This window comes from Porphyrobacter sp. MBR-49, from assembly GCF_053628655.1.
On sequence record NZ_JBRJGU010000003.1, the window covers coordinates 225,062 to 279,983 of the forward strand.

The following is a 54,922-nucleotide window of genomic DNA, read 5'->3' on the forward strand; positions in this document are numbered from 1 at the left end:
AGGCCACTGCGCGCGAAGGCGGATCATCGAAAATTGCCGCGATTTTCGGGCTGGTCGGCGCGGTGAACGTGCCGATCATCAACCGCAGCGTGGTGTGGTGGAACTCGCTCCACCAACCGCCCAGCATCACTGCGGGCAAAAGTGCGATTGATGCGACGTTTCTGGTGCCGCTATTGGTGGCGGTGGTGGGCTTTTCGCTATTATTCGGGGCAATCGTGCTGATGCGGATGCGTGCGCTGATCGCCGAGCAACAGGTCGAAGCACGCTTGCGGCGGCGCGCATTGGATGATGATGCGTCTGCGGTTGGCGTTCCGGTAATGGAGCAGGCGTAATGCGCGAACAGCTCAACCAGTGGGATTTTGTGATGTTGGCCTATGCCGTCAGCGCGATTGCGCTTGGCGGGTTGATCATTTGGGCGTGGCGCGCAATGCGCCGGGCCGAAGCGCGGCGCGATGCCGTGCGCCGGCGCTGAGGTAAGGAAACGCCATGAAAGCCAAGCATCAACGCCTTATCCTCATCATCGCCGCGCTGATCGCGATTATCGGCGCGGGCCTGATCGCGGCGTGGACTTTGCGCAATCAGGCCAACTATTTTTACCTACCCGAACAGATGGCGGCTACACCCCCGTCGGTCGGGCAAGCGGTGCGCCTTGGCGGGATGGTGCAGCCTGGATCGCTTGCCACCGAAGCGGACGGAGTGACGGTCAATTTCATGGTCACCGGCAACACCGAAGATGCGATCCCCGTGCGGTATAGCGGCATCCTGCCCGATCTGTTCGTCGAAGGATCGGGTGTGGTTGCGGAGGGAAGCCTTGGCGCGAACGGCGTGTTCATGGCCACCAACCTGCTGGCCAAGCATGACGAAAATTACGTGCCTAAGGAACTCGAAGGCATGGGAACCGCGCAAGCGGCAAAGATGGCCGCTGATACCACGGTGGGGCTGACGCAATGATCGCCGAAATCGGACTGGCCGCGCTGTGGCTCGCCGCTGCGCTGGCGGTGTTGCAGATGGTGTCAGGCGCGTTTGCGCTGCGTAGCGCAGAGGGCGAGGCCAATCCGCTGGCGATCTATGCTCGGCCCGCCGCTGTGGTACAGGCGCTGTTGGCGGGGCTGGCCTTCACGATGCTGGTATGGGCGTTTGCGGTCACTGATCTGTCGATCAAGCTGGTCGCGGCCAATTCGCATTCGATGAAGCCGATGATTTACAAGCTCACCGGAACATGGGGCAATCACGAAGGATCGATGCTGTTGTGGGTCGGCGTGCTGGCGCTGTCGGGCGGCTTGCTCGCCCTGTTTGAGCGCCGCCTGCAAGAACGCACCATGGGCGCGACGCTGGCCGTGCAGGGGTTTGTGGCGCTGGGGTTCTATGCGTTTCTGCTGTTGTCCTCCAACCCGTTTGAACGGCTGCCGGTGCCCGCGATCGAGGGTTCCGGGCTCAACCCGCTGTTGCAGGATATTGGTCTCGCGTTTCACCCACCCACGCTTTACGCGGGCTATGTCGGGCTGTCGGTGGCGTTCAGTCTGGCGATGGGCGCGTTGTTGACGCGTGAGGTCAATCCCACCTTCGCCCGAGTGATGCGCCCGTGGGTGCTGGGGGCGTGGGTGCTGCTGACCTTCGGGATCACGGCGGGGTCATACTGGGCCTATTATGAACTCGGCTGGGGCGGCTGGTGGTTCTGGGATCCGGTCGAAAATGCCTCGCTGATGCCGTGGCTGGCGGCGACTGCGCTGCTGCACTCTGTGGCTGTGCTCGCCGCGCGCGATGCGCTGCGCACGTGGACGATCATGCTGGGCGTGCTGGCGTTCTCGATGTCGATGCTGGGCACGTTTCTGGTGCGTTCGGGCGTGCTGACGAGCGTTCACGCCTTTGCGGTCGATCCGCAACGCGGAGCGTTCATTCTCGTTCTACTCGGCCTATATATCGGCGGGGCCTTCACGATTTTTGCCCTGCGCGCAGGCGCGGTGGCGGAAGGCAAGCGGTTTTCCTTCAGCAGCCGCGAAGGTGCGCTGGTGTTCAATAATGTGATGCTGTCGGCGATCCTCGCGATCGTGCTGCTCGGCACACTCTATCCACTGCTGACCGAGGCGTTTGATGTGCGGGTGTCGGTCGGCCCGCCCTATTTCAACCCGGCGAGCGCGATGTTCGCGATTCCGATGTTTCTGGTGATGGCGGTCGGCCCGCTGCTGCGGTGGAAGGAGGACAACCCCCGGCGCATCCGGTTTGAAGTGCTGCTCGTCGCCGCCATTTTGATCGGCGTGATCGGGCTGGTGAGTTTCTTCGGCCAATTCGCATTGCTGCCGCTGCTGGGCCTCGGGCTTGCCGCAGCGCTGGGTGTTGCTGCGTTCCTGCCGCTGCGAGGGCGCAGCCTGACCCGGGTGCCAGTGGCGACGTGGGGCATGGTGATGGCCCATTTCGGGATCGCGGTGTCGCTGTTCGGCATGGCCAGCGAAGCCGCGTTCACGCAAGAACGCCTCGCCGCAGTGGCCCCCGGCGGCAGCGATCAGGTGGGCGATTTCACCTTCACCCTTGAAAACGTAACGCCGGTGGCCGGACCGAACTGGACAGCGATTGAAGCGCGCATTGCCGTCAGCCGCGATGGCGGCGCCCCGGTCATCCTCACCCCGCAGGCGCGCAATTTCTGGTCGCCGCCGCAATCGACCAGCGAAAGCGCGCTGCTCACCCGCTGGAACGGGCAACTGTACGCGGTAATCGGCAATCAGGCCGCAGACGGACGCTGGCAGATCCGGATGTGGTGGAAGCCGTTTGTGACCTTCATCTGGTATGGCGGGCTGCTGATCGCGCTGGGCGGGGTGCTGGCGATTATCGGCAGGGTGCGGGTCGATATGAAGCGTCGCAAGGCGGTATCGCTGGGCGATGAGCGTCGCGCAGATATTGAGGCGCTGGGCACAGCGCCGGTGCCCGCGGAGTAAACGGCCATGCGCTCACGTCTGTTTCTTGGGGTGCCGCTCGCCCTGTTCGCGTTTTTCGCTGGGCTGGCGGGCTATATGCTCACTCAGGATAAATCCGAATTCGTCGAAAGCGCGATGATCGGCCAACCACTGCCCGATTTCGCGCTCAAACCCGCGTTTGATGGGCTGCCGGGGGCCGCGCGCAGCGATCTGGTTGGCGGCCAGCCGCGCCTGCTCAATATCTGGGCAAGCTGGTGCCTGCCCTGCATCGCCGAGGCCCCGCAGCTTGAAGCATTGAAGGCCCAAGGGGTAGAGATCGTCGGCATTGCCATTCGCGACCGGCCCGAAGATGTCGCCAATTTCCTCGCGCGTCATGGCAATCCCTATACCCGGATCGGCGCGGATGATATTTCCGAAGTGCAGCTTGCCATCGGCTCTTCAGGCGTGCCCGAAACCTTCGTGATCGATGCTGCGGGCGTCATCCGTTACCAGCATATCGGCGATATCCGCGAGAGTGATATTCCGGTGCTGTTGGCAGAGTTGGAGGAGGCCAGATGATCAGGGTGCTTCTTGCCTTTCTGGCGGCGCTGATCGCTTTGCCGCTCTCCGCGCAGGGCACCATGCCGCCCGCGCCCTATGCCTATAATCAGCTCGACGACCCAGCCCTGGAGGCTCAGGCAACCGCGCTGATGCACACACTGCGCTGCCTCAAATGCCAGTCGCAGTCGATCGCCGATAGTGACGCGCCGATGGCAGGCGATATGCGCCATCAGGTGCGCAGCCGCATTCTGGCAGGCGAAAGCCCCAAGGAAATCCGCGCGTGGTTGATCGCGCGATACGGCGATTACGTCAGTTACAATCCCACAATCAGCGCCAGCACATGGCCGCTTTTTGCCATCCCGGCACTGTTGATCCTGATCGTCGCTGCGGTGCTGCTGCGGCGACTGGGTAGGCGACGTAGTGATGCAGGAGATTTGCCATGATCGATGGCTGGCTGGCCGTGGGTGCATTGGCAATTGCGGCGTTTGCGTTTGCCGCGCTGGCACTGCGGCTGCCGCGCGAAGGTTTTGCGCTGTTCGGCGCGGTGCTGATGTTCGGCTTGGCCGGATACGCGTGGCAGGGTGCGCCGGGACAGCCCGCAGCGCCCAAGCAAGCGGCGGCTGCGGCGAGCAATCAGGGCGAGGCGATGGTTGAAGGCCGCGCCGCGCTGTTTGATCGCACTCTGCCGCCGCCCAATTACCTGCTGACGTCAGATGCCTTTGCCCGGCGCGGTAAATTTGCCGATGCTGCCGCGCTGCTGCAAGCCGGTTTGGAGGCAAATCCTGATGATCAGGAAAGCTGGCTCGCGCTCGGCCTTGCGCTGGTTGGCCATGCCGATGGGTTTGTAACTCCGGCGGCGTTGCAAGCGTTTGGCCGGGCGCGATCGATTGATCCTGCCCATCCGGGGGCGGAGTATTTCCTCGGTATTGCCTATCTGCAAAGCGGTGAGATCCGCGCGGCGCGCAATGTCTGGGCTGGACTGCTCGAACGCACGCCTCCCGATGCACCGTGGCAGGAGGAATTGGCGGATGATGTCGCGCGGCTGGACGATATGATCGCGCGCGCGCCGATGCTGCAAGGCCAGTGATTGCGGCGTGTTGCAGGTGCGAATGCGGAGTGCTAGGCGGCGCGCCACTCCAGCCTGAGTGCCTGTGACGAGTCGTTCTGGCGGGATGGGCAGTACCGACATACGGGAAATCCGATTGATATGACCCAAGCTGCATCACCTGCCCACCAGCCACCGTCGGGTGGGAAAAGCCACAGCGCGTCCAAAACCGCGCTGGCGGTGGGCGCGATCGGCGTCGTGTTCGGCGATATCGGCACCAGCCCGCTCTACGCGTTTCGCGAAACTTTTTCGGGAGCGCATAAGCTTGCGCTCGACAATGCCCATATTCTGGGCGTGATCAGCCTGATCTTCTGGTCGATGACGCTGGTCGTCTCGATCCAGTATGTCACCATCCTGATGCGGGCCGATAACAAGGGGCAGGGTGGTAGCTTGGCGTTGGTTGCGCTGATTTCGCGCAGTCTGTCGACATCGAAATATGCCTGGATCGCGGTGCTACTGGGCGTGTTTGCGACCAGCCTGTTCTATGGCGACAGCATGATCACCCCGGCGATTTCTGTATTGTCGGCGGTTGAGGGTTTGAGCGTTGTCGACAGCCGGTTTGAACGCTTTGTCATCCCCATCGCGCTGGTTTTGCTGGTGTTTCTGTTCGTGATACAAAAGCGCGGCACGGCCAAGGTTGGCGCGCTGTTTGCGCCGGTGATGATCGTCTATTTTACGGTCATCGCCCTGCTCGGCGGTTGGCAGATCATCCAGACCCCGGCGATTTTGTGGGCGCTTAACCCCTATCACGCGATCAACTTTTTCATGCTTGATGGCTGGCTCGCGTTCCTTGCTCTGGGCAGCGTGGTACTAGCGGTGACGGGGTCAGAGGCGCTGTATTCCGACATGGGTCATTTCGGGCGCGGGCCGATGCGGTTGTCGTGGTTCGGCTTTGTCATGCCCTGTCTGCTGCTCAACTATTTCGGTCAGGGCGCGATGGTCATGGGTCTGCCGCCCGAACAGGCTGCGCAGGCGATTGAAAGCCCGTTCTTCTTCCTAGCCTCCGAACAATGGCGTCTGCCGTTGGTATTGTTGGCCACGGTTGCCACGTTCATTGCCAGCCAGGCTGTCATTTCAGGGGCGTTTTCGATTACCCATCAGGCGATCCAGATGGGCTATATCCCGCGCCTTAGCACCCGCCACACATCGGCAACCGAAGGCGGACAGATTTATATTCCGGTGATCAACTGGGCGCTGATGGTGGCGGTGATCGTGCTGGTGCTGACATTCCAGACATCATCCAACCTTGCCAATGCCTATGGCATCGCGGTGACGGGTGCGGTGACGATCGACACGTTGTTGATGGCGGTGCTGCTGGTGGGCGTGTGGAAATGGCGCTGGTGGTACGCGACCCCGGTGGTGCTGCTGTTCCTGATTGTTGACGGGGCCTATTTCGCCGCCAACCTCACCAAGGTTGCCGATGGCGGGTGGTTCCCGCTGGTGGTCGGCCTGGTCGCATTCATCCTGCTGACGACATGGGCGCGCGGGCGCAAGCTGATGCACGAACGGATGAGCGAAAGCGCGCTACCGCTCGAAATCTTTGCCAAATCGGCCAAGAATTCCACGGTACGCGTTCCCGGCACCGCAATCTTCATGGCGTCCAGCACTGCGGGTGTGCCCTCCGCGCTGCTCCATAATATCAAGCACAACAAGGTTCTGCACGAACGCGTGGTGATCCTGACCATCAAAATTGCGGATGTGCCCTATGTTGATCCCGACGCGCGCTGCGAGATGACTGAACTTAACGACGGGTTCTATCGTGCAGTGCTGCACTATGGCTTCATGGAGGAAACCGACGTCCCGCTCGGCCTCAAGAAGATGGAGCGGTGCGGCGGCACATTCGACATGATGCAAACCAGCTTCTTCCTGTCGCGCCAGACCCTGCTGCCATCCGAAAAGCCGGGAATGCCGCTGTGGCGAGAGAAGATCTTCGCGTGGCTGCTGAGGAATTCGGCGACCGCGATGGATTTCTTCAAGCTGCCGACTAACCGTGTGGTGGAATTGGGCAGCCAGGTCGAGATTTGAAAGCTGCCAGTTCGCCCGAACATCAATCAGAATGATGCGGGCAAATCAGCGATAATTTCTGCCGCCAACTGGGAAGGTGGTTTCTGCGAACTATCGACTTCGATGTCATACCGCATTTTTGAATGTACAATCGCAAACTGTCCGCGCGCCTGACCGATGACCCGGTCGCCTCGGTTGATCTCTCTGCGCTCAAGTTCCTCAAGCGAGCAATGCAAGCCGACAAAAACGGTTGGCAGCCCGTCAAGCACGTCGCACCAGTCTTGGCGTAATTCATCCGATAGTATGACTTCATCGCAGATGAGGTCGATACCGCTGCGCGCAATGGCTGCAACGGATCGGTGATGAGCCTTCAGGCATGCAAGGCCAATCGGCCCGAAGTTGAGGCGCACAAGACCCCGTTCGTCACGGTCGAAGAAAAAGCCATCGCGATTGTTGTGGAGACGCGCGGGCAACATCGCAAATGCATCATCAATGCCCGTAACGCAATAGGGCCGCGCCAGCTGCTCCTGAAGCGCGCTTGCGATGCTTGTTTTGCCCGATGACGTTGTCCCGTTGAGAAAAATCAAACCCATTGCGCGCCTCAGCCCCCCGTCGGCGGTTCATTCTTCAGCGGTTCGTCCCGTTCTTCAAAGCTCAGCCCGTGCTTCAGCAGCATCGGGATCTGGCTGAAGGTGAACAGGAAGGTCAGCGGCAGGAACACCCACAGCTTGGCCCATAGCCAGCCTTCGAAATCCATCTGTGCGCGCAGCACTTCGTTGAGGACGGCGAGGGCGAGGAAGAACACACCCCAGTTGCGCGATAGTTTGAGCCAGCCTTGATCTGAAAGCCCTTCAAACGCGGCTTCGAGCAGGATTTTCAGCAGCGCGCGGCCCATGAAAAACCCGCCCAGCAATACCACGCCGAACACCGCGTAGATGATCGTCGGTTTCAACTGCACGAAGGTCGGGTCGCCGAAAAAGATAGTCAGGCTGCCAAAGCCGACGATCAGTGCGGTTGAAAACCACAGCATAGGCGATACCTTGCCCAGCCGCCACTTCGACACAACAAGCGCAATCACCGCTGCGACCATGAACGCGCCGGTGCCATAGATGATCGCGGCCAATTCGCCCGCAGGGCTGGGGTCTTCGGGCGCGCTCCAGCGATAGACGCCGAGAAACACCAGCAATGGCCCGTAATCGACCGCGACATTAATCCAGCTGGATGCGGCTTTTTTGGTTTCGTTCTCGCTCATTACTCTCTCAATCCGTCATTGCGAGCGGCGCAGCCGCGCGGCAATCCAGTTCCAAAGCCCCCGCCATGGCGGAGCTTGCCGCTCTGGATTGCTTCGCTGCGCTCGCAATGACAAGGTTTACTAAGCCACCCCGGCAATTACCCGCGCGACCAGATCGGGGTCGAACGGGCGCAGGTCTTCGATCTTTTCGCCCACGCCGATGGCATGGATCGGCAGGCCATATTGTTCTGCCGCGGCGACCAGCACGCCGCCGCGCGCGGTGCCATCCAGCTTGGTCATGATCAGGCCGGTGACGCCGGCCACCTCCTTGAACACCTCGATCTGGGCGAGCGCATTCTGGCCGTTGGTGGCGTCTAACACCAGCACCACGTCATGCGGAGCCTCCGCGTTCAGGCGCCCGAGCACGCGGCGGATCTTCGCCAGCTCCTCCATCAGCTCTTTCTTGTTCTGCAAGCGGCCCGCGGTGTCGACGATCAGCGCGTCGATCCCGGTGTCGGTCGCCTGTTTCACGGCATCGAACACAATCGCCGCCGGATCGCCGCCTTCCGGCCCGCGCACCAGATCAACCCCCACGCGTTCGGCCCATGTTGCCAGCTGGTCGATGGCCGCCGCGCGGAACGTGTCGCCCGCCGCCAGCAGCACGCCGTAATCATCTTCCATGAACAGGTGCGCCAGCTTGGCAATGGTGGTGGTCTTGCCGCTGCCATTCACCCCGATCACCAGGATCACCTGCGGGCGCGGGAAGGCCGTTATTTCGAGCGGTTTGGCGACCGGACGCAGGATCGCGGCGATTTCCTCAGCCACAGCTTCGCGCAGTTCGCAGGTGGTGATTTCGAGCCCGAAGCGTTTGTCCGCCAACCGTGCGCGGATGCGCCCTGCCGCTGCCGGGCCAAGGTCGGACATGATCAGCGCGTCCTCAACTTCGTCAAGCGTGGCATCATCCAGCTTCGCGCTGCCGCCCACACCTGACAGGTTGGCGGTCAGGCGCTCTGATGTCTTGGCAAAGCCGCCCAGCAGGCGCTGGGTCCAACTGGTTTCGCTCATACGAGCAGCCCTTCTTCGGTCCCGCGGATTGTGATGTCGATAGTTTCGCCTGCGCGCGCTGCGGCGGGCAGGGCAACGCGGGCGTAATTGGGGGCATAGCCGGTGCCGTCACGTTCGGCGAGGACGCAGAGAGTTTCGCCCACCAGCCCGCCCAGCCAGTTTTGGCGGCAGGCGGCGGCGCGCGCGCGAAGTTCGGCGGCGCGGGCCTTCACGAGCGCGCGCGGCAGTTGCGGCATCCGCGCGGCAGGCGTGCCGGGGCGCGGTGAGAAGGGGAAGATATGGGCGTGAACAATGCCGAGTTCGTCGATGATGCTGAGGTTGTCGGCATGGTGCGCCCCGGTTTCTGTCGGGAAGCCCGCGATCAGATCTGCGCCCACCGCGATGTCGGGCCGCAGCGCCTTTAACCGGGCGACCAGTTCCACCGCATCGCGGCGCAGATGGCGGCGCTTCATCCGCTTGAGGATCAGGTCTGCGCCGTGCTGTAACGACAGGTGCAGGTGCGGCATCACACGCTGTTCGTGGGCGATCAGTTCGAACAGGCCTCCGTCAATCTCCACCCCATCAACCGATGACAGGCGCAGGCGGGCCAGCGCAGGGAAGGCATCAAGGATTGCGCCGACCAGCACGCCGAGCCGCGGCGCGCCGGGCAGATCATGCCCCCACGAGGTCAGGTCGACCCCGGTGAGCACGATTTCGCGCGCGCCTGCCAGCAGATGCGCTTCAACCTCGCGCAGAACCTCGATCACCGCGACAGACCGGCTGACCCCGCGCCCCTGCGGGATCACGCAAAAGGTGCAGGCATGATCGCAGCCGTTTTGCACCGCGATGAAGGCGCGGGTGCGGGCAGGGGCAATCGCAGGCGCATCCCCCGCAACGTTCCACGCGCGCGGATCGAGCTTGGTTGCGTTCGCCACCAAGCCATCAACCGCGTCCATTGCGCCGATTTCGGCCCGGTCGATCTCTGCCGCGCAGCCGGTGACGATCAACCGCGCGGTGGGGTGATCGCGGCGCGCGCGGCGGATAGCCTGCCGGGTCTGGCGCAGCGCCTCACCCGTGACCGCGCAGGAATTGACCACCACAAGGTCTTGCTCGCCCGCCAGCATTGCGCGCATCCGCTCGCTCTCGGCGATGTTCATGCGGCAGCCGAGGCTGATGATATGTGGCGCGTTCACGCGTAATCGTCCCAGTTGAAACTGCCGCGAAACGCCTCGGTCGCAGACCCGCTCATCTTGATCGAGCCGCCGGGCTGCCAATCAATCACCAGATCGCCGCCGGGCAGGCTGACCCGCACCGGACTGTGCACAAGCCCACGCCGGATCGCGGCGACCGCCGTGGCGCAGGCCCCGGTGCCGCACGCCCGCGTCAAGCCAGCACCGCGTTCCCACACCCGCAGGCGCAGATGATCCGGCCCGGCCACGCTCGCCACATTCACATTCACCCGCTCTGGAAACAGCGGGTCATTTTCGATTTCGGGGCCGAGCGTGTCGAGCGGCACCGCATCGGCATCATCGACAAAGAACACCGCGTGCGGGTTGCCGACATTGACCGCCATCGGGTTTGACAGATCGTCATTCTCTATCGGCCACCCCACCGGCATCGCCAAGGTGTCCATCGGATAGGCCAGCGGGATCGCATCCCATTCAAACCGCGGCGCGCCCATATCGACCCGCGCGCCGCCGTCCAGCGGCTCCAGCGCAATTGGCCCGCCAGCGGTTTCGATGGTCACGGCCTCGCCATGCAGCAGCGCCACCGCGCGCGCCGCATTACCGCAGGCTTCCACTTCGCCGCCGTCGCTGTTGAAAATCCGCATCCGGAAAGCGAGGCGATCACTTGGTTCGAGCAGCACCAGCTGATCGCAGCCAATGCCCGTTCGCCTGTCCGCCAGCGCGCGCGCGAATTGCGGCGTTATTACCGGCAGCGCATCGGCGCGCGCGTCAAGCACGACAAAATCATTGCCGAGCCCGTGCATCTTGATGAAGGGAATACGCATTGCCACTGCTGCGCATCTATGCACCGGCAGGCTTCGCGTCCAGTCCTGTGCGCAAACACAGTATCAGGCGCGATGTCAGGCGGTGCGAGCCTGCGTCTGCGTGTCGTCCATATCGCGAACACGCTCCGGCGCTGCGGCTGTGTTCAGCTGTCCAGCCGCCCCCAGCCGTGTGCGCACCGCTGCGGCATCTTCGGGCTGGCCATAAAGATAGCCTTGCGCCTTTAACCTACCCATTGATTTGAGCGCATTGAGGATTTCCTCGTCCTCCACACCTTCTACCGTGAGGGGAAGATTAAGGCCGCGCCCAAGCGAGATAATCGCCTCGACGATACCCGACTGGCGATCAGGGTCGCGCAGTTCGCTGACAAAGCTGCGGTCGATCTTGATCCGGTCAAATGGCAGGTTGTGCAGGTGCTCAAAGCTCGAATAGCCTGTGCCGAAGTCGTCGAGGCTGATCTGAATGCCTTGATTGCGCAAGCTGGCGACCATGGATCGCACAAGCCCGATATTTTCGTGCAGACAGCTTTCAGTGATTTCGATCTCAAGCCGCTGGGGCGGGAAATTGGCTTCGACCAGCTTTTTCAGTAAGCGCTGAGCAAACCACGGATCGCGCAGCTGCACTGGTGAAATGTTGATCGACAGCGTCAGTGCATCGTCCCATTCGCGCGCGTCGCCAAAGGCCTGCTCCATCAGGCTTTCCGACATCGCGGTGATCAGACCGATTTCCTCGGCGATGGGCACGAAGATTTCAGGTTTTATCAGCCCGAGCTGCGGCGAGCGCCAGCGGGCAAGCATTTCGAAACCCAACAGGGCGCCGGTTTCCACGTCCACCTGCTGTTCGTAGAAAGGCACGAATTCGCCCCGCGCAAGTCCCTGACGAATCCCGGTTTCGATCTGGTTACGGAACCGCAATTCGTGTTCCATGCTGGCATCGAACCAGAAATAGCGGTTACGGCCCTGCTTCTTCGCATGGTAAAGCGCCATATCAGCGCGGTGCATCAACGCAGCGGCATCGACAACGGGATCGATTTTGCCCTCAGGACTATAATCAGTGGCGAGGCCGATCGACGTGGTGAGTTCGATTGTCAGTTCCGGCAACTCGAATGGGAGCGATACCCGCTCGAACAGACGTATCACCAGATCATCGACTCGTTCATGCTGCCCGGCAGGATAGGTCATGACAAACGCGAATTCGTCACCCCCCAGCCGTGCCAGCTTCGCCTCGCGCGGGAGCAGCGCCTGGACGCGCTCACACAACATCACCAGCACAGCATCGCCGATGGTATGGCCGTGCATATCATTGATATGTTTGAAATTATCAAGGTCAATCATGCAATAGGCTAGCGCTTCACCACGCATAGCAGCATGCACACGCGCCTGTTCGGTCGCCTCAACCATGCTGCGCCGATTGAGGCAGTGGGTCAGTGGATCGGTGGAAGCGAGCAAGTGAGCGCGTTCCTCGGCCCGTTTACGCTCGGCGATTTCAAGGGTGAGTTCGCGGTAACGCCGCCACCCGAAAATGACCAGCGCGACATTAAGCAGCAAGGCGTTGACCAGCAGCACATCGGGCTTGCTTTGGCTATACAGCACCGCGGCAAACGCCTTGGGCAGCACTGAGCCCCCGGTGCCAACCAGCAGGATGATGGCCGCAACTGCAATCCCCAAGGCGATGAAATCGCGCTCAGCGGTTTCGAGCGGGCTGTCTGGCTCGTGATTTTTCAAATCGTGTGCCCCGTGCGAATGGCGCTGATGGGCTGGTTATACCCGGCGACCTGCGCGATAATTCGCAGATCGCGCTAAACATCGGGTTAACCGGGGACACAAAAGGTGGCCGGGCGGGGATTGGCTTTCCAAGCCATCGTCCAACTGTGACTCCCGCTACTGCAAGTGATTCCACTTGGCCTGAAATTGCTCTAACGCGGGCGCCGAACCGCAAGGGAGCGTGTAGCAACATGGCCTATTGGCTGATGAAATCCGAACCGTTCAAATATAGCTGGGACGATCTCCTCGCTGAGGGTGAAGGCACATGGGACGGGGTGCGCAATTATCAGGCGCGCAACAATCTCGCCGCGATGCAGGTGGGGGATGAGGCGTTCTTCTACCACTCGCGCGAAGGACTGGAGGTTGTTGGCATTTGCACTGTCAGCGTGGCCGGGATCACAGATCCCACCGATGAAACCGGCAAATGGGCGGCGGTGAAAGTGAAGCCCAAGCGCAAATTCGCCTATCCGGTGCCCCTGGTGGCGATCAAGGCCGAACCGCGCCTCGCCGATATGCAGCTGATCCGCCAGTCACGCCTGTCGGTGTCCGGGGTGACGCCAGCCGAATGGCAGGTGATCTGTGAGATGGCAGAAGGCTAGAAGGGCGATCAGGCGGTCGCCTGTGCCCGTGCGCGCAGGCCGCTGATCGTCGCGCCGCTGGCGGCGATGCGTTCCAGATCGGTTTTGACATGGATCAGGCGCAGACCCGCACGGTCTTTCGCTTCGGTTAGTGCGGCGGTGAATTGCGCGGTCGTCTCGGCCGCCGCGCTCCACGCGCCGTATGCTGCGCCCAGGGCCGCGAAATCGGGGTTGGTGAGCGTGGTGGCGGACACGCGGCCGGGATACTCACGCTCCTGATGCATTCGGATCGTGCCGTAGGCGCCGTTGTCGATCACCACCACGATCAGATTTGCGCCATATTGCGCGGCGGTGGCGAGTTCCTGACCGTTCATCAGGAAATCCCCGTCTCCCGCCACGGCAACCACGGTGCGCGTCGGGTAGCGCAGCGCAGCGGCGACGGCGGCAGGCACCCCGTACCCCATCGCGCCGCAGGTGGGGGCGAGCTGGCCGGGATAGGCGGTGTAACGCCAGTAACGGTGCCACCACCCGGCAAAATTGCCCGCGCCGTTGGCGATGATGGCGTCGGTGGGCAACAGGGCGCGCATGGCAGTAACACAGACGGCCAGATCAAGCGCCGCGTCTGGCGCGGCAGGGGTGGCCCATTCGAGCCATTCGCGGTGCGCCTCAGCCCCGGCGTCGAACGGAATAATTCCCGCATCCTCCCACAGCGCGGCGCATTCGGCGAATTCATCGACCCCGCAGCACAGCGCCAGATCGGTGCGATAGACCCGGCCCAGTTCTTCTGGATCAGGGTGGATATGCACCAGCAATTGCCCCGGATGATCGAGGGTAGGGAGGGTGTAGCCCTCGGTCGTTGCCTCACCCAGCCGCGCGCCGACCGCAATGATCAGATCGGCGTTCCTGACCCGCTCGACCAGCTTGGGGTTGGGGCCATAGCCAAGGTTCCCGGCATAGACCGGACTATCGGGCGCACACGCATCCTGACGCCGGAAAGCGGTCGCCACAGGCAGTCCAATCCGTTCGGCAAACTGCTGAAAATATGCCCGCGCCTTGGCATTCCAGCCCGCGCCGCCGATGATCGCCACCGGGCTGGCCGCATCGGCGATCAGATCGAACAGCGCGCTCATCGCATCGGGGCAGGCGGCCTGCGCGCTGCGGGTGACGAATGGGCGCGGGGCGATGCTGGCAGGCACCTGTTCGACCAGCATATCTTCGGGCAGGACCAGCACCACCGGCCCCGGCCTGCCATTGATCGCGGTTGCATAGGCGCGGGCGATGTATTCGGGGATGCGTGTGGGATCATCAATCCGCGCCGCCCATTTGCAGATGGGGGAGAAAAAGGCTGTGAAATCGACCTCCTGAAACCCCTCGCGTCCCTGCATTGCGCGCGCCACATCGCCGACGAACAGGATCATCGGCTGCGAATCCTGATGCGCCACATGCACCCCGATGCTGGCATTGGTCGCGCCGGGGCCGCGGGTGACGAACGCCACACCGGGGCGGCCTGTCGTCGCCGCCTGCATCGCCCCGTCGGCGCAGGCCATGAACGCCGCGCCGCCTTCCTGTCGGCAAGTTACCACTTCGATCTGAGGCCGGTCGGGCAGCGCATCCAGCACCGCGAGAAAGCTTTCGCCCGGCACGGTGAAGATCCGTTCACACCCCTGCGCGGCAAGGCAATCGACCAGCAATGCAGCCGCGCTGTTGAAAGAATTGGGGTGCGTGGAATCAGGCACGTGACACTCTCCCGACTGGTCGTGTTCGGCGTCTACATCTGACGCCAACCGCGCGCAAACCCGCCCTATGCGCTGTGCCCGGTTAATGGGGCGGGCGTTTGTGTCCCATGCTGCGACAGCGGCCGCAAGGGCGGTTCCAAAAGGTTAAGAAAGTCTTAAATTCGATTTTCCCGCAAGAGGAGAATCAGAAATGCGTCGCAGTCTCGTGCTTAGTGATGAAAGCGCCCGCCACTGGTTCCGTTCGAGCCTGCCGCCGCATGTGAAGCGCGATTTGCTGCCGATCCCGGCTGAGGCTTTATGGCGGATGACGATGTCGGACGTGCGCGGCTTTGCCAGCACCTACGTTGCGCTTACCGCGGCGATTTTCGTCTTCATTCTCTAATCGAAATCCGGTGCGCGCAGCGCTTCGGTAGCGTGCAGCTTGCGCGCCAGCAGCGCGGCAAACAGGCACAGGATCAGGCTGACCAGCAATTGTTCCTCCAGCGGGATGCCAAAGAAACCGAGCGCGCCTGCAACCCCTGCGCCCACCACCATGAACAGCGACGAGATAAAGTTGTTGGCCGCGACCGAACGCGAAGCCTCGCTCTTGTCGACGCGGGTGGTGAGGAAGGCATAAAGCGGCACCACGAACATCCCGCCTGCCACTGCGATCAGCAGCAGATTGGCGGTCAGCGCCAGCGCCAGCGGCTGGACGAGGAACTCGGTCACGGTGAACAGTTCGCCTGACGGTTGCAGGTTCCATGCGCGGCACAGCAGATAGAAGGTGATCAGCAGGCCGCCCATCACCAAAACCGATTTGGCCGAATAGCGCGCCGAAATATCGCCTTTCAGCAGCGCGTTGATCGAAACCGATCCAATCGCAATCCCCGCCGAAAACGCCACCAGCAGCACGGCGGCCACCTGTTTGTCAGCCAGCAGCACGTTTTTGGCGAGCGGGATGAACTGCACCGACAAAATCGCCGCAATCGTCCAGAAATAACTGATTGCCAGCACCGAGTACCGCAGTTCAAGATTGCCCATCGAAAAGGCGATGAGCGATTTTGACGCGCGGATCGGGTTCCAGTCGACCTTGACCTCGGTCGTCTGCGCAGGCGCGGGCGGTACCCAGCGACACACCATGTAGCCCACCATTGCGATGGCGATTACCGCAATTGTGCTCGCCATGATTGGCAAAGCGCCGCCCAGCATCATGCCGGCCAGGATCGCCACATAGGTTCCGGCCTCAACCAGCCCGGTGCCCGCAAGCACTTCGTCTTTTTTCAAGTGTTGCGGCAGAATCGCGTATTTGATCGGGCCAAAGAAGGTGGAATGTACCCCCATCGCAAACAGCGCTGCGAACAATAGCGGGATGGCAAGCGAATCCACCTGCATCCCGCGCGCCGCCAGCACCAGACCGACCGCGCCAACCGACATGATGATGATTTCGGCAAATTTGATCCAACGGATGATTTTGGTCTTGTCGCGCATATCGGCCAGTTGGCCTGCAGTTGCGGAAAACAGCACGAAGGGCAGCACGAACACCGCGGTCGCTATTCCGCTGATGAAGGTTTCGGTCTCCGGCGAATCATACACCTGATAGACCACGAATAGCACCATCGCGTTCTTGTAGAGATTGTCGTTCAGCGCATTGAGCAACTGAGTGAGGAAAAGCGGCAGAAAACGCCGCTGGCGCAGCAGATGCGTCGATGTGGTCATGCGATGGTTTTGCTCATGCTGCCTCGCGGGTTCTTCGCGCCATAGCGCGCGCCCGCAGTTTCACAAGAGCGCCGCCGTAATCACGCTTTGTCGGGGATGGCGGGGCAGGGGGCTTTTGTCAGCGCCAAGTGCGCGCTAATGCAAGACCCAGCCATGTCGAGCCTGCCCAACATCCTTACCCTGTCGCGCATCTTTGGGGTGCCGTTGCTGGCGTTCTTCCTGTGGTGGCCCGATTGGCGGCTCGGCTATCTGATCGGCTTCGCGCTTTATTGTGTGATTGCGCTGACCGATTTCTTCGATGGCTATCTGGCCCGTGCGCAGGGGACGGTGTCGAAGCTGGGGATTTTTCTGGACCCGATCGCCGACAAGATCATGATCGCTGCGGTCATTCTGGTGCTGACCGCGCAAGGATACCTGCGCGGGCCATATGTTGGCGATATTCACGTGATCGCCGGACTGGTGATCCTGATGCGCGAAATTGCGGTCAGCGGATTGCGCGAATTTCTCGGCGGGATTCAGGTGTCGATGCCGGTATCAAAGTTGGCCAAGTGGAAGACGACATTTCAGCTGGTCGCCATGGGCGCGCTGATTCTGGGCGGGGCGGTGCATGGCCCGCCATGTCAGGCGGTGGGTGATATGTGCCGCACATTTGGCGAAAGCTGGATTCATGTGGTGGGGTTGGTGGCGCTGTGGGCCGCAGCGGCGCTGACTTGTATTACCGGGTGGGATTACCTGCGGGTCGGTTTGAAGCATATGGATTGAGCGGCGGGCACGCCGGCGACGGCCGGGAGGCGTCTGAGGGCTCTAACAAAGAATCGCGCCTTATGGCGCGTATTGCGCTCGCGCAGGTGAGCGCCTAAAACCAAGAAGCGCCAAGGTAACGGGAATGCGGTTAAAATCCGCAGCTGTCCCTGCAACTGTAAGCGGTGAGTATGCGGTGTGCGCTCCTCTAGCGGGAGCAGCCACTGGAGCGGCAACGCTCTGGGAAGGTGAGCATCGGATGCGCTGATCCGTGAGCCAGGAGACCGACCGGGGCGTGTCGCTCTTTGCTTGGCTCAGGGATTGGTCAGGCGCGGAAAAACACTTCTGTTGTGAGCGACATCACCGGGCCTTGGGGAATGAAACCCTCGCGGTCTTCATGTTGCTGATGACGGGAGAAATCCGTGAGAAATTTTGCATTTTTGAGCAGCGTCGCTGGGGCGGCGCTGGTTTGGGCTGTGCCTCTGGCTGCGCAGGACAATAGCGCGCAGGAGGAGGGCAACGTCGCGCCCCTTTTTCTCTACACCACCCGCGACGACATCATCGTCAGCGCGACGCGGTCGGGCGATCTCATCCCGCCCGAAAAATACACCGGCTCGGTCAGTGTCATCACCACGCGGCAACTCGAAAACCGCCAAACCCGCGACATTGCCGATGTGCTGCGCGATGTTCCCGGCGTTGCGGTGGCAGGCATCGCAGGCCAGACCCAGATCCGCCTGCGCGGCGCTGAGGCCAATCACGTCCTCGTGCTGGTCGACGGGATTGAAGTGTCCGATCCCTTCGCGGGCGAGTTTGATATCGGCACGCTTCAGGCCGAGGTCGGTGCGCGGGTCGAGGTGCTGCGGGGTGCGCAGTCGGCGCTCTACGGCCCGGATGCGATTGGCGGGGTGGTCGCCTACGAAAGCGCCAGCGGGCGGGCTGTTCCGGGATTGGCCGCGCGGGTCGAAGGCGGCACGCAGGCCACCGTCAACGGCGCGCTGCGTTACGGCGCGTTTGGCGATAGCTGGGACGCGGCGCTATCCGCCACGGTCGTCAGCACTGGCGGGCAGCCCAACGCCAGAGGCGGCACCCGCGATATCGGGCGCGATAGCTACACCCTTTCGGGCAAGGGCAGCGTGGACGTGACGGGCAGCTTCGCCCTGCGCGCCGCCGCCCGCTTCATCCGCACCGAGGGCGAGTTCAACGACAGCGATTTCGACTTCGCCAGCCCCACCTTCGGCCTCACCATCGACAGCCCCGGCACCGGCTACGTCAACGAGGCAGTCTATGCCCTCGTCGGCGCTCGGGCCGAGGCGCTGGAGGGGCGCTGGACGCATGATCTGTCCGCCCAGCGGGCCGAAATCGACCGCAAGACCTTTGGCCCGTTCGGCCCGACATCGGGGAGCGAGGGCGACCGGATCAAGGCGTCCTATGTCACCGCACTGCGGCTGGATACGGCGCACAACCTCACCTTCGCCGCCGATTGGGAGCGCGAGCGGTTCCGCAATGCCGACCCATCGGGGTTTGCCTTTGCCGGGCGACGCGCGATCGAGACGGTCGGGCTGGTCGGCGAATATCGCTATGCAGGCGCGGCGGTCGACCTGACGGCGGCTGTGCGTCACGATCTCAATGACAAGTTCCGCGATGCCACTACCTTCCGGGTGGGCGCGGGATACCGCCTTACCGATACCACCCGGCTGCGCGGCGCGGCGGGTTCGGGCGTCAAGAACCCCGGCTTTTTTGAACTCTACGGCTTCGTCGACGGTCGCTTCATCGGCAATGATGCGCTGCGGCCCGAAAAATCGACCGGGTGGGAAGTGGGCGTGGATCAGGACGTGGGTGACAGCGCGCGGCTATCGGTCACATATTTCGACAGCGAGTTGGAGCGCGAGATTTTCACCACCTTCCCGGCCCCCACCTTCATCGCCACTCCGGCCAACCGTGTGACGACAAGCCAGCAGCGCGGGGTGGAAGTGTCGCTGGCCGCCAAGCTGGCCGAGCAATGGCGCGTCGATGCGGCCTATAGCTACTTGGATGCCGAGGAGGATGGGGTGGAGGAAGTGCGCCGCCCTGACCATATCGCCAGCGCCGCGCTGACATGGAGCGCGCCCGGCGATGCGGCGTCGGCAACGCTGGTGGTGCGGCACAACGGCGCGACGCCCGATGTGGCCTTTACCGATCCCAGCTTTGTGCCGGTGCCGGTGCGACTGGATGATTACACGCTGGTCAACCTTAATGCGCGGGTGAAGCTGGCCGAGGGGATCAGCGGCTTTGCCCGCGTCGAAAACCTGTTTGATGAGGATTACGAACAGGTGTTCAGCTTTGTGTCGCCGGGGCGGTCTGCCGTGGTGGGAGTTGAAGCGCGGTTCTAAATCCAAGTGTGCGCTCCCGCGCAGGCGGGAGCCTTGTTCGTCATTGAACGAGATCCCCGCCTGCGCGGGGACTCACCCCTGCTTTTTCTACCCCCTCGCAATTGCAGCAAGAAATGCGTAGGGGACGCCGATGCATTTTCTCGACCAAGCCAAGATCTATGTGAAATCCGGCGGGGGCGGCCCTGGGGCCGTTTCTTTCCGGCGTGAAAAATACGTCGAATATGGCGGGCCTGACGGCGGTGACGGCGGGCGCGGGGGCGATATCGTGTTCGAAGCCGTCGCCGGCCTCAACACCCTGATCGACTTTCGCTACACCCAGCATTTCAAGGCGCCGCGCGGCGGGCACGGGATGGGCAAGGACCGTACCGGGGCCTCGGCCAAGCCGCTGGTGATCAAGGTGCCGGTCGGCACGCAGATCATTTCCGAAGACAAGGACGAAGTGCTCGCCGATTTCACCGAAGTCGGGCAGCGCGTCGTGCTGCTTGAAGGCGGGATGGGCGGGCGCGGCAATGCCAGCTACAAAACCTCCACCAACCGCGCCCCGCGCCAGCATCAGCCGGGCATCGCGGGTGAGGAATTGTGGGTGTGGCTGCGGTTGAAACTGCTCGCCGATGTCGGGCTGGTCGGCCTGCCCAATGCCGGCAAATCGACCTTCATCAACGCGGTCAGCAATGCCGGGGCCAAGGTCGGCGATTATGCCTTCACCACGCTGGTGCCCAAATTGGGCGTGGTGCGGCACAAGGGGCGCGAATTTGTGCTGGCCGACATTCCCGGCCTGATCGAAGGCGCGGCCGAAGGCGCAGGGGTGGGCGACCGTTTCCTCGGCCATATCGAACGTTGCCGCGTGCTGATCCACCTGATCGACATCACCGGCACCGAAGCGGCTGACCCGGTCGAAGCGATGCGCGTGGTCGAGGAAGAACTCGCGGCATACGGCGCGGGGCTGGAAGACAAATCGCGGCTGGTGGCGCTCAACAAGCTCGATCTGGCCGACGCCGAACTGGTTGAAGCCTTCCGCGCCGAACTGTTGGCGGCAGGGGCGGAAAAGGTGTTCGCAGTATCCGGCGCGACCGGAGCGGGCATTCCCGAACTGCTCGACGCGGTGCTCGGCTATCTACCTGATCGAACCTCAACCGAAACCAAGGCGGTCGAAATCGAAGATATGGACGCCGACGGGGCGGCCGACTGGTCGCCGCTCTGACAATCGAACACCAGATACCTTAGAGGAAGCCATGAAAATCGAGTCGCTGCTCGACTTCCGCGAAATAGACAAATGCCCCCGGCTGGTGATCAAGCTGGGGTCGGCGCTGTTGGTGCATGGCGACGGCGAATTGCGTTATGAATGGCTGCGCAGCGTCGCCGCAGAGGTGGCTGGCGCGCGCGCACGTGGGCAGGAAATCATCGTTGTGTGTTCCGGCGCGGTGGCGGTGGGCGCGGCCAAGCTGGGGCTGCCCGGCGGGGGGCGCGAAACACTTGCCCATGCACAGGCGGCGGCGTCTGTCGGGCAGGTGGTGCTGATCGCCACCTGGGCGCAGTTGCTGGCTGAACATGGGTTGATGGCCGGGCAGATGCTGCTGACACTTGACGATCTGGAGGGGCGGCGACGTTACCTCAACGCTTCGGAAACCTTGCGCCAATTGCTGGACAGCGGGGCGGTGCCGATCATCAACGAAAACGATTCCATCGCCACCTCCGAAATCCGGTTTGGCGATAATGATCGACTGGCCGCGCGGGTGGCGCAGGCGGCGTCGGCTGATGGCATCCTGCTGCTGACCGATGTCGACGGGCTGTATGATCGTGACCCCGCCCACCCCGAGGCTGAAATCCTGCCCGAAGTGCGCGGCGTGACCGATGAAATCCACGAGATGGCGAGCGGCGAATCATCGTCGGGCAAGGGTTCGGGCGGGATGACGTCCAAACTGCTCGCCGCGCAAATTGCCGAGCGTGCCGGGATCGCGCTGGCGATTATCAAGGGCGTGGACGAAATGCCGATAGCCTGCGCGATGGCGAGCGGCCTTGGCACCGTGTTCCTGCCGACGCGCGATGACAATGCGTGGAAAAGCTGGATCGGCGGGCGGCTGCGCTTCAACGGCGGGATCCGGGTGGACGCGGGCTGCGTCGCAGCGCTGGGCCGCGGCAAGAGCATCCTCGCCGCTGGAATCACCGAAGTTTACGGCAATTTCGAACGCGGCGATGTGATCAGGGTAGAAGATTTAGATGGCAGGCTGATTGCCAAGGGCATGGTCGAATATGACTGGAACGAATGCGAAGTCATCAAGGGCCTCCGCCGTGAGGAATTGGTTGAACAACTGGGCTATCTGCCGCGTTCCTGCGTGATCCACCGCGATCATCTGGTGCTGATTTGAGCATGCCCGCATGAGTGTGCTGGCGATCACAGGCGCAACCGGATTTGTCGGCAGCGCGGTGATGGAAGCGGCGCTGGCGGCAGGGTATCAGGTGCGGGCGCTGACCCGCCGTGCGCAGCCAGAATGCGCCGGGGTGGAATGGGTGCCGGGCGATCTGGCTGATCGGGCCGCGCTTGCCGCGCTGGCCCAAGGCGCGGATGCGGTGATCCACGTTGCGGGCCTTACCAACACCCCCGATCCGGCAAAGTTCGAGACGGCGAATGTCACCGGCACCGCCAATGTCATCGCCGCCGCGAAGGAGGCTGGCACCCGGCGTTTGGTGTTCGTTTCGTCACTGGCATCGCGGATGCCTGCGCTGTCAGCCTATGGCGCGTCCAAGGCGCGGGCCGAAACTTTGGTGGAAGCCAGTGGGTCAGACTGGACAATCGTGCGCCCACCTGCGGTCTATGGCCCGCGTGACCGCGATATGCTCGACCTGTTTCGCGCGGCGAAATGGGGCGTGGTGCCGTTGCCGCCGGGCGGCGCGACCTCGATCATCCACGCCGATGATCTCGCGGATTTGCTGGTGGTGCTATCAGGTAACGCCGCGCCCACGCGCAAGCAAATCTACGAACCCGATGATGGGCGCGAAGGCGGGTGGAGCCATAAGGAACTGGCGCAGGCGATCGGCCATGCGGTGGGAAAGCGCAGCGTGTTCGCCCCGCACCTGCCGCGCATGGTGCTGGAATCGGCTGCGGCTGCCGACCGCCTGCTGCGCGGTGATCGGGCCAAGCTGACGGCCGACCGGGTGGGTTATATGTGCCACCCCAACTGGATCGCACGGTTTGATCGGGCGGTGCCGCCGGGCGTCTGGCAGCCGCGCATTGCCGGTGAAGAGGGGCTGAAGGCGACCGCGCAGTGGTACGCCCGCGAAGGCTGGCTCTGAATAAATACTCGACATAGCTATCGGAAGTCTTATCGCTGGGGGTGGGGTTGCAAATAGCGGCAAAAACAATTGCCATCATTCGTATTGTAAATTGGGGGAAATCATGAAGAAATTTGCATTTATAGCCGTGCTTGGTGCTTTGGCGGCCTGCACACCGGAAGCCGAAGCTCCGACTGAGTCGGCAGTCGAAGAAACCGCAGCGGCCATGACTGCTGCTGATGGCGGCACGCCATATGGCACTTTTCGCATCACCGAATCAGACGGCAAAGTCTTCATGGAAGATATTCGCGAGGACGGCACCTGGACCAGCACCGCTGCCGATGGTGCGGTAACAACCGGAACCTGGGAACAGAAAAGTGCAAACCTGTATTGCACTACCAAGGATGAAGAAGGTGCCAAACAGGTTTGCCATGAAGAAACCATCGATGAAAACGGGGTCTGGACCTCGAAGAACCCGGATGACGGCACGGTTGTGACGGTCGAGCGGGTCGAAGCCTGATTTTTACTGATCGGCGGGAAAGCGATGTCTGGTCGCTTTTCCGCCGCATCACTTCACAAAAACGGTTCCTCGCCCGGCCTGTGGATGCCGCATTCGGTTTTGTCCCAGCCCTTCCACCGGCCTGATCGCGGGTCTTCACCGGGCGCGACCTGGGTGGTGCAGGGCGAACAGCCGATTGACGGATAGCCAGCCGCGATCAGCGGATGGCGCGGCAGGTCGTGCTGGATGAAATAGCCTTCGATCTGGCCCGCATCCCAATCGATCAGCGGGTTGATCTTGAGCCGCCCAGCTGCGTCCGACGCATCCACTTCAAACCGCGGCAGATTGGCGCGGGTGGCAGCTTGGAACGCCTTCCTGCCGGTGAAACTGGCATCGTAATGTGCCAGCGCTTTTTCCAGCGGCCGCACCTTGCGGATTTCGCAGCAACCATCGGGATCATAAGACCAGCGCAACCCGGTTTCGTCCCGCGCCGCCAGATCAGCCGGATCAGGCGTCAGCACCACAAGGTTCAGCCCCAGCAGCTGCACAAGGCGATCACGATAGGCCAGCGTCTCGGCAAAATGCTTGCCCGTGTCGAGGAACAGCACCGGCACTGACGGATCAACGCTGGCGATCAGGTGCAGCAGCACCGCGCTTTCCGCGCCGAAGCTGGACACAATCGCCAGATCGCCCGCCAGATTATCGCTGATGACGCTTTCGAGCATATCCCGCGTCGTGCTGCCCCGGAACATCCGGTTCAATCGCAAGGCATCGTGATCGGTAAAGCGCGGCGCGAGGTTCAGCGTGTCGCGGGTGCGCGCGGCGGTGGGCAGCGACAGTTCAGGCTTCATGGCGTTGGTCCGCGATGGTGCGGCGCGTATCTGCGGCGCGTTGATAGACATTGTCCCATGTGGCGAAGGCGCGGGCGGCGTCGTCTTCGTCCAGCCGCTTGTCCGGGGCGAAACTGTCAAACCCGCAGCGGCGCATATGGCTAAGCTGATCGATCAACACATCGCCCACCGCGCGCAATTCGCCCGAATAGCCCGCCTCACGCAGAATCCGCGCCGCCGAATAGCCGCGCCCGTCGGTGAAGCTGGGGAAATTGATCTCAACCAGCGCCAGCCGGTCAAGGAAGGGCAGCAACAGCCGCGCATCATCGCCCGGTTCGATCCGCACGGCGGTGGCGTTGGTCTGATCGCAGCAGGAGTCCACGGTGACGGTGCCGTGATCGACCGGTTCATCATCGCGGAACCGGAACTGCACTTCGTCGGGGCTGGTGCCGAGATCGCGGGACTCAACCATACAATGCCTCCTTGAACGGTTCCATGCCGATCCGGCGGTAGGTGTCGATGAAGCGTTCGCCATCAGTGCGCGCGCCAAGATAGACGTCGGTGACAGTCTCGACCGCCGCGATCACGCCGTCTTCGTCAAAGCCGGGGCCGGTGATCTTGGCGAGGCTGACGTCCTCCGCCTCAGACCCGCCCAAGGAAAGCTGGTAATTCTCGGTGCCTTTCCGGTCGACGCCAAGGATGCCGATATGGCCCGCGTGGTGGTGCCCGCAGGCGTTGATGCAGCCTGAAATCTTGAGCTTCAATTCGCCCACCACTTCGGTGCGTCCGCTCTTGGCAAAGCGTTCAGAAATGCGCTGCGCCAGCGGGATCGAGCGGGCATTGGCGAGGCTGCAATAATCAAGGCCGGGGCAGGCGATGATATCCTCGATCGTGTCCATGTTCGGCGCGGCGAGGCCAGCTGCATTGAGCACCGTCCAGATCGCGGGGAGATCGGCAATGCGGACGTGCGGCAGCAGCAGGTTCTGGGTGTGCATCACCCGCAGCTCGTCAAAACTGTATTCGCGCGCCAGCCGCGCCACGATCCGCATCTGATCGGCGGTGGCATCGCCGGGAATGCCGCCCACGGGTTTGAGGCTGATGACGGCGGAGACGTATCCCGGCGCCCTGTGCGGGTGGGTGTTCCGGCGCACCCACAATCCAAACCCGTCATCCCAGCGCAGGCTGGGATCTCCGGCGGCCTTGCTCTGCAATTGCTCCAGGTCCCAGCTTTCGCTGGGATGACGAAACGCGGGCGGTGCGAAATATTCCGCAATCCGCGCCAATTCCTCACGCGGCGGCTCCACCCCCACGCTCAGCAGATGGGTGAATTCCTCCTCGACCTGCCGCGTATATTCCGCCGCGCCGAGTTCGTGGACGAGGATCTTGATCCGCGCCTTGTATTTGTTGTCGCGCCGACCGTAGCGGTTGTAGACCCGCAGGCACGCCTCGGCATAGGTGATCAGCTGATCGATCGGCACGAAATCGCGCACCAGCGGCGCGATCATCGGGGTGCGGCCCATGCCGCCGCCGACATAGAATTGCGCGCCTGTTTCTCCGGCTGCGTTCCGCACAATGCGGATGCCGATATCGTGCAGCCGCATCGCCGCACGGTCTTTTGCGCTTGCGATGACGCAGAACTTGAACTTGCGCGGCAGGTAGGTGAATTCGGGGTGAAAGCTCGACCATTGGCGCAGCAATTCGGCATAGGGGCGCGGGTCGACTACCTCGTCAGCCGCCGCGCCCGCGAAGTGATCGGCGCTGATATTGCGGATGCAATTGCCGCTGGTCTGGATCGCGTGCATCTCGACTTTGGCAAGGTCAGCCAGCGCGTCGGCGGCATCCTCCAGCTTGATCCAGTTATACTGGATGTTCTGCCGGGTGGTGAAGTGGCCGTAGCCGCGGTCATATTTCTCGGCGATGTCGGCCAGCGCCTCCATCTGGCGCGCATTGAGCGTGCCATAGGGGATCGCCACGCGCAGCATATAGGCGTGAAGTTGCAGATAGAGGCCGTTCATCAGCCGCAGCGGCTTGAACTGGTCTTCGGTCAAGCGGCCTTCCATGCGGCGGCGCGCCTGATCGCGGAATTCTTCCACGCGGGCATCGACCATGGCCTGATCGTATGAGTCGTATTGGTACATCAGATCACCCAGTCCCAGCCGGTTTTATCCGCAGTCGGCACCGCCAGATCGCGCCGCACCGTCGGGCCGAGCGCGCGCACGCGGTCTTTGATATGCGCGGGGCGAACATGGCCTGCCGCGTCGATACTGGCGTCAATTGCGTATGGCACATTGACCCGGCGCGCGGCCTCTTCGCGGGCGAGGATTTCTTCTGCGTCATCACCTGCATCGACCGCATCATCGACGAACAGCGACCAGCCGGAGCCGTTCCACCACACCACCGCGCCCGAACGCAGGTCATTGCCGGTGAGGATTTTCATTGCGCGGCCTCCTTCGCGAGCGCTGCGACGGCGTCATTTTCACGCGCCGTAACCTCACCAATCACGATCAGCGCGGGGCTTTTCACCGCTTCGCGCTCAACGAGATCGGGCAGGCCTGCCAGCAGCCCGCGCAGCACCCGCATTTCGGGGCGCGCGGCGTTTTCGATCACGGCGATGGGCATATCGGGGGCAAGCCCGTCTGCCATCAGCTTCTCGGCAATTTGCGGCGCGTTGGAAACGCCCATGTAGATCACCAGCGTGCGACCCGCGCCCGCGAGGCCTGACCAGTTCTGTTCGCTCAATCCCTTGCACTGACCAGCTACAAAGCTGACGATGCTGGAAGCGTCGCGGTGCGTCAGCGCAATCCCGCTCGCTGCGGCCGCGCCGTTAGCCGCCGAAATGCCGGGGATGATTTCGACCGGAACGCCCGCCGCGCGCGCGGCCTCGGCCTCCTCACCGCCGCGCCCGAAGATGAACGGATCGCCGCCCTTCATCCGCACGACATCGCGGCCCGCCAGCGCCTCATCCACCAGCAGCGCGTTGATATCATCCTGCGCCATGGTGTGGCGCGCGCGGCGTTTGGCGACCGAGATCAGCCGCGCATCGGGTCGCACCAACGCAAGAATATCGGGGCCGACAAGGCCATCATGCACGATCACCCGCGCAGCTTCGATCAGCCGCGCGGCGCGCAGGGTGAGAAGGTCTGCCGGGCCAGGCCCCGCGCCAACCAGATAGATGGTGCCAATCTGCATGACACTGCAAATGGGCGAGCGTGCGCTGCCGTGCCAGCGAGAATGGATTGGAGCCGTAAAAGCCCAGCTATCGGATCGAGGGCTCGTCTGCCTGCTTGCGGCTTTCGAGCGCCGCGATCAGCGCCTTCATTTGTTCATTGTCGCGCAGGTTGATGTCGCGCTGCGGGAAGGGGATTTCGATCCCGTTTTCCTTGAACAGCCACCACAGGTTTTTCAGCACTTCGCTGCGGACATTGCCCACCCCGTCTTCGGGATCGGTGATCCAGCAATGGATGGTGAAATTGACCGAGCTATCACCATATTCGCTCATCCACACGGTGGGCGGCGGGGTGTCGAGCACCCGGCGCGCTTTCTTCGCCGCTTCCAGCATCAGTTTTTCGGCCAGTTCCATATCGGCATCATAACTGACCCCGACATTGACCTGAAAGCGCACATTTTTGGAAGAATAAGACCAGTTTTCAACCTGATTGATCATCAGGTTTTCGTTGGGAATCAGATATTCGCGTTCATCACGGGTGGTGACTGATACCGCGCGGATGCCGATCTTGCGGATCTGCCCAAAGGTGTGGTTGCCCGCCATGTCGCTGACCGCGATCACATCGCCCGGCTTGATCGATTTATCCATCAACAGGATGATGCCCGAAATCAGATTGCCGAAGGTCTTTTGCAGCCCGAACCCGATGGCAAGCCCGAACGCACCCGAAAACACCGTGAGCGCGGTGAGATCGATCCCGAGCAGATCGACGCCCACGAAAAACGCCGCCACCCAGATGATGATCGTGGCGATTTTCTCGGTCAGCACGCGCTGCGTGCCGTCAAGCGCGGTCAAGCGGCGCAGCGCGCTGCGCGTCAGCCGGGTGGCGAACCATGCGATGGCCAGCACCAGCAGCACGGCCACCAGTGCGAACAGGATGTCGAATGCCGATACGCGCCAGTCACCGACTGCCACCGCCCAGCTATCCAGCCGGTTGATGATCCCGCCGATGGTCTCGTTAGTCGCCGCAATATCTGCGCGCGCGCTGTCTGCGCCGCTGACGATTTCGGCCGGGGCGGGGGCTGGGGTTGGGGCCAAGACGGGGGAGGGCGTGCTCATCCGACAGTCTCCAAAGCCTGCGCCAGATCGGCGATCAGATCATCCGCATCCTCCAACCCGATGGCGAGCCGGATCGCCGGGGCGCCGGTGCCGGGCATGATGCTGCGATGATCCTCGGGCCGGATCGGCAGGGCCAGGCTTTCATACCCGCCCCAGCTATAGCCGATGCCGAACAGTTCCAGCGCATCGGCCACGCGGGCAGAGGCCTGCGGATCATCGCTCGTCAGCACGAAGGCGAACAGGCCGCACCCGCCAGTGAAATCGCGCTGCCATAGTGTGTGGCCGGGATCGGACGGCAGCAGCGGGCAGAGCACCCGCGCCACCTGTGGCTGGGTTTCCAGCCACTGCGCGATTTTGAGCGCGGTGCGGGACTGCGCGTCGAGCCTCAGACCCATGGTGCGAAGGCCCCGTGCAGCCAGCGCGGCATCATCGGGCGAAACCACCTGCCCCAGTTCCTGCGCGGTGCGGCGCAGCGCGGTGTACCAGCGTTTGCCCGCGCTCGCCGCGCCCATCATCAGATCGGAATGACCGCCGACGTGTTTCGACAGGCTCATCATCACGATATCGCAGCCGTGGCTAAGCGCGGCAAAGCCGAGCGGCCCCGCCCAGGTGTTGTCGATCAGGCTGACCGCGCCATGTTCGCGCGCGATAGCGGCAAGGGCGGGCACGTCGCACAGCTCAAACGTCAGGCTGCCGGGGCTTTCCAGCCAAACCGCGCGCACCGGATCGGCAAACAGCGCGCGGTAAGCATCGATATCGCGCGGGTCGAAGAAGGTCGTCGTCACCCCCATCCGTTTGAGCAATCCGGTCGCCATGCTGCGCGATGGGTCATAGGCATTGTCTGCCATCAACAGGTGGTCGCCGGGTTTGAGCACCGCCAGCAGGCACCCGGCAATCGCCGCCACCCCGCTGGGATAGAGCACCGTGCCGTGCGCGCCGGGTTCAATCTGCGTCAACGCTTCGGCCAGCGCCCACTGCGTCGGCGCGCCGCGCCTGCCGTAGAAGAACTGCCCGTCAGCATTGTTACCGCCCGCGGCGTGGCGATCAGCGTCCTGTTCATACAGGTGGGTCGATGCGCGCCACACCGGCGGGTTGACCACCGGCCCGGTCCATTCCTTGCGCCGGCCGCCGCGCACCAGCTTGGTCGCGGGTTTCAGATGTTTGCCATCGCCGCCGCTCATGCAGCCGGTCCTTGCGCTTTGGGCGTGGCGGGATCGGCGCTCCATTCGCTCCAGCTGCCATCATAGAGTGCAATGTCGTGCTTGCCGATCAGGTGAAGCGCGAACAACAGCACGCTCGCCGTCACCCCGCTGCCGCAGGTGGTGGTGACGGGGCGCGTCAGATCGACCCCGGCGGCGGCAAAGGCAGCGCGCAGATCAGCGGGCGATTTGTAGGTGCCGTCCGCGTTCAACACCTCGGTAAACGGCAGGTTGAGCGCGCCGGGAATGCGCCCGTTCGGCCCGCCATGCACCGGATCGGTGCCGCTGCCGAACACCCGGTCGGCACTGCGCGCGTCGAGCACCTGTTCGGCCTGCGTATCCAGATTGGCGAGCATCTGCGCCTTGCTGCGCACGCTGCGCGCCGGGGCAAGGGGGGCGGGGGATGCCGGGGCGATTTCGGGCGCGGAGCCTTCCATCGCGCGGCCCTCGCCGCGCCACTTGGCCAGCCCGCCATCAAGGATCGCGACCTTATCCCACCCGCAGGCGTGCAGCATGAACCACGCCCGCGCCGAGGTGCGGATCATGCTGTCATCATAAAGAATGATGGTGTCGTTCGGGGCGACGCCTAGTTCTCCCAGCCGCTCCGCCAGTTGTTCAGGGCGAGGCAGGGCAGCAGGCACGCTGGAGGTCTGATCGACAAGGCTGGCGAGGCCCAGAAACCGCGCGCCGGGGATATGCCCGTCGGCAAATTCAGCCGCAGCATCGCGTCCGGCAGCGGGCAGGTGATGCGAGGCATCGAGGATGGCAAGGCCCGCCGCATCGCCTTGCGCGGCAAGCCATTCGGTCGAGACCAGATCGGGGATGGGGTTTGTCATGCCGCATCCCTAGCGCGCCAGTGGCGCTGGCGCAAAGTGCAAGCTTGGCTCTATGCGCTTGCACCCATCGACCAATCGCGGCAACAGCGCGGCATGGAAAGCACACCTGAACAGCCCGCGGCCAAGCCGACACTGGCCCCGCAATTCCTTGGCAAGGATACGCCCATGCCAACCTCGCCAGAGGATGCGCGGCTCGATTACGTGCCTAACCCGCGCCCGGGCCACACCTATCTGGTGCGGTTTGCCGCGCCCGAGTTCACCTCGCTCTGCCCGGTGACGGGTCAGCCCGATTTTGCCCATCTGGTGATCGATTATGTGCCGGGTGAGACGATTGTCGAGAGCAAGAGCCTGAAATTATTCCTCGGCTCGTTCCGCAATCACAATGGCTTTCACGAAGATGTGACGGTCGGCATCGGCGCGCGGCTGTTTGATGAAATGCGCCCGCAATGGCTGCGAATTGGCGGATACTGGTATCCGCGCGGCGGCATTCCGATCGATGTATTCTGGCAATCCGGCACGCCGCCCGAAGGGGTGTGGCTGCCCGATCAGGGCGTCGCCCCCTATCGCGGGCGCGGTTGATCGTGTTCGGGTTTGCCAAGCCAAGCCCGAATCACATCGCCAGATCCAGCTGCAAGAAACGCGGCGCGGTTTTGTTCGCGGCGCGCCATTTCGCCAACGGGAATGCGCCTGCGCCCAGCGCTGCCAGCGGGATGCCCGCTTCGGCCAGCGAATAGGGTGAAATCCGATTGCGGGTCATGAACCCACCCCCGCCGTCGCTGATCAGCGTGGTTTCGAATTGCAGTCCCTGGCTGCTTTCGGAGGCATTCACCACCTTGCTCACCACCAACTGGCCGTGGCCCAGATCAAGCACCACGTCGGTGCCAACCGGCACCCCGGCCAGCCCGGTTATGCGCGCGCCCGATTTGGACAGGTTGCGCAGGATCACCTGATAATAGTGATCCTCATGAATCAACCCGACCTTGCGGAAGATCGAAATGCGATCGGAACGGTGGCGCGGCGGGCCGTTCGGGGTGACTTTCATGGCGCAGTTGCTGACCTGCGCCAGCACTTCTTCCTGCGGAAGCGCCTGCGAATAGATATAGCCTTGCACCAGATCCGCGCCGCGCTGCTTCACCAGGTCAAGCTCGTCCATTGCCTCGACCCCTTCGGCGACGGTTTCCATGCCCAGCGCCTTGGCCAGCGCAACGATGGCGGTGATGATCGCCGGGTTGGTATCGCCATTTTCGGTGCAGCCGCGCACGAAGCTCTGGTCGATCTTGAGCTTGTCGAAATGCCCGTGCTTGAGATAGCCGAGCGATGAATAACCGGTTCCGAAATCATCCAACGCCAACCGCACCCCCAGCTTTTTGAGATCGCGGAAGATCGCGTCCACTGTTTCCAGATCACCCACAAACACGCTTTCGGTGATTTCCAGCTCCAGCCGCGATGGTGACAGACCGGACACTTCGAGCGCAGCGGCGATTGTATTGCGGAACCCAGCCCGAACGAACTGCTTGGCAGAGACATTCACCGCGACCTTGATTGCCTCGGGCCATGCCATCGCGTCGATGCAGGCCTGGCGCAGTGCCATGTCTCCGATTCTGATTATCAGATCGTCATTTTCCGCAATCGGGATGAATTGCGTTGGGGAAATCACCCCCTGTTCGGCGTCATGCCAGCGCAACAGCGCCTCAAAACATTTGACCTCGTTGGTGACCGGATCGACCAGCGGCTGATAGGCGAGCGTGAGGTCGCCCCGGTCCACTGCATCGCGCAGGCGGTCGCCCAGCACCGCCGTGCGCGAGGCTTCATCGCGCAGTTCGGTTGTAAAAAAGCAGAAGGTGCCGCCGTTGGTGCCTTTGGCGGAATAGAGCGCCATGTCCGCCGCGCTTGTCAGTTCGTCGGTGTCGATCCCGTCATAAGGCGCAATCGCAATCCCCACCGACGTGCCGATAATCGCGCGGCGTCCACTGACCTGATAGGGCTGCGACACCGACTGGACGATCCGGTTGGCCAGTTCGCTCAGGATCCCGCGGTCATCCATGTCGGGCAGCAGGATCTGAAATTCATCGCCGCCCAACCGTCCGACCTCGCCGCGATCCTTGACGATAGCGGTCAGACGCTGCGCGACCTGTTTGAGCAATTCGTCGCCCGCCGGGTGGCCCATCGTGTCGTTAACCTGCTTGAACCGATCGAGATCCAGCATCATCAGCGCGCAACTGCGCTTGGTGGCCCGGAACGCGGCCAAGGTTGCGGTCAGCCGTTCGTTCAGTTTCCGACGGTTGGCCAACCCGGTCAGCTCATCAACCTGCGATTGCCGCGCGATCTGCGTTTCGTAGAAATACTGGCCCGAAATATCGACCGCGCTGCCGCGGTAGCCGAGAAATTCGCCGGTGGTATCCAGCAGCGGCCGACCATTCAGCCGCCACCAACGGGTGGTGCCGCGGCCGCCTTCGAACGCGACGATCTGTTCTTCCAGCTTCGACCGCGCCTTGAGCTTGAACGACAAGGAACGCTGGGTCGGGGCGCCCGGCTCGTTATCGATATCGCGGAACGTCTGTGCCATCGGTTTGCCGATCAGGGATTCGCCATCCTGACCAAGGTCTTCGAGCGCGCGCTGCGACAGGAACGTCAGGCGATCATCGGCATCGGTCGCCCAGAACATGCCGACGCCAAGTTCTTCTATGTCACTGAGCACTGCCGTGCGTTCGGGCCGGGCGTCACATGGCGCCGGGGCGGGAACATCGGCCTGCGCCTGCCCAGCCTGCCCGCGCACGGATTTGAAGAAGCCCAGTGCCATTGCCTGTCCCTGTTTTTACGTCGTCATTCGTGCGTGGGCTGCACTGCTGTATCGGCCACTGACCTTGGTCATAGGCAAGGTTCACCCCGCCAGCAGGCCTATAGCCCCGCCGGGATTGAAAAAACGTTACAGCAACTTGCGGTGGGGCCGTGGGCAAGAGGGTTTGTTCGTGAGGTTGGGGAGATGCCCCGTCGCTTGCGCTCGGGAGTTTCGATGGAAAACCATCCCCCGGATGGTTTTCTCTGATCGAAACTGGTGCCGGCTACAAGATTCGAACTCGTGACCCCCTGATTACAAATCAGGTGCTCTACCAACTGAGCTAAGCCGGCACATGGCTTGTCCGAACGCGCCTTAATCTTACAACGCGCCGAAAGTCCAGCCTTCGGTGTGGGCGATGGCCGGGGTTAGGCTGGGCGGGTGCCACAGATCGCGGGTTTCGTGGACGCGGCGCAGCCATGCGGCGGTGATCAGGGCGTCGGAGGCATGGTCGTCAATCGCGCCTGCGCCCTGCACCGGGGCGGTGTCCAGCGTATCGAGCGCCTTGTTCAGCGCCTCGTAAGTCCGCAGCTTGGTTGCCGCGCCGGTCATCCCGCCAAGCCGCGCCGAAAGCGAGGTGTAGATTTCAGTCACCACCGATCCGCTGTCCGGCAAGGGATCGACCGGCCACACCGGCACGCGCCCAGCCAGGCGGTGCAGCATCCGCATTCCGGTGAGGCTCGATTTGCCGACCTGCGCCGCGCCGACGAGGTTGAAATTGCTTACCGGCCGCACGCCCTGCGCCCGCTGCGCGGCCTCGGCCACCCGGAACCGCCCTTCGCGGGTGGCTGCGCCGGGCAGGTGGAAGCGGTCGCCCTGATGATCCTTGCCGTGGCGGAAATAGCGGGCGGCCTCGGCGTGGGTGACGAAACCGCCTGCCTCAAGGTTGGGATCGCCGGCGCACAGGCGGTCGATCATGGCCCACAGCGCGCGTGCATCGCCGGGGCTGGCGTCCCACCCGGGAAAGAACGCGCCTGCATCGGCGAAAGGCAGGCTGATGCCGAGGTCGAGACCGACCAAACTATCGCCGGGCAGATCGCACAGCAGCGCCAGCACTTCGCTGCGCGCCCAGCCTTTCGGATCGGGTGGGGCGATCAGCAAGGGCGGCCCGCCCTCGGCCAAGGCAACAGCGAGCGCGATGCCTTTCTGGCGCGGGCCTTTCGCGCCTGACCAGTCGATCGCGAGGAAGTGGGAGAAGCGCAAACCTAGTGTGCGCTCCCGCGCAGGCGGGAGCCTCCGGCGGCTCGGCGCAATCTCGCCCGAGATCCCCGCCTGCGCGGGGACTCACATTTCATTGTGCCGCTCGCTGCGCAGCTTGTCCCAGTACTCCAGCCGCTTCTTCACCTCACGTTCGAAACCGCGTTCGACGGGCGTGTAGAACACCTGCGGTTCCATCCCTTCGGGCCAATAATCATCGCCCGAAAAACCATCAGGCGTGTCGTGATCATAGGTATAGCCCTTGCCGTAGCCGAGGCTTTCCATCAGCCCCGTGGCCGGGTTGACGATGTTCATCGGCGGCATCAGGCTGCCGGTGTCCTTGGCCGATTTCCACGCGGCTTTCTGCGCCAGATAGGCGGCGTTGGATTTGGGCGCGGTGGCGAGATAGAGGCACGCTTGCACCAGCGCCAATTCGCCTTCGGGGCTGCCGAGGAAGCGGTAAGCCTCCATCGCTGCCATGCATTGGGGCAGGGCGTGGGGGTCAGCCAGCCCGATATCCTCCACCGCCATCCGCACCAGCCGCCGGGCGAGGAACAGCGGTTCTTCGCCAGCGGTCAGCATCCGCGCGAGGTAATAGAGCGCGGCCTGCGGATCGCTCCCGCGCACCGCTTTGTGCAGTGCGGAGATGAGGTTGTAATGCCCGTCGCGGTCCTTGTCATACACCGCGACGCGGCGTTGCAGGAACGCGCCCAGCGCCTGCGGGTCGAGCGGCTCGGAAAGCCCGGCGGCATAAAGCGTTTCGGCCTGCCCCAGCACAAACCGCCCGTCGCCATCGGCCTGCGCGATCAACGCGGTGCGGGCCTCTGGCGTGAGGGGGAGGGGGCCTTCGAGGTTTTCCGCCTTCGCCAGCAGCGCCGCCAGCGCGCCTTGATCCAGCCGGTTCAGCACCAACACCTGCGCGCGGGAAAGCAGCGCGGCGTTGAGCGCGAAGCTCGGATTCTCGGTGGTCGCGCCCACCAATGTCACCACCCCGCGTTCGACAAACGGCAGGAACCCATCCTGCTGCGCGCGGTTGAAGCGGTGAATCTCGTCCACGAACAACAGCGTCTTGCGCCCCGCGCCCGCGAATTTCTCGGCCTCGGCAAAGGCTTTCTTCAAATCCGCCACGCCCGAAAACACCGCGCTGATCGCGGCAAAGCGCATTCCCACCGAGTCGGCCAGCAGGCGGGCGATGCTGGTCTTGCCGGTGCCGGGCGGCCCCCACAGGATCATGCTGGAAAGCCGCCCCGCCGCCACCATCCGCCCGATGGCGCCTTCGGGGCCGGTCAGATGTTCCTGCCCGACGACCTCGGCCAGCGTCGCGGGGCGCAAACGGTCGGCCAGCGGCGCATCGGCGGCCGCCGCGGTCAATGATGGCTCAGGTGCGTCTTGTCCGAACAGATCAGTCATTCATCGGGCGTGATAGGCGCATGGTCGGAAAAAGAAACAGCCGACCGCTGCGCCCCTTGTCAAGATAGGTCTAAGATATATCTTGGATGTATCACAACGCACGGAGGAACGGGCAATGAGCTGGAACAGATATGGTCGCGGCAATGGCTGGGACAAATTGGGCGAAGCCATCGCAATGATGGCGGCAAGCAATGCAGCGGGCAATTTCGCCGGCCCGCGCATGAAGATGGGCTGGCGCTGGGATAACGACGAGGCCGGAGACGACGAGGATGGCTCTCGGCGTGGTCGCCGCCAACGGCGCGGGCGGATGTTTGCCACTGGCGAATTGCGGCTGGCGCTGCTGGCGCTGATCGCGGAGCAGCCTTCGCACGGTTATGAACTGATCAAGCAGATCGAGGAAATGACCGGCGGCGGCTATGCCCCCAGTCCCGGTGCAGTCTATCCGACGCTGCAACTGCTGGAAGATGAAGGCGCGATTGCCGAGGCTGAGGCTGAGGGCGCGAAAAAGCCCTTCGCTGCGACTGACGCAGGCCGCGCCGAACTCGACGAACGCAAGGACGAGGTCGATACGCTGATGCGGCGTCTGGGCCGCCATGCCGAGCGCGCGCACACGGTGCGATCACCCGATCTGTTCAGGGCGATGGGCAACCTTGCCAACGTGCTGAAAAACCGCGCGGTCAGCGGCAAGCTGGACGAACGCACGATCAACGAAATCGTCGACATGATCGACGAAATGGCCAAGCGGATCGAGCGGATTTAGGCTCGGATTGCACCCGAGGTCGCAGGCGCGTATCTTTCCTCCATTCGGGTCGCACCGGATGGGGGAGGGAACGCCTGTGAACACTGAGACAATCGGCGGCGTGCGAACGCCGTGGCACCTGTGGCTGGCGGGCATTGCCACGCTGCTGTTCAATGCGATGGGGGCGATGAGCTATACCATGACGCGGCTGGACAAGCTGGCCGATCTGGGCATGACGCTCGATCAGATCGCTTTCATGGAAAGCTATCCTGTGTGGGCCAATGGGCTGTGGGCGCTGGGTGTGTGGGGCGCGTTGGCCGGGTCGGTGCTGCTGCTGCTGCGCTCGCGTTTTGCGGTTGCAGCCATGGTGGTCGCGCTGGTCGGCCTGATCGGCACCACGTTCTATAATTATGCGCTGGTCGAGGTTCCGCCAAGCATGCAGGCTCCCGCGCTTGACGTCGCGATCTGGGCGGTGACGCTGTTTCTGCTGTTCTACGCCCGCCGTATGGCGCTGGCAGGGGTGCTGAGATAGCCCAAACGCCAAGCAGGGGTTGCAAAGCGCAGCCTTTGGCGAACCGTCAGGCCACTTTCGTCGCCGCGCTTGCCCGCGCCGCGCGGCGGGATTCTATCACCCGGATATAGGTATCGGCGACCACTTGGTTGATCGCGTCCCAGCTGTATTCGGATGCCCGCGTTTCGCCCGCCGCCCCGTGGGCCGCACGCAACGCCCGGTCGGTGCAATAGGGGGCAATCGCATCGGCAAAGGCCGCTGCGTCGGCATCGGTGCTGCCCGATGGGGCCACCAGCCGTCCGGTCACGCCCTCTGCCACCAGACTGGTGCTGCCGGTCGCGCCCGCAGCCACCACCGGCAACCCGCTCGCCATGGCTTCAAGGGTGACGTTGCCAAAGGTTTCGGTGACGGACGGGTTGAAGAATATGTCCCCACTGGCGAGCGCCTGGCCCAAACCATCACCGGTCTTGAAGCCAACGAAGGCCGCGCCGGGCAGGTTCGCTTCGAACCAGCCGCGCGCCGGGCCATCGCCGATCACCATCACCTTGTGCGAAACTTTGCGGCGGCGCAGTTCGGCGATGGTTTCGGCAAAGACATCCAGCCCCTTTTCCATCACCAACCGGCCCAGAAACACGATAGCGACATCATCATCGGCAAGCCCGATGCTGCGCCGCCATTCCGGGTCACGGCGGGCAGATGAGAAGATCGTGCGATCCACCCCCCGGCTCCACAGCCCGATATCATCGTGCATCCGCATCGCGTGTAATTCGTCGATCATGCTCTGCGACGGGGCGACCAGGGCATCGCAGCGGTGATAATAGCGCCGCAGCATATAGATGATCAGCGGTTCCAGAAACGCCATGTTGTAATAGCGCGGGTAGGTTTCAAACCGGGTGTGCACCGATGCGAGCACCGGCACATCATGCGCCAAAGCCCAGCGCAGCGCCGCGTGGCCCGATGGGTCGGGCGATGACAGGTGGACGATATTGGGCGCAAACTCAGCCAGATCACGCTTTACCCGCGCGCCCAGATGGGTCGGCATCCGGTAATCGCCGCGCCCTTTGACCGGCATCGGCACATTGGGCAGGCCGACGAGATCACCCGTGGCGGCAAAATCGGGGTTGGCGACCTTGGGCGAATAAATGCGCACCGCCGCGCCATTGCCGAGCAGCGACCGGACCAGGCGGTTCAGCGCCTGATTCGCCCCGTCGAGGGTGTAGTTATAATTGCCGCTGAACAGGGCAATACGAAGATCGGAGGTGTCCATTGATCGGCCTGATTAGTAACATTCGGTTCACTTGGCGAGAGGGGATTGGCTGCCGGATCGGGGAGGTTGGCAAATCCTTCATTGACTTGGCTCGCGCCGCCATTAGAGCGGCCAGCGGGCCACGCGGTCCCAACGCCGCGCGAGCTCTCTGCAAGGAGAGAATACATGACTGAGTATGCAAGCGGGCTCATGCACGAGCCTGCGCTTAAGCCTGAACGCCCGTTCTTTTCGTCGGGCCCCACGGCAAAATTCCCCGGCTGGTCGCTGGATAAGCTCAAAACTGAATCGCTAGGTCGCTCGCACCGCTCGTCGCTGGGCAAGGCGCGGCTGAAATATGCGATTGATCTGTCGCGCGAACTGCTGGGCATTCCCGATGATTACCTGATCGGCATCATGCCCGCGTCCGACACCGGCGCTATCGAGGCGGCGATGTGGGCGATGCTTGACCCTGCGCGCCCGGTGACGGTTGCCGCGTGGGAAAGCTTTGGCAATGTCTGGATTCAGGACGCGGTGAAGCAGCTCAAACTGCCCAACCTGCAAGTCCTCACCGCCGATTATGGCGAAATCCCCGATCTCACCACCATCCCGCAAGCCAACGACGTGGTGTTCACCTGGAACGGCACCACCAGCGGCGCGATGATCCCGAACACCGACTGGCTTGAGCCGGGCCGCGAAGGGATCACCATCAACGACGCCACCAGCGCGATCTTCGCGCAGGAAATGGACTGGTCGAAGCTGGATGCGACGACCTATTCGTGGCAGAAGGTGATGGGCAGCGAGGCGCAGCACGGGATGCTGATCCTGTCGCCCAAAGCCGTCGCCCGGATCGAAAGCTACGATCCGCCGTGGCCGCTGCCCAAATTGTTCCGCATGAAAAAGGGCGACAAGCTCAACCTCGGCATCTTCGCGGGGGAGACGATCAACACCCCGTCGATGCTGGCGACCGAGGATTATATCGCGGCGCTGGAATGGGCCAAGAGCATCGGCGGGCGCAAGGCGCTGGTCGAGCGGGCCAATGCCAATGCCGGAATCGTGAAAGACTGGATCGAGGCGACCCCGTGGCTGCGCAACATGGCGTCCGACCCGGCGCAGCAGACCAACACCGGTGTGTGCATGGTGTTTCAGGGCGAGTGGTATGACAACCTGTCGCCCGAAGATCAGGCCGCGGTGCCCAAGAAAATCGTCAAGCTGCTCGAAGACCGCAATGTCGGCTTCGATTTCAACGGCTACCGCGATGCACCGCCATCCTTGCGCATCTGGTGCGGTTCGACCGTGGAGCAGGAGGACGTGAAACGTCTGCTGCCGTGGATCGAGTGGGCCTATGAAAGCGTCAAGAACGGCTGATAGCTGCCGTTAGTCTTTGCGTCGCCCCGGCCCCGAGCCGGGGTCCCGCTTCTCTATATCCCTCCCGCAAGCGAAGCGGGATCCCGGATCAAGTCCGGGATGACGAGTGTAAGGTATTTCCCATGACCAATGCCCAAACCAAACCCCGTGTTCTCATTTCCGACAAGATGGACCCCAACGCCGCGCGCATTTTTGAAGAGCGTGGCTGCGATGTCGATGTGATCACCGGCGAAACGCCCGAACAATTGATCGCGCGCATCGGCGAATATGATGGCCTTGCGATCCGTTCGTCGACCAAGGTGACGGCGGCGATCCTTGATGCCGCCACCAATCTGAAAGTGATCGGCCGCGCCGGGATTGGCGTCGACAACGTCGATATTCCCTATGCCAGCGGCAAGGGCGTGGTGGTGATGAACACCCCGTTCGGCAATTCGATCACCACCGCCGAACACGCGATTGCGCTGATGTTCGCGCTCGCGCGGCAATTGCCCGAAGCCAACGCGAAGACGCAGGCGGGCGAATGGCCCAAAAGCGGGTTCATGGGCGTGGAACTGACCGGCAAGACGCTGGGCCTGATCGGCGCGGGCAATATCGGGTCGATCGTCGCATCACGCGCGCTGGGCCTGCGCATGAAAGTGGTCGCCTATGATCCCTTCCTGACCGAAGACCGCGCGGTCGAAATGGGCGTGGAAAAGGTCGATCTCGACACGCTGCTGAGCCGCGCCGATTTTGTCACGCTGCACACGCCCTTGACCGACGAGACGCGCAATATCCTCAATCGTGATCGGCTGGAAAACGCCAAAAAGGGCATTCGCATCATCAACTGCGCGCGCGGCGGGTTGATCGACGAAGCGGCGTTGAAGGATTGCCTCGAAAGCGGTCAGGTCGCGGGCGCGGCGCTCGATGTGTTCGCGGTTGAACCGGCCAAGGAAAACCCGCTATTCGGCGCGCCCAATTTCATCTGCACCCCGCATCTTGGCGCATCGACCACCGAAGCGCAGGTCAATGTCGCCTTGCAGGTGGCCGAACAGATGGCCGACTATCTGGTCAACGGCGGTGTCACCAACGCGCTCAACATGCCGAGCCTGTCGGCGGAAGAAGCGCCCAAGCTGCGCCCCTATATGGCGCTGGCGGAAAAGCTGGGCAGTCTGGTCGGTCAGCTTGCCCACGGCAACCTCACCCGCATCAGCATCGAACGCGAAGGCGCGGCGGCGGAATTGAATGGCAAGCCGATCACGGCGGCGGTGCTGGCGGGGTTGATGCGGCAATATTCCGACACGGTGAACATGGTCAACGCGCCGTTTCTGGCGAAAGAGCGCGGGCTGGATGTCAGCGAAATCCGCCACGAACGCGATGGCGCGTACAACACGCTGATCCGGGTGACGGTGGACACCGCGCAGGGGCAGCGTTCGGTTGCGGGCACGCTGTTCGGCAATGAAGCGCCGCGTCTGGTCGAAATTTTCGGGATCGGGATCGAAGCTGATCTGTCCGGGCACATGCTCTACATCGTCAACGACGACAAGCCGGGCTTCATTGGCCGGATCGGCACGTTGCTGGGTGCGCGCGGTATCAATATCGGCACTTTCAACCTTGGCCGACGCGAAGCGGGCGGGGAAGCGGTGCTGCTGCTCAGCCTTGACGAAGCCCTGACGCCGGACGTGGTGGCCGAGGCCGAAGCGCTTGACGGGGTGAAGCTGGTCAAGGCGCTGGGGTTTTAGGGAAGGCTTGCATTTCATCGTCACCCCGGCGAAGGCCGGGGCCCAGAAGCGCGGGGCGGGCTGGTTCCCGGCCTGCGCCGGGATGACGTACGAGTGAAAATGACCAAACCCAACGATCTCCTCCCCGAAGGCCTCGAAGACCGCCTGCCGCCCGAAGCGGCGCGGATTACGGCGGCGATGCGCGCCTGCCTCGCTGTGCTCGATGCCCACGGCTATGACCGGGTGCGCCCGCCGCTGCTCGAATTCGAAGCCTCGTTGGCAGGGCGGATGGTAGGTATCGCCAAGGGTGAAGGGCGCTCGATGTTCCGCTTCGTCGATCCGGCGAGCCTGCGGACGCTGGCGCTGCGCAGCGATATCACCCCGCAGGTCGGGCGGATTGCGGCGACCAGCCTTGCGGGTGCCGCGCGCCCGCTGCGGCTCGCCTATTGCGGCGATACGGTGGTGATCAAGGCGAGCCAGCTCGATCCCGCGCGTGAACGCCTGCAATTGGGCGCCGAACTGATCGGCGCGGATAGTGTTGCCGCCGCAAGCGAGGCGGTGATGCTGGCGGTTGAGGCGCTGAAGGCCGCCGGGCTGACCGGGATTTCGGTCGATTTCACGCTGCCTGATCTGGTCGATACGCTGAGCGCCCACGCCCTGCCTCTCGCGCCCGACAGCATCGAAGCGGTGCGGCGCGAGCTGGATACCAAGGATGCGGGCGGATTGAAGGCGGCGGGCGGTGAGGCCTATCTGCCGTTGCTCTATGCCACCGGGCCGTTTGCCACGGCGCTGGCGGCTTTGCGCGAAGTGGACGCGGGCGGGGCGCTCAAATCGCGGCTCGATGGGTTGGCGGCGATTGCAGCGGCGGTGGGTGATGCGGCCCGCATCACGCTCGACCCGACCGAACGCCACGGGTTCGAATACCAGTCATGGTTCGGGTTCACGCTCTATGCCGATGGGTTGCGCCGTGCGGCGGGGCGGGGCGGCACTTACCGGATCGCGGGGAGCAATGAACCTGCAACCGGGTTTACGCTCTATCTTGATCGGCTGGCCGAGGCCGCGCCGCAGCCCGAAGCGGCGCGGATGGTCTATCTGCCGCTGGGCCATGACCGCGCGGCGGCGGCGGCGCTGCGCGCGCAGGGCTGGCGCACGGTCGCGGGGCTGGCCGAGGATGAGGATGCGCGCGCACTGGGCTGCGGGTTTGTGCTGGACGAAGGCGGGGTTCGCGAACTTTGAAGTTATCGTCGCCCCGGCCCCCGAGCCGGGGCTTGGCTGGCCTTTTCGCCGTCATTAAGAAGTGTTATTTCACTTGGCATACCTAAGTCGGTTGTAAGGTGTTAAAGGAACGCCTTAAAGCGAATTTGGAACCTCTGGTATATGATCGCATCAATAACCGGACGCACATTTGCAGCCTTCGCAAACATTGGCCAGATGATCGCGATGCTGCATGAGATTCAAGAAAATGCTACCGAGTTAAATATCCAGTTTATGCCGTTCCCTTGGCAAACGCTAAGAGACGATCTGGAGGACATTGAGCGCATTGCTTCTGAACTTAGCTTGGATGCAACGCAAGAATCGTTGCGCTATGCAATAAATCTCTGGGAGCGCGGCTTTGGCGATGTTGGAGGCATTGTTTCGCTTTCAAAGAGTGACACTGAGCGACTATCGTGGACTCTCCAAATGGTACGGATGAATTTTTCCACCCAGATGCAATCTAGGTTGGTTTTGGTCATGGGAACGAAGCACGCTCATTATCTGAACAACGAAGACCCGCCGTTTGGCCATCGAGTGGAGGATGTTTTTCCCACCTCAAGCGAAGAGATTTCAGAAGCAGCTAAATGCCTTGCTCTACAACGGCCCACCGCAGTCGTTTTTCACTTGATGCGCGCAATGGAACTGGCGGTTCAAAGAATGGCTCAGTTGCTGGGCCGCGATAATCCTGAATCTAAAGTTTGGGGGTTCATCCTCTCGGATATTGATGCCGAAATCCAGAAAATGCCAAAAGGTGCGGATCGCGATGCATGGTCAGCTTGCCACACGCATTTATATCATGTGAAACAGGCTTGGCGGAACGACACCATGCACCCCAAAACAACCTACACCGAGGCTCAGGCCGAAGTTGTGTTTGATGCTGTCAAGTCCTTTATGACCCACCTCGCGGATTTGGCACCTTCTGGCACCCACAGATCCAGCGCCTGCAACGGATCGCTGCCATAAGATAGCGTTTGCGGGGCAGGAGCGTTGATTGGCGCCATGACGCCGCTGTGCCGCGCCGCACCATCACGCCCGCCGCGTGCCTGCATCCGTTCGCGCAAAGCGGTGCGGCAGGTTTCCGACAATTCACCAGCCTTTTCACGCAGGCAGGTGCGCATTTGCGCCCGATCACGCTGCCCGTTCTGCGCGCACAGCGCGGCAATTTCCTCGCGGCAGTCGGCAGGCAGGCGTGCGCCCGCGCGTGGATGGGCAAGGATCGGGGCCGCCAGCACAGCGGCGGCGGCAACGGCTATCATGGCTTTGGCGGAAGTGTTCATCGCAGTTCCTCACAGGTGGCTTATGCGTTCCCAACGGCGCAACCGCCATAACCCTTCGTCATTGGCCTTCGTCATTGGCCTTCGCATTTGGCCTGCGCGCGCTTGCCCTGCCGCCTTCAAACGCCTACGCGCCTGCCCGGCCAAGCGCCACCAACCAGACCGCCATCAGCTAAGGATAAACATGGCCAACGTCACCGTGATCGGCGCCCAGTGGGGCGATGAAGGCAAGGGCAAGATTGTCGACTGGCTCGCCAGCCGCGCCGACGTGGTCGTGCGCTTTCAGGGCGGGCACAATGCCGGGCATACGCTGGTGATTGACGGCACGACCTATAAACTCAGCCTGCTGCCTTCGGGGATCGTGTCGGGCACGCTGTCGGTGATCGGCAATGGCGTGGTGCTCGATCCGTGGGCGCTGCGCGACGAGGTGAAGAAGCTCGAAGGCCAGGGCATTGCGATCACTGACGAGAACCTGGCGGTGGCGGACAACTGCCCGCTGATCCTGCCGCTGCACCGCGATCTGGATGGCTTGCGAGAGACTGCGGCGGGCAAGGGCAAGATCGGCACCACCGGGCGCGGGATCGGCCCGGCGTATGAAGACAAGGTTGGCCGCCGCGCGATCCGGGTGTGCGATCTGGCGCATCTCGATTCGCTCGACCCGCAGCTTGACCGGCTGTGCGCGCATCACGATGCCTTGCTCGCAGGGTTCGGCCAGCCGCCGGTTGATCGGCCTGCGCTGCTGGAAGAATTGCGTGAAATCGCGCCGTTTGTGCTGCGCTTTGCCCAGCCGGTGTGGAAACGGTTGAAAAAGGTGCGCCGCGCGGGCGCGAAAATCCTGTTTGAAGGCGCTCAAGGGGTGCTGCTCGATGTCGATCACGGCACCTATCCGTTTGTCACATCGTCCAACACCGTCAGCGGCACCGCGGCCAGCGGCAGTGGGCTTGGCCCCAATTCGACCGGTTTTGTGCTGGGGATCGTCAAAGCCTACACAACCCGCGTCGGCTCTGGCCCGTTCCCGACCGAGTTGGAGGACGATATCGGCCAAAGGCTGGGCGAACGCGGCCACGAATTCGGCACCGTCACCGGGCGCAAGCGGCGCGTTGGCTGGTTCGATGCGGTGCTGGTGCGCCAATCCTGCGCGATTTCGGGCGTCACCGGGATTGCGCTGACCAAGATCGACGTGCTCGACGGGATGGAGCGGGTCAGCATCTGCACCGGGTACCGGCTGCGCGGGAAGGTGTATGATTACCTGCCCAGCCACGCCGCCGATCAGGCCGAATGCGAACCGATTTACGAAGATATGCCCGGTTGGAGCGAGAGCACAGCGGGCGCGCGTTCTTATGCCGATCTGCCCGCCAACGCGATCAAGTATATCCAGCGGATTCAGGAATTGATCGAATGCCCGGTGGCGCTGGTGTCAACCTCGCCCGAGCGGGACGACACGATTTTGATGCGGGATCCGTTTGTGGATTGATCGCCGGGGCGTTGCGGGGTTATCCTGCCCGGATGATCCGCCGCGCTGCCCTTGCTGTCCTTGCCCTTGCCGCCTGCGCGGGGGCGCTGCCGTCGGCGGTGCCTTTATGGGCGCGCAGCGGCGATCAGATCGCGCCGCAACGCGCCTTTACTTATGTTGATTACCTGCTGGTCGACAAATCCGAACGGCTGATGATCGGCTATGCAGGCGGCCAGCCGGTCAAGGTCTGGCGCGGCTTGCAATTCGGCGGTCAGCCGCAGGGGCACAAGCAGTTCGAAGGCGACGAACGCACGCCCGAAGGCCGCTATGTGATCGAAACGCGCAATCCCGCCAGCGCGTTTCACCTCAGCCTCAAAATATCATACCCCGCGCCCGCTGACCGCGCCTTTGCGCAGGCCTATGGCCGATCGCCCGGCGGCGAAATCTTCCTCCACGGGCAGCCTAACGCGCTGCCGATGGGCCGGATGCCGGGCGATTGGACCAATGGCTGCATCGCGTTCTCCAATGCTGAGATTGAGGAGCTGTGGCGGATCGTGCCCGATGGCACGGTGATCGAAATCAGGCCCTGACCCGCGATCAGCGATCCTTTTCGTTCAGCATCGCGATCTGCACCTGCAACCGCTTCACTTCGCGCAGCACGGTCAGCATATTCACCCGCTCGAACATCCATTGCTTCAGAAAGCCCTGCATGATCAGCAGCGCGAGCGAACTCAGCCCCCAGCCAAGGATGGCATCGGTGCCTTCGGCGGTCACTGCGCGATAGATGCAATAGGCAAGCCCCAGGCCGATGGCGATGGCGAACACAAAGCCCAGCTTGGCCCAGCCGCCCAGCGGCCCTTTCCAGCTGTCGCCGATTTGCTGGAACATGCCGCGATCCGAATCGAGGCTGGCGAGGAAGGCGTGATCGTCGGCATCAAGCGCGGCGGCGATCCGTTGGTCATTGCTATTCATAGTGTGTCTCCGTGGGTAGGTTCGGGTTGGGATTCGCCCAGTGCAACCTTCAATTTGCGGCGGGCGTGGAACAGGCGGCTTTTGGCGGTGCCTTCAGCAATGCCTGCGGCGTCGGCGATTTCGCGCAGGGTCAGGCCCTCGACAAAATACAGATGGGCGGCGAACCGCTGATCGGGCGGCAGCGCGCCAAAGGCCTGCTGCAACGCGATGCTGTCACCCTGCTGGGGCGCGGCGGGCGGTTCGGATTGATCATCCAGCGCATGGCCGGACTCCCTGGCACGCTCGCGGATCGCGGCGCGCAGGAAATCCGCGCCCTTGCGGTGCAGCACGCCAAAGGCATAGCTGCGAAACCGTGCCGGATCGCGCAGCCGGGTGATACCTTTCCAGATCCCGATCCAGCATTCCTGCACCAGATCGCGCGCGATTTCGGCATCGCCGGTATAGCGCAGCGCCGCACGCGCCAGCCGCGGGTTCCAGCGCGCATGGAGCCGCTCCATCGCGCGGCCATCACCCTGCGCCACCAGCAGCACCAGCAATTCGTCAAAAATCGCGCCGGAATTGGGGGCGGGGTCAGGGTGGGGAGAATTGTTCATCACAACAGTAGTCTCTCACAGCCACGGAAAGGTTCAATCCGGGCTGCCCGAAATCGGTGGGTGGGGGTGAAATTCTTGACCTGAATTGATTTTGTTCTATTCTTGTTCTGACATCGTTGGAGTCGCACCCATGTCGAACGACGTTTCGAAACAAGCTGATTTTTCCTATGACAGCGCCCGCGATGCCGCCGGGCCGCCCGCAAGGGTGACGATTTATGGCGGTGATGCGGGTGTGCGGGCGCAGATTGCCGCTGATCTGGGTGAAGCAGGGTTCCGCAGCATCGACGGCGGATCGGTGGCCGCGCTGATCGATGGGCCGATAGCGCTGCTTGGTAATGTAAAGGTGGTCCATTGCCCGGCAGATGGCCCGCACGGGCTGGATGGGGCGATGCTGGATGGGCTGAAGATGCTTGATACGCGGGTAGCGCGGACAGGGGCGAAACTGATCGCGGCGACCAATATGGCGGGGCTGGATTATGTGTTTGCGGTGCTGGATCAATCCGCGCCGCAGATTCTGGTGTCGCCCAGCCGCGCTGAACGCCTGATTGCGGTGGGCCGGGTGATGGGCGAAGCGGTCGCGGCGCGGGTGCGCGAAATGGGGGAGGAAGACCGCGTGGCCCTGCTGCGCCTGTCGCAGCAGGTCGAAGCGATTGCCCATTCGCTCGATCGGATATCCCACACAGCGCCGCCATCTAAGGGCGCGGGCGGGCTTGGTGAATTGAAGCGTGATTTTCACCCGCAGGAAAGCGCGCATGGCTTTGGCGAAGCGCGGGGGCAGGCGGCGCTGCCCGATCCGCGCATGGTGCGGCAGATTATTGCCAACCGTCAGGCGCGTGGGCAGTTTTTCGATCCGGCACTGTTCGGCGATCCGGCGTGGGACATGCTGCTCGATCTCACCGCCGCGCATGGTGAAGGGGCGCAGGTCTCGGTCACTTCGCTATGTATCGCAGCGGGCGTTCCGGCGACCACCGCGCTGCGCTGGCTGACGCAGATGGTTGAAAGCGGCATTTTCATGCGGGTGCCCGATCCGGCGGACAAGCGGCGGGCGTTCATCGCGCTGAGCGACAAGGCGATCACTGCGATGGCGGGCTATTTCGCACAGCTTCGCACGCCGGTTGAATTGGCGACTTAGGCATCGTCCAACAGATCGGGGCGCCAACGCAGAATCAGGGTGAGGCCGGTTGGGTGGGCGTTGTCAGCCTGAAAATTGGCGGTTGAATCGAGGCTCGCAAGGCTAGACCCCTCCTTGCCCGTTCTAGACCCTGCCTTGCCCCGTCTTGACCCCTGCTTGGTCGGCCCAGACTCCTGCTTGACCCCCGCTTGACCCCCCTCATTTGCGCCCAACATCCGCCGCGCAGCATCGGCGCGGGCACGGGCCAGAATGGCTGGCGGCACCGCGCCGTCCAGTACCAACACATCCGCTTCGCCCAGCCATCGCGCCTGCCGCAGGGTCAGGTCGTCGGGGTCTGCGCTGGTGAGCGTGAGGTCAAAAATCGCTCCCGTCTGAGCCTCAGCCTCGCCAGCCAGCCACGCCTCAACCCGCTCAAAAGATTGCGTATTTAGCGGGTCAAGCGCGCAGCCCTCCCGCAAGGCCGCATCCACCGCGCGCCGCCGTTCGGCCCCGTCAGGGAAGCGCCGCCGCAGCGCCGGACGTGCCGCCTCCAGCGCCCGCGCTAGCAGCCCCAGCGTCGCGGGCAACACCCGCTCCAGCCGCAGCCTTACGTGTTTCGCCAGCCCGGCAGACGCGCCGCCCGTGCCAATCGCGACCAGCAAGGGGCTGCGATCAAGGATGGAAGGTGTTGTAAAATCGCATAATTCTGGCCGGTCGACGACATTGACCAACATTCCGGCGCAGCGTGCATTGATCGCTGCAACCTCGCAGGCACGGGCATCATCATAGGCGATAAAGGCGATTCGCACCCCTTCATCAACCGCCCGTGCCAGATCATCCACCACCACCCCGCCAGCCCGTTCCACCAGCCGCCGTTTCGGTTCGGCAGCCGGCCCTTCGCCCAGCACCAGCACATTTTGCCCGGTGATCTGGTGGAACAGCGGCAGGCTGGCGATTGTGCTCATTGGCGGCTCAGGCGAGCCATTCGGGCACGCGTTCGGCATCCATGATCGCGCCCGCTTCGATCCGGTCGGCCACCACCGCGAACCTGTCGCCATCCACCAGCACTTCGGCCACAAAGCCGCGCGAATTGTAGGATGACGCCATGGTTGCGCCGTAAGCGCCCGCGGTGCGGAACACCGCCAGATCGCCCGCATCCAACTTGTCGCATTCGCGCCCCATCGCAAAGGTATCGCCGGTTTCGCAGATCGGGCCGACGATATTGGCGGTCATCCGCGCGCCCGAAGGCTCCACCGCCTCGAAATGGTGATAGGCCCCGTAAAGCGCCGGGCGGGCGAGATCATTCATCGCCGCATCGACGATCACGAAGGGATCATTGATCCCGCGCTTCACCCGCACCACCCGCGTCAACAGCACCCCGGCATTGCCCGCGATCACCCGCCCCGGTTCAAAGATCAGCTTGACCCCCCAGTCCCGCGTCACCCGCGCCACCATCGCGCCGTATTCGGCAGGCTGAGGCAGCACTTCGCCCACCCGGTAAGGCACGCCAAGCCCGCCGCCAAGGTCGACATGGGTAATCGTATGCCCCGCGCCGCGCAGCGCCGCAACCAGCGCGCCAAGCTTTTCAAATGCGGCCTCAAGCGGAGCAAGATCAGCCAGTTGGCTGCCAATATGCACCGCCACCCCGCGCAGGTTTACCCCCGGCAGGCCCGCCAGCTTGCCGAAAATCTGGCCTGCTTCGCTGATCGGAACGCCGAATTTGTTATCGGCCTTGCCGGTCGAAATCTTGTCATGGGTGCCCGCATCGACATCGGGATTGATGCGCAGCGTGCATTGCGCCGTCACACCCTTGGCGGCAGCGATTTCGGCAAGCTCTAAGCCCTCTTCCTCGCTTTCGATATTGAACTGCCCGATCCCGGCGTCGAGCGCGGCGATCATCTCGGCGGCGGTCTTGCCCACGCCTGAGAACACAATCATGTCGGGCGCGATTCCCGCTGCAAGCGCCCGGCGCATTTCGCCCACAGACACCACGTCGGCGCCCATACCGCAACGCTCCAGCACCTTGAGCACCGCGAGGTTGGGGTTGGATTTGACCGCGAACGCGATCAGCTTATCAGGCACATCCGCCAGCGCCTCGCGAAACACCCGCGCGTGGCGTTCCAGCGTGGCGCGCGAATAGACATAGACCGGGGTGCCGACCGCATCGGCAATCTGTGGCAGCGGCACGTTTTCGGCGTGCATCACACCGTTCGAAATCGCAAAATGGTCCATCGGGTTCGCTTTATTCGGGGGGGAGATCGAAGGGGTCGTCCTGCCGTTCTTCTGATCGGCGGCGCAGTTCCACGCTGCGTTCGGGCGCGGCGAGCGCATCGCGGCGCAGCAGTTCTTCGGCGGTTGGCTTGGTAAGCGCGCCGTAAGGAGCGGTCGGCAGGGTTGCGCCTTGGGGCGGGGTCAGCGGTGCAGGGGTGCCGCATCCGGCGAGCAGGGCGGCGAGCCCGATGAAAATCGCGATCCGCATCATTCCTCCATCCCCAGCGCAGCGCGCGCGCGGGCCACCTGCAACCGAACCTGATCGGGCGCGGTTCCGCCATAGGAGGCACGCGCCGCGACCGAGGCATCAACCGACAGCGCAGCATAGACGCTTTGATCGATCCGCGCATCAATCGCCTGTAAATCAGCCAGCGAAAGCGCATCGAGCGCCGCGCCCCGGCTTTCCGCCAGCTTTACCGCAGCGCCGGTAATATGGTGCGCCTCACGAAACGGAATGCCGGCTGCGCGCACCAGCCAATCGGCCAGATCGGTGGCGGTGGCATAGCCAAGCTCGGCCGCCGCGCGCATCCGGGCGGTGTTGAAGGTGCTTTGCGCAATCATCCCCGTCATCGCCGCGATGCTCAGCGCCATCAGGCTGGCGGCCTCGAACACCGGGGGCTTATCGTCCTGCATATCCTTGGAATAGGCGAGCGGCAGGCCTTTCATGGTGATCATCAGGCTGGTCAGCGCGCCGATCACCCGGCCCGAATGCCCACGCACCAGTTCGGCGGCATCGGGGTTTTTCTTTTGCGGCATGATTGATGAGCCGGTCGAAAGGCTATCGGGCAGGCGGATGAAGCCGAACGGCTGGCTTGCCCACAGGATCAGTTCTTCGGCCAGCCGCGACAGGTGCAGCGCGCAGGTGGAGCAGGCGTAGAGAAAATCGAGCGCGAAATCGCGGTCGGATACGGCGTCCAGCGAATTGGCGGTCGGCGCGTCAAACCCCAGCGCCTGCGCGGTCGCATCGCGGTCAATCGGAAAGCCGGTGCCTGCCAGCGCTGCCGAACCGAGCGGGGATTGGTTCATCCGCGCGCGCGCATCGGACAGCCGCGAACGATCACGCCGCAGCATTTCGAAATAGGCCATCAGATGGTGGCCCAGCGTTACCGGCTGCGCGGTTTGCAGGTGGGTGAAGCCGGGCATGATGCTGTCGGCGTGCTCGCCCGCGCGGGTGACAAGCGCGGTTTGCAATCCCGCCAGCCCTGCGTCCATCTGGTCAATCGCATCGCGCACCCACAGGCGGAAATCGGTCGCCACCTGATCGTTGCGGCTGCGCGCGGTGTGCAAGCGACCCGCAACCGCGCCGACCAATTCGGCCAGCCGCGCTTCGGTGGTCATGTGGATGTCTTCGAGATCCCAATCCTCGGGCGCGCCGTTGGCGGCATATTCGGCGGCGACTATATCCAGCCCCGCGCTGATCGTGGCGGCATCCTCAGACGAAACAATCCCTTGCGCGCCCAGCATGGCGACGTGGGCTTTGGACGCGGCGATGTCCTGTTGCCACAGCGCTTTGTCGAACGGGATCGAGGCGTTGATTTCGCGCATGATCGCGCTAGGGCCAGCGGCGAAACGCCCGCCCCACATCGCGTTTGCTGCACCATTATCGGAGCCTGTCATGTCCCGCTCGTCGCTCATTCTCGCAATTCCGCTCCTGCTGCTGGGGGCTTGCGATAGGGCCGCCGACGCGCCAGCGCAACCGGGCGCGCGCGAAGTCAATTCCGCGCCCGCTGGCACGGTGGTGCGCAGCTTTGCCGGAAGCCCGCTTCCGGCGATGCAATTTACCGACCCGGCAGGCGCGGTGCTTGATCTGGCGGCGCAAGATGGCCCGGTGCTGATCAACCTGTGGGCGACATGGTGCGCGCCCTGCGTGGTGGAAATGCCGCAGCTCGACGCGCTCGCGGGTGAACTGGAGGGCGAGGTCAGGGTCATCACCATCAGCCAGGATCTGCGCGGGGCCGATGCGGTGACGCCGTTCTTTGCGCAGCAAGGCTTTGCCCGGCTCGAACCGTGGCTCGATCCCGATGCGCAGATGTCGGCGCAGTTTTCGCCCGAAGGCCTGCTGCCGCTGACGATCCTGTTCGATGCGCAGGGGCGAGAAGTGTTGCGGGTGACGGGCGCTTACGAATGGGACAGCGCAGAGGCTATCGCGATGATTCGCGCGATGTGACGTCACGTTCGAATGCGCCCATGCTGGCGGGCTATCACGACTGTCTGCTACTGCTGATGGCTGGGGTGGCAGGATTCGAACCTGCGCATGCCGGTACCAAAAACCGGTGCCTTACCGCTTGGCTACACCCCAGCAAGAGCGGCGCTCTATAGCGTGTCCGATCAGGATGTGAAGGGGGCGAACGTGGCTGTTTGCCCCCTTTCTGATCCGGCTATCCCAGCCGCTTGCCGATGAAATCTGCGGCTGAATGGCGTTCTACTAGCTGGGTATCCTCATCGCCCCACACCTTGTTGACGATTCGCCCGCGTTTGACAGCGGGGCGCGCATAGATGTCATTTACCCAGCGGCCGACGTTTTTGTATTCGTCGATGCTGAGAAAGGTCTTGGCGTCGTTGTAGATTTCGCCAGTGGTAAAGGGCGCAAGCCACGGGAAATTGGCGATATCCGCGATGGTATATTCATCGCCCGCCAGGAAGCGGGTTTCGCCGAGCCGTTTATCTGCGACATCGAAAATCCGCTTGGTTTCCATTGCATAGCGGTTGATCGGATATTCGTATTTTTCCGGAGCATAGGCGTAGAAATGGCCAAACCCACCCCCGATGAACGGGCCGGTGCCAACCTGCCAGAACACCCAGCTGAGCACTTCGGCGCGGGCCTGCGGATCGGTGGGCAGGAAGGCGCCGAATTTTTCGGCGAGGTGCACCAGAATCGCCCCGCTTTCAAATACCCGGAACGGCTGCGGCCCGCTACGATCGATCAAGGCGGGGATTTTGGAATTGGGGTTCGCGGCGACAAACCCGCTGGTGAACTGGTCGCCGCTGCCGATATTGACCGTCCATGCATCATATTCCGCGCCCGCGTGTCCGGCTTCGATCAGTTCTTCGAGCATTACCGTCACCTTCACCCCGTTGGGCGTGGCGAGCGAATAGAGCTGGAAGGGGTGCTCCCCCACCGGCAAATCGCGTTCCTCACGCGCGCCCGCGGTCGGGCGGTTGATGCTGGCGAAGCGTCCGCCCGAAACCGTATCGGCGTTCCAGACAGCGGGCGGGGTATAGGTGGCGTCGGCCATGATTGCGGCTCCTGTTGTTGTTGCGGCAACATTTGCGCCTTGGCCGATCAAGGTGCAAGCATATCGGTGCAATCGAATGGCTTGTGGGGCGCAAAGCAGGACTTTTATCGCATCGCTAGGAACGCCGGGGATTCCCCGCTAGAGCCGGTGCGACAGCCATCCGGAGCGCGCGCGAACCATGAGCGATAACTCGCACCCCTTTTTCGATATGCACGAACACGGCTTTGTTCGCGTGGCCACCGCGACCCCGTGCAGCCGCCCGGCTGATGTCGCCTATAACACCGCAGGCGTGCTGGCCGAGGCGGAGAAGGCGCACGCGGCGGGCGTTGATCTGGTGGTGTTCCCCGAACTCACACTGTCATCTTACGCGATCGACGATCTGCTGCTGCAACACGCGCTGATCGAGCGGGTGGAGCAGGCGCTGGCCGAGGTGGTCGCGGCTTCGGCCGATCTCAACCCGGTGCTGGTGGTGGGCGCACCGCTGCGCCGTGCGGACAAGCTGTATAATTGCGCCGTGGTGATCGCGGGCGGGCAGGTGCTGGGCGTGGTGCCCAAAAGCTTCCTGCCCAATTACCGCGAGTTTTATGAAAAGCGCCATTTTGCCCACGGGCGCGGTTGCACCGATTTGTGGATCGGGGTGGCTGGGGAGGAAGTGCCGTTTGGCACCGATCTGATCTTTGCTGCGGCGAACCTGCCGGGCTTCCGGTTCGGCGTCGAAATCTGCGAGGATTTCTGGGCGCCGATCCCGCCGGGGATGACGGCGGCGATGGCGGGCGCGCTGATCCTGTGCAACCTTTCGGCCTCGCCCGTCACCATCGGGCGCGCGGATGATCGCCATCTGCACTGCCGCTCGTCTGCCAGCCGCGCCATCGCCGCCTATGTCTATTCGGCTAGCGGGCATGGCGAAAGCACCACCGATCTGGCGTGGGACGGGCAGGGCGTGATCTACGAAATGGGCGACCTTCTGGCGCAAAGCGCGCGGTTCGACCGATCTGGCGAGCTGTGCGTGGCCGATATCGACACTGACCGGATCGCTGCTGAACGCCTGCGCAATCAGACCTTTGCCGATGCGGCTGAGGCAGCGGGCCGCCCCGAAGACAGCTATCGCCGGATCGTG

The 54,922-nt window shown here is 63.1% G+C and carries 56 protein-coding genes, 2 tRNA genes and 1 riboswitch (2 of these 59 cut by a window edge); of the genes, 29 read left to right on the plus strand and 29 right to left on the minus strand.

Translation table 11 applies throughout. The annotated features are described in order from the left end of the window. The 8 genes from ccmC to ACSSV3_RS05600 form a co-directional block, all read left to right on the plus strand. A protein-coding gene (gene ccmC, locus ACSSV3_RS05565) for a heme ABC transporter permease CcmC (RefSeq protein WP_354322804.1) crosses the window boundary here: on the plus strand, window positions 1-332 show its 3' portion. 427 nt of this gene lie to the left of the window's left edge; 332 of the gene's 759 nt are visible here — the last part of the coding sequence; its start codon lies off the left edge, out of view; it ends in the stop codon at window positions 330-332. Continuing rightward, the gene (ccmD, locus tag ACSSV3_RS05570) at window positions 332-472 is read left to right on the plus strand and encodes a heme exporter protein CcmD (RefSeq protein WP_354322805.1); all 141 of its coding nucleotides are present in this window, start codon (window positions 332-334) and stop codon (window positions 470-472) included. The genes ccmC and ccmD overlap by 1 nt, the downstream gene beginning before the upstream one ends. A 14-nt stretch (window positions 473-486) precedes the next feature. Continuing rightward, window positions 487-951: a cytochrome c maturation protein CcmE gene (ccmE, locus tag ACSSV3_RS05575; RefSeq protein WP_354322807.1), complete on the plus strand. Its 465-nt coding sequence runs from the start codon at window positions 487-489 to the stop codon at window positions 949-951. Continuing rightward, window positions 948-2,930 carry a heme lyase CcmF/NrfE family subunit gene (locus ACSSV3_RS05580; protein WP_354322809.1) on the plus strand — a complete coding sequence of 661 codons (1,983 nt, stop codon included), beginning with the start codon at window positions 948-950 and terminating at the stop codon, window positions 2,928-2,930. The genes ccmE and ACSSV3_RS05580 overlap by 4 nt, the downstream gene beginning before the upstream one ends. 6 nt (window positions 2,931-2,936) lie before the next feature. Next, a complete protein-coding gene (locus tag ACSSV3_RS05585; RefSeq protein ID WP_354322810.1) occupies window positions 2,937-3,467 on the plus strand; it encodes a DsbE family thiol:disulfide interchange protein in 531 nt (176 codons plus the stop codon). After that, the gene (locus ACSSV3_RS05590; RefSeq protein ID WP_354322812.1) at window positions 3,464-3,892 is read left to right on the plus strand and encodes a cytochrome c-type biogenesis protein; all 429 of its coding nucleotides are present in this window, start codon (window positions 3,464-3,466) and stop codon (window positions 3,890-3,892) included. Before ACSSV3_RS05585 ends, ACSSV3_RS05590 begins: the two co-directional genes overlap by 4 nt. Next, the gene (locus ACSSV3_RS05595; protein WP_354322814.1) at window positions 3,889-4,536 is read left to right on the plus strand and encodes a tetratricopeptide repeat protein; all 648 of its coding nucleotides are present in this window, start codon (window positions 3,889-3,891) and stop codon (window positions 4,534-4,536) included. Before ACSSV3_RS05590 ends, ACSSV3_RS05595 begins: the two co-directional genes overlap by 4 nt. Window positions 4,537-4,656: 120 nt before the next feature. Then, complete coding sequence (locus ACSSV3_RS05600) at window positions 4,657-6,579, plus strand: potassium transporter Kup (RefSeq protein WP_354322815.1); 1,923 nt, start codon at window positions 4,657-4,659, stop codon at window positions 6,577-6,579. A gap of 26 nt (window positions 6,580-6,605) precedes the next feature. Here the strand turns inward: ACSSV3_RS05600 and ACSSV3_RS05605 are convergent, their stop codons facing one another. The 6 genes from ACSSV3_RS05605 to ACSSV3_RS05630 all read right to left on the minus strand — a co-directional run bounded on the left by ACSSV3_RS05605 (window position 6,606) and on the right by ACSSV3_RS05630 (window position 12,566). Beyond that, on the minus strand, window positions 6,606-7,145 hold the full coding sequence (locus ACSSV3_RS05605) for a chloramphenicol phosphotransferase CPT family protein (RefSeq protein ID WP_454184764.1): 540 nt from the start codon (window positions 7,143-7,145) through the stop codon (window positions 6,606-6,608). Between the two features lie 14 nt (window positions 7,146-7,159). Beyond that, window positions 7,160-7,810 (minus strand): inner membrane-spanning protein YciB, encoded by a 651-nt coding sequence (locus tag ACSSV3_RS05610; RefSeq protein ID WP_354322818.1) that lies wholly within the window; start codon window positions 7,808-7,810, stop codon window positions 7,160-7,162. Between the two features lie 120 nt (window positions 7,811-7,930). Then, a complete protein-coding gene (gene ftsY, locus ACSSV3_RS05615; RefSeq protein WP_354322819.1) occupies window positions 7,931-8,854 on the minus strand; it encodes a signal recognition particle-docking protein FtsY in 924 nt (307 codons plus the stop codon). Further along, window positions 8,851-10,026 carry a MiaB/RimO family radical SAM methylthiotransferase gene (locus tag ACSSV3_RS05620; protein WP_354322820.1) on the minus strand — a complete coding sequence of 392 codons (1,176 nt, stop codon included), beginning with the start codon at window positions 10,024-10,026 and terminating at the stop codon, window positions 8,851-8,853. Before ACSSV3_RS05620 ends, ftsY begins: the two co-directional genes overlap by 4 nt. After that, window positions 10,023-10,844, minus strand: coding sequence for a diaminopimelate epimerase (gene dapF / locus ACSSV3_RS05625; RefSeq protein WP_354323033.1), 822 nt, complete (start codon window positions 10,842-10,844; stop codon window positions 10,023-10,025). The genes ACSSV3_RS05620 and dapF overlap by 4 nt, the downstream gene beginning before the upstream one ends. 75 nt (window positions 10,845-10,919) lie before the next feature. Further along, the gene (locus ACSSV3_RS05630; RefSeq protein ID WP_354322821.1) at window positions 10,920-12,566 is read right to left on the minus strand and encodes a putative bifunctional diguanylate cyclase/phosphodiesterase; all 1,647 of its coding nucleotides are present in this window, start codon (window positions 12,564-12,566) and stop codon (window positions 10,920-10,922) included. Window positions 12,567-12,796: 230 nt separating this feature from the next. Between ACSSV3_RS05630 and ACSSV3_RS05635 the strand changes: the two genes are divergently transcribed. Next, on the plus strand, window positions 12,797-13,204 hold the full coding sequence (locus tag ACSSV3_RS05635) for an EVE domain-containing protein (RefSeq protein ID WP_354322822.1): 408 nt from the start codon (window positions 12,797-12,799) through the stop codon (window positions 13,202-13,204). Between the two features lie 8 nt (window positions 13,205-13,212). Here ACSSV3_RS05635 and ACSSV3_RS05640 read toward each other — a convergent pair whose 3' ends face one another. Further along, window positions 13,213-14,919, minus strand: a complete 1,707-nt coding sequence (locus tag ACSSV3_RS05640) for a thiamine pyrophosphate-dependent enzyme (protein ID WP_354322824.1) — start codon at window positions 14,917-14,919, stop codon at window positions 13,213-13,215. A 190-nt stretch (window positions 14,920-15,109) separates the two neighbouring features. Between ACSSV3_RS05640 and ACSSV3_RS05645 the strand changes: the two genes are divergently transcribed. Next, complete coding sequence (locus ACSSV3_RS05645; RefSeq protein ID WP_354322825.1) at window positions 15,110-15,301, plus strand: hypothetical protein; 192 nt, start codon at window positions 15,110-15,112, stop codon at window positions 15,299-15,301. On the opposite strand, the gene ACSSV3_RS05650 is transcribed toward ACSSV3_RS05645, so the two are convergent. Then, window positions 15,298-16,614: an MFS transporter gene (locus tag ACSSV3_RS05650; protein ID WP_354322827.1), complete on the minus strand. Its 1,317-nt coding sequence runs from the start codon at window positions 16,612-16,614 to the stop codon at window positions 15,298-15,300. The two genes, ACSSV3_RS05645 and ACSSV3_RS05650, sit on opposite strands and share 4 nt — an antisense overlap. A gap of 153 nt (window positions 16,615-16,767) precedes the next feature. On the opposite strand from ACSSV3_RS05650, the gene pgsA reads away from it, so the two are divergent. From pgsA to ACSSV3_RS05680, 6 genes are all read left to right on the plus strand, one after another. Continuing rightward, complete coding sequence (gene pgsA, locus ACSSV3_RS05655; protein WP_354322829.1) at window positions 16,768-17,376, plus strand: CDP-diacylglycerol--glycerol-3-phosphate 3-phosphatidyltransferase; 609 nt, start codon at window positions 16,768-16,770, stop codon at window positions 17,374-17,376. Between the two features lie 96 nt (window positions 17,377-17,472). Beyond that, window positions 17,473-17,662, plus strand: a riboswitch (cobalamin riboswitch). 133 nt (window positions 17,663-17,795) lie between these two features. After that, complete coding sequence (locus ACSSV3_RS05660; RefSeq protein WP_354322830.1) at window positions 17,796-19,724, plus strand: TonB-dependent receptor plug domain-containing protein; 1,929 nt, start codon at window positions 17,796-17,798, stop codon at window positions 19,722-19,724. A gap of 130 nt (window positions 19,725-19,854) precedes the next feature. Then, the gene (gene cgtA / locus ACSSV3_RS05665; protein ID WP_354322831.1) at window positions 19,855-20,925 is read left to right on the plus strand and encodes an Obg family GTPase CgtA; all 1,071 of its coding nucleotides are present in this window, start codon (window positions 19,855-19,857) and stop codon (window positions 20,923-20,925) included. Between the two features lie 31 nt (window positions 20,926-20,956). After that, the gene (proB, locus tag ACSSV3_RS05670; protein ID WP_354322833.1) at window positions 20,957-22,090 is read left to right on the plus strand and encodes a glutamate 5-kinase; all 1,134 of its coding nucleotides are present in this window, start codon (window positions 20,957-20,959) and stop codon (window positions 22,088-22,090) included. Window positions 22,091-22,100: 10 nt separating this feature from the next. Next, a complete protein-coding gene (locus ACSSV3_RS05675; protein WP_354322835.1) occupies window positions 22,101-23,015 on the plus strand; it encodes an NAD-dependent epimerase/dehydratase family protein in 915 nt (304 codons plus the stop codon). Window positions 23,016-23,118: 103 nt separating this feature from the next. Further along, on the plus strand, window positions 23,119-23,514 hold the full coding sequence (locus ACSSV3_RS05680) for a hypothetical protein (RefSeq protein ID WP_354322837.1): 396 nt from the start codon (window positions 23,119-23,121) through the stop codon (window positions 23,512-23,514). Between the two features lie 53 nt (window positions 23,515-23,567). On the opposite strand, the gene ACSSV3_RS05685 is transcribed toward ACSSV3_RS05680, so the two are convergent. The 8 genes from ACSSV3_RS05685 to ACSSV3_RS05720 all read right to left on the minus strand — a co-directional run bounded on the left by ACSSV3_RS05685 (window position 23,568) and on the right by ACSSV3_RS05720 (window position 30,640). Then, window positions 23,568-24,344 (minus strand): phosphoadenylyl-sulfate reductase, encoded by a 777-nt coding sequence (locus ACSSV3_RS05685; protein ID WP_354322839.1) that lies wholly within the window; start codon window positions 24,342-24,344, stop codon window positions 23,568-23,570. Then, window positions 24,334-24,795 carry a DUF934 domain-containing protein gene (locus ACSSV3_RS05690; protein ID WP_354322841.1) on the minus strand — a complete coding sequence of 154 codons (462 nt, stop codon included), beginning with the start codon at window positions 24,793-24,795 and terminating at the stop codon, window positions 24,334-24,336. The genes ACSSV3_RS05685 and ACSSV3_RS05690 overlap by 11 nt, the downstream gene beginning before the upstream one ends. After that, entirely contained in the window at window positions 24,788-26,461 is a 1,674-nt protein-coding gene (locus ACSSV3_RS05695) for a nitrite/sulfite reductase (RefSeq protein ID WP_354322842.1), read from the minus strand. The genes ACSSV3_RS05690 and ACSSV3_RS05695 overlap by 8 nt, the downstream gene beginning before the upstream one ends. Then, window positions 26,461-26,760 (minus strand): DUF2849 domain-containing protein, encoded by a 300-nt coding sequence (locus ACSSV3_RS05700; RefSeq protein WP_354322844.1) that lies wholly within the window; start codon window positions 26,758-26,760, stop codon window positions 26,461-26,463. The genes ACSSV3_RS05695 and ACSSV3_RS05700 overlap by 1 nt, the downstream gene beginning before the upstream one ends. After that, entirely contained in the window at window positions 26,757-27,512 is a 756-nt protein-coding gene (gene cobA, locus ACSSV3_RS05705; RefSeq protein WP_354322846.1) for a uroporphyrinogen-III C-methyltransferase, read from the minus strand. Before cobA ends, ACSSV3_RS05700 begins: the two co-directional genes overlap by 4 nt. Window positions 27,513-27,579: 67 nt before the next feature. Continuing rightward, on the minus strand, window positions 27,580-28,605 hold the full coding sequence (locus ACSSV3_RS05710; protein WP_354322848.1) for a mechanosensitive ion channel family protein: 1,026 nt from the start codon (window positions 28,603-28,605) through the stop codon (window positions 27,580-27,582). Beyond that, window positions 28,602-29,786, minus strand: coding sequence for a cystathionine beta-lyase (metC, locus tag ACSSV3_RS05715; protein WP_354322850.1), 1,185 nt, complete (start codon window positions 29,784-29,786; stop codon window positions 28,602-28,604). Before metC ends, ACSSV3_RS05710 begins: the two co-directional genes overlap by 4 nt. Further along, the gene (locus ACSSV3_RS05720; protein WP_354322852.1) at window positions 29,783-30,640 is read right to left on the minus strand and encodes a sulfurtransferase; all 858 of its coding nucleotides are present in this window, start codon (window positions 30,638-30,640) and stop codon (window positions 29,783-29,785) included. The genes metC and ACSSV3_RS05720 overlap by 4 nt, the downstream gene beginning before the upstream one ends. A gap of 93 nt (window positions 30,641-30,733) precedes the next feature. Here ACSSV3_RS05720 and queF point away from each other — a divergent pair, with 93 nt between their 5' ends. Next, window positions 30,734-31,219 carry a preQ(1) synthase gene (gene queF, locus ACSSV3_RS05725; protein ID WP_354322854.1) on the plus strand — a complete coding sequence of 162 codons (486 nt, stop codon included), beginning with the start codon at window positions 30,734-30,736 and terminating at the stop codon, window positions 31,217-31,219. A 31-nt stretch (window positions 31,220-31,250) separates the two neighbouring features. Here queF and ACSSV3_RS05730 read toward each other — a convergent pair whose 3' ends face one another. The 4 genes from ACSSV3_RS05730 to ACSSV3_RS05745 form a co-directional block, all read right to left on the minus strand. Continuing rightward, window positions 31,251-33,440, minus strand: a complete 2,190-nt coding sequence (locus ACSSV3_RS05730) for a putative bifunctional diguanylate cyclase/phosphodiesterase (protein ID WP_354322856.1) — start codon at window positions 33,438-33,440, stop codon at window positions 31,251-31,253. Between the two features lie 253 nt (window positions 33,441-33,693). Then, window positions 33,694-33,769: transfer RNA gene (locus ACSSV3_RS05735), tRNA-Thr, on the minus strand. A gap of 28 nt (window positions 33,770-33,797) precedes the next feature. Then, window positions 33,798-34,679, minus strand: coding sequence for a hypothetical protein (locus tag ACSSV3_RS05740; RefSeq protein ID WP_354322857.1), 882 nt, complete (start codon window positions 34,677-34,679; stop codon window positions 33,798-33,800). Between the two features lie 81 nt (window positions 34,680-34,760). After that, window positions 34,761-36,083, minus strand: coding sequence for a replication-associated recombination protein A (locus ACSSV3_RS05745; protein WP_354322859.1), 1,323 nt, complete (start codon window positions 36,081-36,083; stop codon window positions 34,761-34,763). 115 nt (window positions 36,084-36,198) lie between these two features. Between ACSSV3_RS05745 and ACSSV3_RS05750 the strand changes: the two genes are divergently transcribed. Both ACSSV3_RS05750 and ACSSV3_RS05755 read left to right on the plus strand, forming a co-directional pair. Continuing rightward, the gene (locus tag ACSSV3_RS05750) at window positions 36,199-36,843 is read left to right on the plus strand and encodes a PadR family transcriptional regulator (protein WP_354322861.1); all 645 of its coding nucleotides are present in this window, start codon (window positions 36,199-36,201) and stop codon (window positions 36,841-36,843) included. Window positions 36,844-36,919: 76 nt separating this feature from the next. After that, complete coding sequence (locus tag ACSSV3_RS05755; RefSeq protein WP_354322863.1) at window positions 36,920-37,354, plus strand: hypothetical protein; 435 nt, start codon at window positions 36,920-36,922, stop codon at window positions 37,352-37,354. A 46-nt stretch (window positions 37,355-37,400) separates the two neighbouring features. On the opposite strand, the gene ACSSV3_RS05760 is transcribed toward ACSSV3_RS05755, so the two are convergent. Then, complete coding sequence (locus tag ACSSV3_RS05760; protein WP_354322864.1) at window positions 37,401-38,600, minus strand: glycosyltransferase family 4 protein; 1,200 nt, start codon at window positions 38,598-38,600, stop codon at window positions 37,401-37,403. A gap of 165 nt (window positions 38,601-38,765) precedes the next feature. On the opposite strand from ACSSV3_RS05760, the gene ACSSV3_RS05765 reads away from it, so the two are divergent. The 7 genes from ACSSV3_RS05765 (at window position 38,766) to ACSSV3_RS05795 (ending at window position 46,212) form a co-directional block, all read left to right on the plus strand. After that, window positions 38,766-39,944: a phosphoserine transaminase gene (locus ACSSV3_RS05765; protein ID WP_354322866.1), complete on the plus strand. Its 1,179-nt coding sequence runs from the start codon at window positions 38,766-38,768 to the stop codon at window positions 39,942-39,944. A 122-nt stretch (window positions 39,945-40,066) separates the two neighbouring features. Continuing rightward, a complete protein-coding gene (gene serA / locus ACSSV3_RS05770) occupies window positions 40,067-41,662 on the plus strand; it encodes a phosphoglycerate dehydrogenase (RefSeq protein WP_354322868.1) in 1,596 nt (531 codons plus the stop codon). Between the two features lie 99 nt (window positions 41,663-41,761). Beyond that, entirely contained in the window at window positions 41,762-42,877 is a 1,116-nt protein-coding gene (locus ACSSV3_RS05775; protein WP_354322869.1) for an ATP phosphoribosyltransferase regulatory subunit, read from the plus strand. Between the two features lie 141 nt (window positions 42,878-43,018). After that, entirely contained in the window at window positions 43,019-43,858 is an 840-nt protein-coding gene (locus ACSSV3_RS05780; protein WP_354322871.1) for a hypothetical protein, read from the plus strand. Window positions 43,859-43,905: 47 nt separating this feature from the next. Continuing rightward, entirely contained in the window at window positions 43,906-44,223 is a 318-nt protein-coding gene (locus ACSSV3_RS05785) for a hypothetical protein (protein ID WP_354322872.1), read from the plus strand. Between the two features lie 130 nt (window positions 44,224-44,353). Next, window positions 44,354-45,643 carry an adenylosuccinate synthase gene (locus ACSSV3_RS05790; protein WP_354322873.1) on the plus strand — a complete coding sequence of 430 codons (1,290 nt, stop codon included), beginning with the start codon at window positions 44,354-44,356 and terminating at the stop codon, window positions 45,641-45,643. A gap of 32 nt (window positions 45,644-45,675) precedes the next feature. Continuing rightward, on the plus strand, window positions 45,676-46,212 hold the full coding sequence (locus ACSSV3_RS05795; protein ID WP_354322874.1) for a L,D-transpeptidase family protein: 537 nt from the start codon (window positions 45,676-45,678) through the stop codon (window positions 46,210-46,212). Window positions 46,213-46,219: 7 nt separating this feature from the next. Here ACSSV3_RS05795 and ACSSV3_RS05800 read toward each other — a convergent pair whose 3' ends face one another. Together ACSSV3_RS05800 and ACSSV3_RS05805 are read right to left on the minus strand one after the other, a co-directional pair. After that, the gene (locus ACSSV3_RS05800; protein WP_354322875.1) at window positions 46,220-46,594 is read right to left on the minus strand and encodes a DUF6768 family protein; all 375 of its coding nucleotides are present in this window, start codon (window positions 46,592-46,594) and stop codon (window positions 46,220-46,222) included. Then, on the minus strand, window positions 46,591-47,187 hold the full coding sequence (locus ACSSV3_RS05805; protein ID WP_354322877.1) for an RNA polymerase sigma factor: 597 nt from the start codon (window positions 47,185-47,187) through the stop codon (window positions 46,591-46,593). The genes ACSSV3_RS05800 and ACSSV3_RS05805 overlap by 4 nt, the downstream gene beginning before the upstream one ends. A 130-nt stretch (window positions 47,188-47,317) precedes the next feature. Between ACSSV3_RS05805 and ACSSV3_RS05810 the strand changes: the two genes are divergently transcribed. Beyond that, a complete protein-coding gene (locus ACSSV3_RS05810; RefSeq protein WP_354322879.1) occupies window positions 47,318-48,319 on the plus strand; it encodes a MarR family transcriptional regulator in 1,002 nt (333 codons plus the stop codon). On the opposite strand, the gene ACSSV3_RS05815 is transcribed toward ACSSV3_RS05810, so the two are convergent. The 4 genes from ACSSV3_RS05815 to argH are packed head-to-tail and all read right to left on the minus strand — an operon-like array spanning window position 48,316 to window position 52,153. Beyond that, window positions 48,316-49,263 (minus strand): precorrin-2 dehydrogenase/sirohydrochlorin ferrochelatase family protein, encoded by a 948-nt coding sequence (locus tag ACSSV3_RS05815; protein ID WP_354322881.1) that lies wholly within the window; start codon window positions 49,261-49,263, stop codon window positions 48,316-48,318. The genes ACSSV3_RS05810 and ACSSV3_RS05815 overlap by 4 nt on opposite strands. 7 nt (window positions 49,264-49,270) lie before the next feature. Beyond that, window positions 49,271-50,530 (minus strand): diaminopimelate decarboxylase, encoded by a 1,260-nt coding sequence (lysA, locus tag ACSSV3_RS05820; RefSeq protein WP_354322882.1) that lies wholly within the window; start codon window positions 50,528-50,530, stop codon window positions 49,271-49,273. 10 nt (window positions 50,531-50,540) lie between these two features. Beyond that, on the minus strand, window positions 50,541-50,780 hold the full coding sequence (locus ACSSV3_RS05825; RefSeq protein WP_354322883.1) for a hypothetical protein: 240 nt from the start codon (window positions 50,778-50,780) through the stop codon (window positions 50,541-50,543). Next, window positions 50,777-52,153: an argininosuccinate lyase gene (gene argH / locus ACSSV3_RS05830; RefSeq protein WP_354323035.1), complete on the minus strand. Its 1,377-nt coding sequence runs from the start codon at window positions 52,151-52,153 to the stop codon at window positions 50,777-50,779. The genes ACSSV3_RS05825 and argH overlap by 4 nt, the downstream gene beginning before the upstream one ends. Window positions 52,154-52,184: 31 nt before the next feature. On the opposite strand from argH, the gene ACSSV3_RS05835 reads away from it, so the two are divergent. After that, a complete protein-coding gene (locus tag ACSSV3_RS05835) occupies window positions 52,185-52,736 on the plus strand; it encodes a TlpA family protein disulfide reductase (RefSeq protein WP_354322885.1) in 552 nt (183 codons plus the stop codon). 57 nt (window positions 52,737-52,793) lie between these two features. On the opposite strand, the gene ACSSV3_RS05840 is transcribed toward ACSSV3_RS05835, so the two are convergent. Then, window positions 52,794-52,868: transfer RNA gene (locus tag ACSSV3_RS05840), tRNA-Gln, on the minus strand. Window positions 52,869-52,947: 79 nt separating this feature from the next. Then, on the minus strand, window positions 52,948-53,805 hold the full coding sequence (yghU, locus tag ACSSV3_RS05845; protein WP_354322886.1) for a glutathione-dependent disulfide-bond oxidoreductase: 858 nt from the start codon (window positions 53,803-53,805) through the stop codon (window positions 52,948-52,950). Window positions 53,806-53,983: 178 nt separating this feature from the next. On the opposite strand from yghU, the gene ACSSV3_RS05850 reads away from it, so the two are divergent. Then, window positions 53,984-54,922: the 5' end (the start) of an NAD(+) synthase gene (locus tag ACSSV3_RS05850; protein ID WP_354322888.1), read on the plus strand. 1,155 nt of this gene lie beyond the right edge of the window; the window shows 939 of its 2,094 coding nt (coding positions 1-939); the start codon lies at window positions 53,984-53,986; its stop codon lies beyond the right edge, outside the window.

What these genes read in the sequence shown, in the direction of transcription:
- ACSSV3_RS05760 (WP_354322864.1), bottom strand. Translation starts at nt 38,600, where the DNA reads ATGGACACCTCCGATCTTCGTATTGCCCTGTTCAGCGGCAATTATAAC.
- ACSSV3_RS05585 (WP_354322810.1), top strand. Translation starts at nt 2,937, where the DNA reads ATGCGCTCACGTCTGTTTCTTGGGGTGCCGCTCGCCCTGTTCGCGTTT.
- ACSSV3_RS05835 (WP_354322885.1), top strand. Translation starts at nt 52,185, where the DNA reads ATGTCCCGCTCGTCGCTCATTCTCGCAATTCCGCTCCTGCTGCTGGGG.
- ccmE (WP_354322807.1), top strand. Translation starts at nt 487, where the DNA reads ATGAAAGCCAAGCATCAACGCCTTATCCTCATCATCGCCGCGCTGATC.
- pgsA (WP_354322829.1), top strand. Translation starts at nt 16,768, where the DNA reads ATGTCGAGCCTGCCCAACATCCTTACCCTGTCGCGCATCTTTGGGGTG.
- yghU (WP_354322886.1), bottom strand. Translation starts at nt 53,805, where the DNA reads ATGGCCGACGCCACCTATACCCCGCCCGCTGTCTGGAACGCCGATACG.
- ACSSV3_RS05805 (WP_354322877.1), bottom strand. Translation starts at nt 47,187, where the DNA reads ATGAACAATTCTCCCCACCCTGACCCCGCCCCCAATTCCGGCGCGATT.
- queF (WP_354322854.1), top strand. Translation starts at nt 30,734, where the DNA reads ATGGAAAGCACACCTGAACAGCCCGCGGCCAAGCCGACACTGGCCCCG.
- argH (WP_354323035.1), bottom strand. Translation starts at nt 52,153, where the DNA reads ATGTGGGGCGGGCGTTTCGCCGCTGGCCCTAGCGCGATCATGCGCGAA.
- ACSSV3_RS05790 (WP_354322873.1), top strand. Translation starts at nt 44,354, where the DNA reads ATGGCCAACGTCACCGTGATCGGCGCCCAGTGGGGCGATGAAGGCAAG.
- cobA (WP_354322846.1), bottom strand. Translation starts at nt 27,512, where the DNA reads ATGCAGATTGGCACCATCTATCTGGTTGGCGCGGGGCCTGGCCCGGCA.
- ACSSV3_RS05775 (WP_354322869.1), top strand. Translation starts at nt 41,762, where the DNA reads ATGACCAAACCCAACGATCTCCTCCCCGAAGGCCTCGAAGACCGCCTG.
- ACSSV3_RS05595 (WP_354322814.1), top strand. Translation starts at nt 3,889, where the DNA reads ATGATCGATGGCTGGCTGGCCGTGGGTGCATTGGCAATTGCGGCGTTT.
- lysA (WP_354322882.1), bottom strand. Translation starts at nt 50,530, where the DNA reads ATGGACCATTTTGCGATTTCGAACGGTGTGATGCACGCCGAAAACGTG.
- ACSSV3_RS05645 (WP_354322825.1), top strand. Translation starts at nt 15,110, where the DNA reads ATGCGTCGCAGTCTCGTGCTTAGTGATGAAAGCGCCCGCCACTGGTTC.
- ACSSV3_RS05825 (WP_354322883.1), bottom strand. Translation starts at nt 50,780, where the DNA reads ATGATGCGGATCGCGATTTTCATCGGGCTCGCCGCCCTGCTCGCCGGA.
- ACSSV3_RS05745 (WP_354322859.1), bottom strand. Translation starts at nt 36,083, where the DNA reads ATGACTGATCTGTTCGGACAAGACGCACCTGAGCCATCATTGACCGCG.
- ACSSV3_RS05580 (WP_354322809.1), top strand. Translation starts at nt 948, where the DNA reads ATGATCGCCGAAATCGGACTGGCCGCGCTGTGGCTCGCCGCTGCGCTG.
- ACSSV3_RS05675 (WP_354322835.1), top strand. Translation starts at nt 22,101, where the DNA reads ATGAGTGTGCTGGCGATCACAGGCGCAACCGGATTTGTCGGCAGCGCG.
- ACSSV3_RS05810 (WP_354322879.1), top strand. Translation starts at nt 47,318, where the DNA reads ATGTCGAACGACGTTTCGAAACAAGCTGATTTTTCCTATGACAGCGCC.
- ACSSV3_RS05730 (WP_354322856.1), bottom strand. Translation starts at nt 33,440, where the DNA reads ATGGCACTGGGCTTCTTCAAATCCGTGCGCGGGCAGGCTGGGCAGGCG.
- ACSSV3_RS05685 (WP_354322839.1), bottom strand. Translation starts at nt 24,344, where the DNA reads ATGAAGCCTGAACTGTCGCTGCCCACCGCCGCGCGCACCCGCGACACG.
- ACSSV3_RS05695 (WP_354322842.1), bottom strand. Translation starts at nt 26,461, where the DNA reads ATGTACCAATACGACTCATACGATCAGGCCATGGTCGATGCCCGCGTG.
- ACSSV3_RS05610 (WP_354322818.1), bottom strand. Translation starts at nt 7,810, where the DNA reads ATGAGCGAGAACGAAACCAAAAAAGCCGCATCCAGCTGGATTAATGTC.
- ACSSV3_RS05780 (WP_354322871.1), top strand. Translation starts at nt 43,019, where the DNA reads ATGATCGCATCAATAACCGGACGCACATTTGCAGCCTTCGCAAACATT.
- ACSSV3_RS05650 (WP_354322827.1), bottom strand. Translation starts at nt 16,614, where the DNA reads ATGACCACATCGACGCATCTGCTGCGCCAGCGGCGTTTTCTGCCGCTT.
- ACSSV3_RS05710 (WP_354322848.1), bottom strand. Translation starts at nt 28,605, where the DNA reads ATGAGCACGCCCTCCCCCGTCTTGGCCCCAACCCCAGCCCCCGCCCCG.
- ACSSV3_RS05680 (WP_354322837.1), top strand. Translation starts at nt 23,119, where the DNA reads ATGAAGAAATTTGCATTTATAGCCGTGCTTGGTGCTTTGGCGGCCTGC.
- ACSSV3_RS05700 (WP_354322844.1), bottom strand. Translation starts at nt 26,760, where the DNA reads ATGAAAATCCTCACCGGCAATGACCTGCGTTCGGGCGCGGTGGTGTGG.
- ACSSV3_RS05690 (WP_354322841.1), bottom strand. Translation starts at nt 24,795, where the DNA reads ATGGTTGAGTCCCGCGATCTCGGCACCAGCCCCGACGAAGTGCAGTTC.
- ftsY (WP_354322819.1), bottom strand. Translation starts at nt 8,854, where the DNA reads ATGAGCGAAACCAGTTGGACCCAGCGCCTGCTGGGCGGCTTTGCCAAG.
- ACSSV3_RS05635 (WP_354322822.1), top strand. Translation starts at nt 12,797, where the DNA reads ATGGCCTATTGGCTGATGAAATCCGAACCGTTCAAATATAGCTGGGAC.
- ACSSV3_RS05815 (WP_354322881.1), bottom strand. Translation starts at nt 49,263, where the DNA reads ATGAGCACAATCGCCAGCCTGCCGCTGTTCCACCAGATCACCGGGCAA.
- serA (WP_354322868.1), top strand. Translation starts at nt 40,067, where the DNA reads ATGACCAATGCCCAAACCAAACCCCGTGTTCTCATTTCCGACAAGATG.
- ACSSV3_RS05590 (WP_354322812.1), top strand. Translation starts at nt 3,464, where the DNA reads ATGATCAGGGTGCTTCTTGCCTTTCTGGCGGCGCTGATCGCTTTGCCG.
- cgtA (WP_354322831.1), top strand. Translation starts at nt 19,855, where the DNA reads ATGCATTTTCTCGACCAAGCCAAGATCTATGTGAAATCCGGCGGGGGC.
- ACSSV3_RS05800 (WP_354322875.1), bottom strand. Translation starts at nt 46,594, where the DNA reads ATGAATAGCAATGACCAACGGATCGCCGCCGCGCTTGATGCCGACGAT.
- ACSSV3_RS05765 (WP_354322866.1), top strand. Translation starts at nt 38,766, where the DNA reads ATGACTGAGTATGCAAGCGGGCTCATGCACGAGCCTGCGCTTAAGCCT.
- ACSSV3_RS05795 (WP_354322874.1), top strand. Translation starts at nt 45,676, where the DNA reads ATGATCCGCCGCGCTGCCCTTGCTGTCCTTGCCCTTGCCGCCTGCGCG.
- metC (WP_354322850.1), bottom strand. Translation starts at nt 29,786, where the DNA reads ATGAGCGGCGGCGATGGCAAACATCTGAAACCCGCGACCAAGCTGGTG.
- proB (WP_354322833.1), top strand. Translation starts at nt 20,957, where the DNA reads ATGAAAATCGAGTCGCTGCTCGACTTCCGCGAAATAGACAAATGCCCC.
- ACSSV3_RS05600 (WP_354322815.1), top strand. Translation starts at nt 4,657, where the DNA reads ATGACCCAAGCTGCATCACCTGCCCACCAGCCACCGTCGGGTGGGAAA.
- ccmD (WP_354322805.1), top strand. Translation starts at nt 332, where the DNA reads ATGCGCGAACAGCTCAACCAGTGGGATTTTGTGATGTTGGCCTATGCC.
- ACSSV3_RS05750 (WP_354322861.1), top strand. Translation starts at nt 36,199, where the DNA reads ATGAGCTGGAACAGATATGGTCGCGGCAATGGCTGGGACAAATTGGGC.
- dapF (WP_354323033.1), bottom strand. Translation starts at nt 10,844, where the DNA reads ATGCGTATTCCCTTCATCAAGATGCACGGGCTCGGCAATGATTTTGTC.
- ACSSV3_RS05720 (WP_354322852.1), bottom strand. Translation starts at nt 30,640, where the DNA reads ATGACAAACCCCATCCCCGATCTGGTCTCGACCGAATGGCTTGCCGCG.